Raw genomic sequence first — 56,750 nt, forward strand, 5'->3', positions numbered from 1 at the left:
CCCGCTCAGATCTTTCTTTGACTTAATCAGCTGCTGCATCGGTTGAAAATCTTTTGAGCCCGCGTTGATAGAGAAGTACGCCCGCAAGCGCTTATTCTTGAGATAGAGCTGCGTGAACTGCATCGTGTCGACCTTCCCTCTAAGCAAAACCTCGTCGTGTTCGCTTTCATCGCCGGCGAACTCCAAGTGCAGATCGAAAATATCCGACCAGACATAGGTCACCAAGTCATAGGCTTCCCGCGCCCCGGCCATATTCTTCCCGGCGAGTTGGCCGGTATATTCCGCCTGGCCCCAATGTTCCACCCGGCGGCGCTTCTCGAAGATCGGATCGACGTAGTTCACGATGTCACCGGCCGCATACACATCGGGATGCGACGTCTGCATGAACTCGTCCACCTCCACGCCGTTCGTCACCACAAGGCCTGCATCCCGGGCTAATTCGACATTCGGCGCAATACCGACAGCGATCACGACAAAATGACAGGGCAGGGTCGAGCCCGAGCGGAGGGAAACCGCCATGCGGTCATGGTGCCGTTCGATGTGCTGCACGGTGTCGTTCGTTCGGAAGACGACCCCCTTGTCGCTGCAATGCCGTTGCATGGCTTCCGCCAGCGCCTGATCGGCAAACCGAGGCCAGATGTGTGATTGGTTTTCAATGATGGTGACGTGGACTCCCAACTGCGTCAACGACGCGGCGATCTCCAAGCCGATGAAGCCGGCTCCGATGATGACGGCTCGGGCGCCGTGGGACACGTGGTTCAGAATCGCGCCGGCATGGTCGATCGTGCGAAGGTAATGCACGCCGGGCAAATCAGCCCCAGGAATCGTCAGGTGAATCGGCCGGCCGCCGGTGGCCAGTAAGGCCTTTTCAAAGCGGATCATGCGGCCATTGGAGAGTCTCGCCGTCTTTTCGGGAAGATGCAGGTGCTGGACCGTTGTCCCCAGCAAGAGATCGATGTGTTGGTCGTGATAATACTGCTCGGGATCATAGAACACTTGGTCCCGGGCCTTCTCGCCCCGTAGAAAGTCCTTGGAGAGCGGAGGCCGGTCATACGGTACATGAGATTCTTCGCCGACCAAGGTCATGGTCGCTTGCGGATCCACTTGCTTGATTTGTTTGGCGGCTTGATGAGAGCCGAGTCCGCCGCCGATCAGAAGGTATCGTGTGGTTTCCATCAGCATGTCTCCTCTGAAGTCATCAGGCAAGCATACGCGAATACCATGGTTAATTCATGCCAAAGAATTGGGGTCGGGCAGTAGGACTGGCATTTTTGTCCCGATCTCTTTAAGCTGCCCCGGCACGAGTGCGGGCATCCTGATTGTGTCCCGTCTGTAACGCGTGGCGGCGATGGACGATCTCCATCAGCTTGAAGTCATCATTGTGCTGCTCGTGGTCGTGCTCGCGCTGACGACCATTGCGCACAAGCTGCTGATTCCCTATCCCATCCTCCTGGTCGTCGGTGGTCTATTCTTGTCGCTAGTGCCGGAGCTGCCGCCCGTGCATCTCGACCCGGACCTTGTCTTCCTTGTCTTCTTGCCACCGATTCTGTGGTCTGCCGCGTACTTCACATCGTTCCGAGAATTCCGCGCAGACATCAGGCCCATTGGACTGCTTGCGATCGGGCTGGTCGTCGTGACGACGGGCGCGGTGGCGGTCGTCGTTCATGCGGCACTGCCCGGTATAGGGTGGGCGGCAGCGGTGGCGTTGGGAGCCGTTGTGTCCCCGCCCGATGCGATTGCCGCGACCGCCATTGCTAAGCGCTTACGGCTGCCGGGCCGGCTTGTCACCATTCTGGAAGGGGAGAGCCTGGTCAATGACGCGATGGCGCTGGTGCTCTATCGTGCCGCGGTGGCCGCGGTCGTGACGGGCCGGTTCGTGGTCGGCGAAACGTTCCTGGAGTTCGTCGTTGCCGCAGCCGGGGGCATTGCGGTCGGGATTACGGTGAGCCTGGTGGCCCAATATACCTTGCGCGTCACGAAAGACAGCTTTACTGAAATTGCCGTCACCCTCTTGGCGCCCTACATTTCCTGGGTGGGGGCCGAACAGATGAACGTCTCTGGTGTCTTGGCTTGCGTCGCGGGCGGCATTCATCTGCGGCGGCATTTCAGCGTGGTGTCGCCCATGACCCGGATCCAGGGAAAAGCCGTCTGGAATTTGGTGGTGTTCCTGCTGAACGGCGTCATTTTCATTCTGATCGGGCTGCAGCTCAGCATGTTTCGGGATGCCGTGCCCGCCGAGCGTCTGTCATCGCTGGTTTTCGCCGGGGTGTTGGTCAGCGGAACCGTGATCGGCGTGCGATTGGTCTTGGTGCCGGCGTTCGCCGTTACGGCAAGGCTTGTCAATCCGAAGCTGAGGGCGCGCGATCCGATTCCACATTGGTCCTCTCTCTTCATCATAGGCTGGACCGGCATGCGGGGGATCGTGACACTCGCTGCGGCGCTGGCGCTCCCGCATACCACGGCGGACGGCGCCCCCTTTCCCTTTCGGTCGGAGATCATTCTCTTGAGCTTCAGCGTGATTCTGGCGACATTGGTGATTCAAGGGCTGTCGCTCGCTCCGATTATTCGCACGCTGAATCTCAAGGCCGGCCGGCCGCACGAGAGGGAAGAGCAACTGGCGAGGGAGCGGGCGGCCGTGGCGGCCCTCGCCCGCTTAGAGGAACTGGGCAAAGAATCATGGCCGGTCGCTGAGCAGCTCAATCAAATGAGCGTTCATTATGAGCGACAGGCTCGACGTTATAGCAGTCAAGGAAACGGAGATGCGGACGGCGCGCCCGAAGCGGCCGACGCGTTCCGGCGCTTGCGCCACGAGACCCTCACGGCGGAGCGTCAAGCGGTGATCCGGCTGCGAAACGAGGGAATCATCAGCGACGAGGTCCTGCATCGTCTCGAGCATGAACTGGATGTGGAAGCCTTGCGGCACGGCCTCGGCGAAGAGCGGCTGCCGGTGGCAAAAAATCGAGGTGGCGTAGTAGGCTGAAGCTGAACGGCGCTTCACGGATCCTCACGGCATAAGTGTCTATGGCTGATATAAAAAAAAGACTCGATGCGAACGTGGCCGGGAATTTTTTCGTCGATTCCACCTGCATCGATTGCGACGCCTGCCGGCAATTGGCGCCGGCGAGCTTCGAAGGGGTCGGCGACTATTCGGCGGTCCTGCGCCAGCCGGAGACCGATGAAGAACTTCGTCAGGCCTATCAGGCCTTGCTCGCCTGCCCGGTCGGATCGATCGGCACCGAACGCAGCGACAAGGCGGCTTTGCAAGCGGCCCGCGCGAGTTTTCCCATCCATTTCGAAGACGGCGTCTATTACTGCGGTTTCAATTCCGATAAGTCATTCGGAGCCAACAGTTTCTTCGTCCGGCATCCCGACGGCAACTGGCTGGTCGATTCACCGCGCTACCTCAAACAGCTCGTCGAGTTCTTCGAGCGGCACGGCGGTCTCCGCTATATTTTTCTTTCCCATGAAGACGACGTGGCGGATGCGGCTAAGTATGCCAAGCAATTTGGCGCGAAGCGGATTATCCATCGCGAAGATGCGGACGCGGTTCCCGGCGCCGAATGGATCCTCGACAGCACGGCGGCGATCGGATTGGCGCCGGACTTCACGGCCATTCCAGTCCCGGGCCATACGCCGGGCAGCGTTGCGCTGCTGTATAAGGAGCGTTTTCTCTTCACCGGCGACCATTTGTGGTGGGAGCCGGAATCGCAAACGTTGGAATCGCCGCGGCACCTGGTCTGGAACCAGCCGGCCATCGTGGATTCGATTGCCAAGCTTGCCGGCTACCGGTTCCAGTGGGTACTGGCTGGGCATGGCGATCGGATCAAACTTCCGGCCGATGAGATGCAGGCGAAACTTCAAGACCTGGTGCAACGAAGGAGATACGTGCACGCCTGATGTGTCTCGCGACTTTGCTTTTGCAGCTGCCCCCGCTTCAGGCATAATAGGCCCGTGGAGTCCATTCCGTCATATGCGCGCACGATGGCGTCCGCTTGCCGGCGGAAGCGCGTGCGCCGTTCCTGGAGCCTACCAGGGCTGCCTGTCGTTCGCTGGTGCCGGCGTCCCGCGCAACTCTGCCGGCGCCTGCTGGTGGTTCTGTGGTTTGCACCACCCGTGGTCCGCCTGCTTGCCGGCGTCAGTCTGATTCTTGCCACATGGTTGGTGGTCAACTGGGTCTACCAGACGATCCGCAAGCCGACGGAGCTGTTCTTTCCGGTCAGCGGCTCGCTCGTCAAGACGCCACAGGAGACCTGGCGACAGTACGGATCGCTCTTCAGCCGGCATTCGACCGCCGTCATCACGCCGGAATTTTTGGCCGCGCTTGCCCAAGTCGAAGGGAGCGGCAATCCCGTCGCGCGGACATACTGGCGGGCTCGCCTCACGTGGAACCCTTTGGAACTGTACCGGCCTGCATCCAGCGCGGTCGGCATGTTTCAATTGACCGACGGGACATTTCAGGAAGCTAAACGCTACTGTGTGCACGATCATCGAGTGATCGAGGATGGTCCTTGGCATGATATGAAATCCTGCTGGTTCAACAGCCTGTACACGCGCGTCTTGCCGAGCCATGCGATCGAACTGACAGCGGCTCAGTTGGATCGCGGCGTCGCCGGCGCGCTGGGGCGCCGCCGGACTACCGCTGCCACACTTCAACAAAAACATAATCTGGCCGCGGTGATTCACCTCTGCGGAGCCGCGGCGGGAAATGCCTATGCTGCGCGCGGCTTTCGGCTGACTGCCGATCAGCGCTGCGGCGATCACAAGGTCGGCGAGTATCTCGCGCGAGTCAATGCGATGAAGCGGCGATTTACTCGGTTGGCGATGGGGGATCATGTTCCCCGGCTCGTCACTGCGCGGTAGCTACCTCACCTCGACTTTCTTTCCGTGCCGGAAGGGCGAGACGCCGCATGGATGGATTCGGATTTCGAACGCCGGCTCCGCGCGTGGTGCTTTAGGCCGAGTGATCGCAACTCCCGCAATACCACCATCTCGTTCAAATCTTCCTCGGTCAGCTGGGTCCAATTGACTCCCTTCGGAGCCGGCGGCGGGCGCTGCACGCGAATCGCCTCCTCGGGCGTGACAATGACGCTAAGCGGCAGGTCGGTGATGTCCCGTGGAAATTCTTCCAGGATTTGCACGCGATGCACCGTCGTTGCGACCGGCACCGGTGGATGGCCCAACTCCCGCAGGATCGCGTATTCGAGATCACTATAACCCTCGCCCTTCCCGCAGCGGCGCCCATTGCGCGTGACCGCCACCGATCCGCAGACAATCGCATCCATCCGAGGCAGCTCGGCCAGCGGGATCGCCTTGGCCCAGCGGGTTCCGGTCGTGAGCCCCGCTGCTTCCCGAACCTTCTCCGGTGGGATTGTATCCGGGTCGAACAGCATGAAGCCGCCGAGTCCCGCCCGAAACGCAGCCGCTTCACATCTCTCATCTCGGTCGCGCCTTTGGCACACAAAGACAGCCGGGGATCGGCAAATATGAGCGGGGATCGGCTGCGAGGCCTACGCGTCCGGTGGGACAGTCTATCCGGGAAGGAGACAAGCTGTCAGACAGTGGGGATCGAATCGTTCCTGCCTGCGATGTCGTGTCGCATCAGAAGACGCCGAGGCCGAGTACCAGCCGGATAAATCCAAACAATACTGCGATTCCACAACAGATCAACCCTGCTACGCTCTTTCCTTTGGCCTCCGGGGCAGACCGGGCTACGGCAACGGCTGATACGATGGCGCCAATGCCCGCAAACGGAATATTGAGCCAGTTCAATGCACCGAACATCGGTGTGAATGCGATTAGCATCCCCAGGAGCGCGAAAATGCCCCAAATTAGGCTGATCAGTTGCACGGTTTCGTCGCCGCGATGTAGTAACTCCCCCGCACGGGGAAGCAGAAAGCATGCCTAACGGCCGCCGTGGACGACGGTCAGGCGATGGCCATAGATCAATAGCGCCCTCTGTTCCGATTCATCCGCCTAGGCATTCTGTCCCATGTTGCGGTAGAGTTGGGCCAGCAGCGACAATGCCGCCGCTTCCGTCGCGGGGTCGCGGGTCGTTTGCGCAAGAACCCGCGCACGCTTGCCTGATTGAATGGCGTCATCGAGCTTGCCATCTTCCTCATAAAGATGAGCAAGTCGGAGCCGAAGGGTCGCTTCAAGCACCATATCCCGTTCTTGCTCAGCCAGGTGAAGACCCTCCTCGTAAGATCGCCGCGCATCGGTTGCCTGATCCAATAGCCAGTGGGCGGTTCCCAATGCAACGACCGCCGAGAGTTGTTGGCCACGATCCTGACGGGTGCGCGCGTCTCGCCGCGCCTGTTCCAGCAGCGACAGTCCCAATGTGCCGGATCCGTCGCCGACCTGTAAGAGGCCGAGCTGAACCAATGCCTCATTCCACCCACGCCGCTCTTTGGCTTGATCGAATAGGCCGACGGCGCGGTTGAGCGATTCGCGCGCGTCCTCAAACTGTCCCAACCGGCTGGAAACGCGCCCCATGATTAGGAGCCCTCGTGCATATGCGATGCGATCGGATGATCGGCCCAAGATGGGAACCGCCTCCCGGATCGCGATGCCGGCTTCTTGGAACTTGTCTTGCTGCTCATACACCCGGGCGATCTTCACCAATGCGGTGGCAATCCCGCGGGCTTGTTTCTGCTCGCGGAAGGCCGAGAGTGCCAGCTGATAGTAGGTAAGGGTTTCGGGAAAGTGGCGCTGGTATTCATGAGTGTCGCCGATCCGGAGCAATTCGTTGCCGGTCAATGTGCGGTCCGCGGATATTCGGTGCGCGGACAATGAAGGTGCCGAAGGCAAGTCAGCGGTCTGCTGCGAGAACGGAAGCAGAAGCAAAAGCGCGGCGGCAATCACGATGCAGCCTTGTAAAAAGTAGACATCGAAGCTTCCAATGGGGTTGCACGGAGCATCGATGGTTCAACGAAGAGTCACCTGCCGTAAAAGAATGCGCCTGCTGCATCAGGAGGTCAAGAGCAAGGGGCACTGCACAGGATCGCTCGTACATTTACGAGGCCTTATCGTTCCTGAAGCGCCACCGCGCGGAATACGTGAATCCCTGTCAGAGGACGGTTGACAGTCGTGGTTGCAGGCAGTAGGCTGCGCGCGCAGAAGAGCCGCAATGGACCGGGCCATGTCGTGATACGCCCACAGCAGCGGCTCAGGGCTTGTAGTCGACCGCGAATCAACGGCAACGACATGAGCTCTCTGCGGATCGGCAGGCGAAGTGTCTCAGCTCAATCGATTCTTATGCATGATCAAATGACACGCGATGAGCTTGTGACCAATGGAAGAAACCGGGGAGGGTTCCGAGCCTGCATCTGGGTTGTGTGCCTGCTGATGGCGATCGAAGGCTGTTCTCTTTTGCCCGGCCATTGGCGGCCCGGATGGAATAAGCCTTGGCCCTCCGGCACGCCGGTGCCCGACACGGCCGGCTCATGGCAGCTGACGGATTTGGAACGGAAGGATGGCCGGTTCGTCGGCCTCGCCATCTCAGGCGGCGGGAGCCGAGCCGCAAATTTTGGGGCGGCTGCCATGCTGGAACTTCAGCGGCGAGGCCTGCTGGAACAAGTCGATGTGATCTCGGGCGTGTCCGGTGGGACGCTGCCGGCCGTGTACTACGGGCTCGGCGACAAAGCCGGAACGTTTACGGAGCAGGCGGTCCGCCGGGCGTTGGGCCACGATTTCCAGAGCAGCTGGATCAGGCGGTGGTTTCTACCCCAGAACATCTTTCGTTACTGGCTGTCCGACTTCACCCGTTCGGATGTCATGGTGCAGGTCTTCAACAACCAACTGTACCACGAGGCCACCTTTGCAGACCTTCGGATGCATCCCAAGATCCTGCTCAATTCGACCGTCCACAATGATCACACCCGCTTCACCTTCACGGATGATCGCTTCGATCTGCTCCATTCCGTGCTCGCCTCCTATCATGTCGCCAACGCCGTCAATGCGTCGTCCGCCTTTCCCGGCGCCTTCCAGGACGTGACCCTCCAGTGGTACATGACGCCGACGCACTATCTGCATCTGTATGACGGCGGGCCGATTGACAATCTCGGCGTTCAAGCCGTCCTCGAATACTTGAATCGGAACATTGCGGGCACGTCGCTCGACCGTCTGTTTCCTAAGGGCTGTTTGATTGTCGTGGTCGATGCGACGCCGGCGAGCGAACATCCTGAACTCAACGGCGAGCAATCGAGCCGGACATTCATCGACTATTTCATCGATACGAACGCCCTGGACGCGATGGATTCCATGTTGTTGGAATCACGCCGGACCCTATTGGAGCGGATGGACATCCCGACCTCCAAGCAAGATCGAGAGCTCAGGGGGAGGATTCCGGTAAACGATCTTCGTCAATGCGGCTGTGAAGTGCGTCATGTCGCACTTCGGCACCTGATGTATGTGCAGAACACGGAGGATCCGGAGTTGGCCGAGCGGGTCACGCGGATCAAGACGAAGTTCTGGATCGGCGACGAAGAACAGAATGACCTCTTCCAAGCCGCCAAAGTCATCATGAAGCAGTTGGACGGTCAGAAATTACTGGCGGAGTCGTCGTTGAAAACATCGTGCGCACTTGCGGAGGCGGGAAAGCCATGAACTGGTATCTCCCTCCAGTCTCGTCGTAATCATTTGATCTAAGACCGTGATGATTCCGGCCGTATAGACTCGGATGTTCTTTCTTCGTTACGTGTATGCTTCGCGTTTCAGTCATGTTTTCCGGGTCCATCGCGAGGCTGAGTTGACTTGGTGTTTCGGCGGATCATCTCGGCAGCCGATCCGCCTGGTCATTCTCGGCTGTGCGATTGTGGGTGTCTACCTATCTCTGCAAGCTGCTCTACTACCATTTGTCTGGTTCTGGTTCACGTGGTTTATAGCCCTGCTGTATTTCGGACTCACATCCGGTACGTCTTTATCAAAAGCAGTATGGGCAAATATGTCTGCCGTCTTGTTGGCCCTTGCCCTAGGAGAGTCTCTATGTATGGAGCAGCAAAATAGAGAAGACGAACTCGTATTGCTGTGATGATCTCTACTTCATTCGCGACGATGAGCTCGGTATAGTTCCGCGGAAGAGCTTTGCGGCGACTCATCAGAAGATCGTGAACTCGGTTCCCATCTACAAAGTCACGTACACCATTGATGCCAATGGATTACGCATCGCTCCACCGTATGATGCCCCACATGTCCATAAATCGGTCCAGTTCTTCGGTTGCTCGTACATCGTCTTGCAGGCGAAAGAGGAGGCGGCGAGGCAATATCCGCAGAGTGAGTTCCATGTCATCTTGTGGGATAGCATGTTTGTGCGGCATGATTTTCTTCAAGTTCTTCCCCGTGTGCTGGACACTTTTCGGACCAAGCAGGTGCGCGTTCATCTGGTGTCCGAGATCATTCCGGATTATGAGGCCAGCGCTCCGAATACGAAATATGAGATCCACCGGTACGATAACCATCCGAACCCATCAACATATCGGACCCTCGCGACCTATGTTGCGAAGAACATTGTGCATGAGGATGACGGCTTGAGCGCATCGTCTACTCTACCGGCCCCGGTGGCCGCCGCCTCCACGGAGGAATCGGGGGCTCGCCGGAAACGGAGGATGGCGACTCCAAGTCGGACGGAGTGAGGGCCTGTCGCCTTCCACTTGATCGAGCCTCCCGAACTTTAGGAAATGCCTCTAAAGCTTCCCTTCGTTCTCATAGATCCATTAAGACGTGTATTTTGTAAAGTGAGTTGGAGCCTTATCAACAAAACGATACTCGGTGTATCGCTTACGATAAACCGTTCATTTGAAGGTGGGCTGTAGAAGTCTTAAGTCATTGATACTGAAGTGACCAGTCCATAAGCATTCCGGCATGTCTCTTGCGTTAGCGCATCTCGTTTACGTGAAAGCCCGGTCCGTTTACTTTCAAACCCAACCGCCACATTTCAAAGACGTATAGCGGGAACTGAAATGCACGATCTGATCATCGTCGGCGCGGGAACGGCGGGGTGCGTCCTTGCGGAAGGACTGAGTCGATCGGGCAAGCTCAAGGTGCTGCTGATCGAGGCCGGAGGAGCACCGGCGAGCCGGTTCGTTTCGATCCCGGCGGGCTTCTCGAAACTCTTCAAGAGCCGCCTCGATTGGGCGTTCGAAAGCGAGCCGCAGGTTGCCGTCTCGGGGCGGCGGATATTTACTCCGCGCGGGAAGATGCTGGGAGGCTCTTCGAACATCAATGCCCAGATTCATCAATGGTGTCATCCTGCCGACTTCGATAGCTGGGTGGCGTCCGGCGCTCGCCGTTGGGGGTGGACGGACGTCGCGCCTGTTTTCCGGTCGCAAGAGGCCTGGTACGGAGAGAATGAGGATCACGCTCGCGGCCCCGACGGTCCCATGATCATCTCACCGAACCGTAACGCCCGCCCGCTGTCGTATGCGTTCGTCGAAGCCGCCCGTCGGGCGGGCCTCGGAGAGCAGCCGCACTACAACGGCGGTGCATATGAAGGAGCCTGGATCTGCGAGCTCGCGCATAAAGACGGGATGCGCTTTAGCGTTTACGACGCTTACTTGAAGCCGGCGATGCGGCGCCCCAATCTCGATGTCGTCATCGATGCGCACGCGACGCGAGTCGTCCTCGAAGGTGGTCGGGCCACGGGTGTTGCGGTGCGCTGTGGCGGCGTGGAGAAGGTCCATGCCGCCCATGGTGTCGTGCTCGCAGCCGGAGCGTTCGGCTCACCGCAGCTTTTGATGCTGTCCGGTGTCGGGCCTGCGGCGACGCTGGCGGGGCTCGGTATTCCAGTGCGCTGCGATGCGCCGGAGGTTGGAGCCAACCTTCAAGATCATCCGGTTCTCCCGATGGTCTTTCGGGCACGCGGGACGGATACGTTCAAGAATGCGGAGTCGCCGATTAACGTGCTCCGCTATTCGGTGTTCAAGCGCGGGATGTTGGCGTCCAACGGCTGCGAGGCATTCGCCTTTGTGCAGGCGCATCGCTCACCGTCATCGGCGCCGGATCTGGAACTCATCTTCGTGCCGTTCGACTTTCGCGACCAGTTCCTGAGTCCGCCGCAGGTTCATGCTTTCACCATCGGGGCTGCCGTCGTGGCCCCTCGTTCCCGCGGTCGTGTGATTCTCCGAACCGCCGACCCGCTTGTTCCGCTCGGGATCGACTTCGGACTCTTGAATGATCCGGAAGGCATTGATGCGTCGGTATTGTGGGCTGGAGTACGCCTCGGTCGAAGAATCGCGGCTACCGCTCCGCTCGAAGCGGAGAACGCTGGAGAGCTTCGTCCGGGAGAGGCCGTCGAAACCGACAGCGACCTGCTTGCCTATGCGTGCAAAGAGGTGCAGACCGTCTATCACCCCACGTCCACGTGCAGGATGGGCTCGGATTCGCGTGCCGTGGTCGATCCTGAGTTGTGCGTCCGGGGAGTGGACCGTCTATGGGTTGCCGACGCCTCCGTCATGCCGTCCGTGCCAAGGGGGCATCCCAATGCAGTGGTTGCGATGATCGCTCAGCGCGCCGTCGATTGGATTGAGGCCGTCATGGTTGCTTGATGCATGACAGGCTTTCTTCTGCCGTTCGGTCTACCGGCCGCGATGCCCGCCGCCTCCGCGGAAATGACCTCCGCCGAAGTGTCCGCCGCCGCCGGAATGGCCATGCCCGCCGAAATGTCGCGGCCTCATCGAGGCGCCCGGGGGTGGGACGGAAGGAGCAGCCTGAATATTAGGAGGGCTTGGCCGCCAGAAGTGGGAGGGATGCAGTTGGTATGGGTTCGGCGGTGTTGAAGACCGATTCGTCACCGGTGGAACGGCTTTCGACGCTGGCACATTCACAATTGCGCCGGCTGGCGGCGCTGAAGACGCACGCGGATAGGCCGGAGATGGAACCAGCAGCGACTGCCGCGGTGGTGTGGAGCTTCCCGGCGGTACTGATGCTACCGTACCGCTCTGTGCCGTAATGATCTGTTGTGCCAGCGGAAGATGACGATGCCGTGGGGAGAGGCGTTGCGTCTGCAACAGTAATCCATTGATGCCCGGCATTGCGATCCAAGGATAGGAGTAGATGCCGGGCGCATAGGCCCAATTGGTCCAGGCTTGAGTCATGAGCGCGTTGGCCTGCAGTTCGTCCAACACTTCCTGTCGTTGTTGATTTGCAGCCTGAATCTGCTCCGGCGATGAGGCTGCGGCTAACGCCTGGTTGGCGGCATCGAGCTGGTGCTGCAATTGATCCATTTCTGCCCGGAGCGCCACGAGTTCCTTCTTGGCGCTTTCGTTTTCCCGCAGGGTCGCAATGGCTTGCGTCACTTCTTTCGGATCGACCTCCGCCGTAAGGTCCGCCCGGATCACCACGATATCGTTTTCCAGCCTCGTCGTGGTCGTTTGATTCAAGACTTTGACGATCCCCGCCGTATAGGTCCGGATGTCATCCCTCGTGACGTCCATATCTCTCGCTTCCGTCACGCTTTCCAAGTAGGTGGCAACCTGTTCGAGCGCGTCCTTCTTCGCAGCCTCGACCGCCAGGCGCACGGCGTCGGCTCGAGTGTCGTGATCCCCCATCCGGTATTCGCCGCTGCCCATGACGGTCCGCATCTCGGCAGGAGGAATCGGTGGCTCAGCTGAAACGGAGGATGGTGAATCCGGCGGCGCGCCGAAATCCAAAGGAGCGCCGAAATCAAACTGCGTGACCCGGCTGCGATATTGCTCCGGAATGGAATGCAATTCAGTGGTGAATGTATGGATGCCGGAGTCGTCTATATATTCGTAGATCGGAGCAGCGGCGAAGCTTAACGAAACGGTCAGAGCTGGAGCAGAGAAGCCTAGGAGGAATACAGTTGATAACCACAGCTGCTTGCGGGAGATCATCGTACACTCCCCCGTCTCTTGGCTTCTTCAGATTACCATATTGTGCACTGACAATTCCTGCGGGTTAGACTGGACAAATTTGCGGGTGGATGGAAGGTTCTGTCGCCCAAAGATCCAACGGTCATGGCCGCCAATCATGAAGCACCTCAATAGGATGAGGGCAGGACAGAGCCTCGGCTGGCGAACGGAAAGCGTCAAGCGCCCGCGGCGGTCTAGTTGGGCTCGCCGTGCTGGTTAGAGAAATCGGCGGGCGGTATGCTTTCGGCCCGCAGCCTACTGAGCGAGGCCACGCCAAACCTCTGCACGCATCCGTTCCAGTCAAGGCTAAAGACTGTGTGAGTGGGGATTTCGATGTGCCCGGTGCCTGCTCAATAATATTTGATTGATCAACGTAAGACGGCGCACCCTTGTGCCGGTATCCTACCTATTCGTTCGAATGCGTCCCGGCCAGCCAGTTGTAGCCGGCGGACATTTCGTCAAGGTTTTCGGGGAAGGCCCATGATGACTTGCTCCATCAGGTCGAAAAGTGGAGAATAGCCGCATGTCTTCTCTCAGCATTAAAGACATTCTGCAGTTGAGCGTCACCGAGCGCGTTCAGATCGCCGAAGAAATTTGGGATAGCATCCTCGAGTCTTCTGAAAGCTTGGCGGTCACGGACGCCCAGAAGGCGGAACTCGATCGTCGCCGCGACGCGCACGCGAAGAACCCCTCCGCAACACGATCTTGGGAAGAGATCCGCGCCGAGCTTGATGGAAAAGAATGACGATTCGGGTTCGTTTCCGAGATGAAGCGAACGCCGACGTCATCGAAGCCCTTGCCTGGTATCGCAAACGCGGTCTCCAACTAGGAGAAGAATTTCTGAGCGCACTCGATTCTTGCCTCGCCAAGGTTCAAAGCGTGCCTGAAAGCCACCCCGTTGTGCACCGGGACATCAGACGCGCTCTCCTTCGGCGGTTCCCCTACGGCATTTTCTATGTGTACGAAGGCGATGTGATCACCGTCTTAGCATGCTTCCACGCCAAACGTGATCCTGCAACATGGAAAGAGCGGGCTAGAGGCTAACTAAATGTAATTTGCGCATAGAGCCCTGTGAGTCAATGGATTGTATGAACGGGGCTATTTGATACTATTTACACCATGTTTCGCGTTTATTCCGTGCGTGCTCGCTGAGCTGGTCTAGAGAGGTAGACCTTGGCTGATGAAGGAGCATAGGCATGAGAGGCCGCGTTGGTCTGGAGCGAGTTCGTCGCGCTGATATGATTTGAACGGTGATGACGAACGTCTACTCTCAACTCCTTCATGACTTCAACAGCCATAGGGTGCGGCCCCACAGGATGAGTGCCAGCGCTGCAGGCTGTGAATTGATCATCGGCAATCAATTGGGGGAGAGCATCCACCATCTGACTTCGGGCCGAGTTTCTTGTGCACAAAACTAGACCCCTTTTCACGCCGGTGTTCGTGGCTGCGGTGCAATGCTGGACCATATTACTTATGAACAGCAGCTGGGGCTACAGCAACGGACCTCGTCTTTTGGCTTAATGGCACGGATAAAGCCGCTCATGAACTTTCCATCGATGTCGTGACCCACCATATCTACATTGAGACCGGCTCCGATGATGAATTCCCGAGCATCGTCGGCTGTGTACACTCGGGTTGGCTCGATACTGACCTGCTCAAAACCAGCTTCCTTGAGTTTTACCAGGTAGACGCTTTCTTCCAAGGCACCAGCTACACACCCGGCCCACAACTCTACATTATGGCGGATCTCTGAAGAGATCCGGCCGCGCACCACGATATCGGACACTGCAAAGCGACCACCGGGCTTCAACACCCGAAACGCCTCTCTCAGTACTAGATCTTTATTCGGCGACAAGTTGATCACGCAGTTTGAAATGATCAAGTCAACGGAATTATCGGGCAGTGGGATATCCTCGATGTCACCTTTGAGAAATTCGACGTTCGAGATCTCCGCCTTTTCTTGATTTTCCCGTGCTAGGGTCAGCATATCGTCCGTCATGTCCAACCCGTAGACTTTACCGGTAGGACCTACGCGGCGGGCCGAAAGAAGTACATCGATCCCTCCGCCGGAGCCCAAATCAAGCACTGTTTCACCAGGCTCGATAGTGGCCAATGCGGTGGGATTGCCGCATCCAAAGGATGCCTGCAAGGCTTCGGCTGGCAATCCTGCCGTTTCGTCTGCTTTGTACAAATCGGCAGTGATGGGGTCTAGCTTACCCTGTTCCAGAAGACTACCCGAACCACAACACGAAGCCTTACCGGTCTTAGCTTGGCGAGCCGCCTGCGCATAGTCGGCCCGAATAATCTCTTTAATGTCGTCGGCGGTCTTCATTGCGCTACCTCGTCAAGAATTGTTGATGCGTCAGAGCCCAAAAAACACTAACAGCACTTCGAGGCAACCGAACTTCGGGTCACTCTCTTAACCTCTGTGATAAACTTTTCGAGTTCTTCCAATGCTTCGGCATTTACCGAATAATACATCCAACGGCCCTCCGGACGATCGTTTACGAGGCCCGCTTCTTTCAATACCTTCAGATGAAAAGAGAGTCTTGATTGACCGGTCTGAAATTCGTCAGTTAAGTCGCAGACGCATTGTTCGCCCGCTTGTAACCGATGCAAAATACGCAGTCGGGTCGCATCGGACAGGGCATGAAAGACACGAGCCGCCTTTTCCAGATCCTTACTGCGAGCAGTCAGCATAGAGGCCTTATATATCAACAAATGTTGATTAGTCAACCTCTGGACTGTGCTTAAATCTTTCACAAGCGAACAAATTCATTCGATTCAATAGAATCCACGGAGTTCGCGTCAGTATCAGATCTGTAGAGATAAAACGGGGAACCGTCGCAAAATCAAGCCGGTTGTAATTCCGCTCTGCATCGACGCTCGAGGCTCGGACAGTATATCTGGCCGCTGGTCTAGCATTTCGTCAACTGTAGATCGTCGAAATATGTGATGGCGTCCGATTTGGTCCAGAGTCCCACTTTGCCTTTTTTGAAGGTCCTATCGCAGACATCAAATACTGGCGTGTCATCATAGGTAACCTGCAATTGACAGCCTTTGGCAATCACACGGAGCGTATGCCACTGTTTGGTATCGATGATATGATCAAAATTCTTGATCAGATGTCTAACGCCTTTCTCCACGCGATAGATCCGAATATTTTGTTCCAGCGGATTCGCTCGCGTTAAATAGTAATTCCGGTCATCGACTGCTCGCCAGATCAAGCCGCCTCCCATATCAGCCTTTCCGTCAATCGCCAAGAATGAAACGATGAGCTCAACATCAGAGGACTCAGTGCCGTCGATCAGGACGACCTTATAGGCATGTTCTGCGCCCCTCCCTTGCAGTTGAGCCAAGACGTGGGTGGTACTTCTTGCCTTCTCGGTCTCGATGACCTTCCATTCTCCGGCCGGCCGTCCATCGAATAACGTGGCGATTTGGAAATTTGAAGGCAACAAGTTGGGAGCCTCATTATCAAAATGCCACGACTGTGTTTTCAATTCCGACGCGAACGGCATCGTATGCAGAGTGAGAGAGGCGGCGATGAAGATAAGAGCGGCTAGACTGGGTCGACTGACAGAAAAGCGAGTCATCGCCACGTGACCTCGTCCCAGAACAGATGTACGAAGGTCTCGAACGGCGGAAAGTTAGCCGAATTTTGTTCCTTCGATCGGATCCACAAATCGATTTCCATTCCGGCTGGATCGGTCTCACCGCCCGGGAGGTTGCGCTCCATCGGGTAGCGCACTTGGCGGGTCTCGGGATCCCGCGAGCGTTCCATCACCATGAAATGGGCAGAATAGTCTTTGTACATGACCGCGCCGTTTTTCAGCAAATCTGCTTTGCCCCAGCCGGCTAGGTATAGCCATGTCTTGGGGTACAGTGGATCTCCATTGCCGGAATCCCCATGTTCGTAGAGGCGTGTCGCTATGCCTCCATCCTGAAACGGCTGAGCGGCCATGAATCGATCAAAGACAATCTTATATTGATCCGCCCCTTCCATAAACTCCGCAGTCAGACGGCCGGTGTTCGCTTGCTCATCGACGTCAATCTCGACCTGCCCCTGAACGGTGCTCAGGTGCTTTCCTGCATAATCCAAATGATCCCACGGTGCGCGATCTTGCATGCTGCCGACCAGCGTTGTCTTACGGCCTATCAGACGAAAGTGTCCTGTGTAGTTGGGGTGTTCTGTTGTCCGAAAAATTCGTGTGCCCTCGTCGTTTTTCGGCGTCCCGAACTGCATGTCCGCAAGGGCGTAATAGACGAGGGCGGATAAGGAGCTTATGACAATGATCATAACCAGACGTGAACAATGCATGGGCTATCCTCAATGGTGAGTAGAAAAGTCACATCATCTGTTCAATCTGCATGTGGGGTTCCCACTGACAGCTAGACTATGGCCTCTTTGAAGCCACGTCTCAAGGGACAGAGTAACGGTCGTAAAACGGGCGTATATAGCAGACCGATTTGGAAGCATTTCCTTACCACTCCATATCATTCGACACTATACGCGAAGTAATTGAGAACATGAGCGGATCCTGTAATTCCATGCCGGTAGGCAATTACAAAAAGGGTCGGACTGAATCCCGGCTTCGGCACTATTAAGGAGCCACAAGTTTGTCTCGGGTACTGTTTATCGCCGGTGTCGTTCCATACCTTGCCGTATTGCGAGCACGATACCCGAGGACTACAGTGCGAGCGTTCATTCTTCATGCGCTGTATTCTTGGAGAAGAGATTAATCAACCCAATCAGTGCGACTCCGACCTCGAACCAGATGGCATATGCAATTCCAACCGGAATAGTACAAAGCGTCAATGGCAGGCAATAGAATCCGATGGTATAGCCCGCGATAACCAGTAAAGCTTTCTTCTGTGGTGGAAGTGAGTCAATGATGTTTGCGAACGGTGAACGGCCTTGGCATCATAGTCTTGTTCACGTTGATCCCGTCAACTGTCCCGACAAATGTAGATGGAAGGATACCGGTGGTCCGATCATTTTGCGCACTGGCCTCATTGCTCTTCTTATTTCAAGGAGGATGTACGCTCGTTTGGCACGTCAGTTCTCCGGATATTCAGTCGAATACCGTAGTTCATGGAGCTGCTGACAATCAGGTCGCGTATCGCCTGGCCTACCGAACTTCGGAACTCTTAGAGTTCGCATATGAGAAGGATGTACCCAAGTTCCGGAAGAACATTGAGACCGCCATTCGGCGCACAGGCTTTCGCGTGGTTGATGAGAGTGCGGCAAGGAAAGTTCTGGACATCCACGTGCAGCAGAATCTTCCAAGAGGCGGGGCGCTGCAGGAGTTTGTGAAGCGATTCACACTTGGAGTCATTCCGACATGGACGACTCATGAAGGAACGTTCGAGTTTGCCATTGGGTTTTGTGAGAAGAATCGTACGTTGGCTCGAGCACGATATCTTCTCAGTACAAAAGAATTCAATTGGATCCTTGTTCTCCCGCTGTCCTGGACCAACCTCTTCAGGTGGGATGAAGTCTATGAGCTATTAGGCGAAGCAGTCGGATCGGTACTGGTTGAGGGGACGATAAACCCAACCCAAGAGGAAGTGCCTTGTGCGGACAAATCGCCCGGTGCGTTTTCACAGTAGTTGTCGCAGGAAGCCAGGTGAACACCTTCGCGTGATGACGCCATTGTTAGCCCTAAACCGAAAATATTGGGAGAGGTCCGGCGGGCCAAGCGCGACCATTGCCGACTTATCGATTGGCCAAGTACGCCTGTTCGCCGTTCCCCGGTGAAACGTAGGCAGGTGATTCCGCATCGTGATTCACGTCATGGGTCACATCCGCCGAACGCCGGACACTAGGCCTACAAATACTTGACGTTTTCATGTGCCAGGTCCCTTCGGTGCCTTCACCAGCGCATCGAATTTCTTGAGCATCACGCGCAGCGCCGTCTTCCCCTTGGCTCCTGAGTTCGTGACATAGGGATCAAGTGCGAAATGCAGCGTGTCGGCGACAGAGGCCATCTCGTTCCAGGCCTTGGAGCGTTGAAAGACATCTTTGAACGACCGGAGGATGCCGGCTGTCGTTCTACTATTTAAATGTCCACGTACCAGCGCCTCGTACAACTGCAGTTCCGGTACTGCGACCAGGCTCCAGAAGTCGGGGTTTGATTTATTCTTGGCGGCGATGCTGGCGCGGGCTTCGTCGAAGAGTGTTTGTGGCACGCCTCTCCATTTTCTCGTCCCAGCGTGCAGCGCGACCTCGGCCACGATCAGGTTGAGGGCCGGATAGAACAGGTTGTCTGCCTTGCGGTCTCGAGCGATCTCAACGCCACGCTTGTAATGTCTCGCCATCTCGCCAATCGCCCGCCGAGAGTGCTCGTGGCGGCCTGCCGCCATTTCGAGCATTGCCAGGCGCTTCATTGCCGATCCCCGCATGCTCGCGCGCTCCACCGTGTCCTGAAGGCCCGTCAGTCTATCGAGACGCTTCATTTCATCCTTAATCGTCCGGCGCGCCGCATTGATGGCTGCACGTAGGGAGCGCTTGCCCTTCGCGCGCGCACCTGCATAGGATCGCCCGGGAGCCAGGCGATCGTACTCGACCTGAACGGAGCGGGCATTATCCAAGGCGCAGCGAATCCGCAGATTGCTGATCTGTTCCAGCATGCGGAACGAAATATCACCGTTGGCAGTCGCCACAGTACTGTCATACCAACGAATTGCGTCGGTCAGGGTTCCCGCGGCGGCATATGCGCGTCCGAACAGCTCGGCAATGTCGCTTGACCTACTCCAGCCCATTTTTTCCCAGCGCCCTTCAAGGTTCCGGACTCGATGTACCTGGTCCGCGGCGTTGTAGCCCTGGAATGTCGACTGAACGATGAGCGTCTCGAGGGCCAGCCGCAAGGCGGACACCGATCCCACATGGTCGAACTCATCGGTGCGTGGCAATGACGCCGGCTTGGGGAGAAGGGTCTTCCGGATAAACTTCCAGTCGGGATCGCCGTAGCACTGATACGCCGCCCACGTATTGCCGTCGAATTCGAATGCCCTGGTGCGCGCCACGGCCGTGGCATCGATGAAACGTTCTCCTGCCAGGAGCGCTCCATAAAATGTCGTAGAGAAGGCGCGCGCTGCGAAATCGTCGACGGCCCAGCCCGCGGCAACCACGCAGCGGACGCCGACATCGATGAGAGCTTGTGCGACGCTCGATGCGAAGGCAGCGCGGTCGAACGGGCGGCGTTGGGGATCCCTCAGGAGCGATCGCTGCAACCCGGCTCCCAGATGACAACAATTGACAAACACGAGTTCCGGTACGACCCGCATGGCCTTGATCTCACTGGCACCGAGAAAGGTATCGTTGGACAGGACCACGCCTCCGCGATCGCCTTTCGGGCTCAGCGGCTCGCCATGACCGGCGACGTGGACGACGCGCCAGCTCCGTTCGAACAATGCATCCACCACTTGACGGGCGTCCGGACCGCTCTGCATTTGATCTTCGGCAAACAGGCGTCTGACCCTCTCGCGAGGGAGGCCGGAGGGCGAGATGATCAGCTTGTAGACCTCTCGGGCCTCTTCGAGCGCCCCAGGCAGCGGGGGATACCCGGGGGGACATTCGGGCTCGCCGATGATGAGAATCGACGCATCGCTGTCGGAGTCGGTCACCTGGGTCCGGAATGTCTCCGTCCTGAATTTGCGGAGGAGCTTTGATCGAATGGCCCATGGTTTGTCGTCCGGCGAGCGGGTAGGCGAGGCGTCATCGAGCAACTCCCAGGGAATCCCAGCTGTACCCTTGTCCACCTCTATCTGTGTCTCGCCCGCACTGGCGAGGAACGCTTCAAGCTCAATCGGGACGAGGAGATTGTAGAGCGTCCGGCCGATCTGTTGACCGGTGTTCAGCTCACTCGACGCCGTCGCGATCAGATCGCGCAGCAGCCTCGCTTGCGTGGCCTGGGCGCGCACTTCGGTTCGCGCTCGCTTTGTATCGAGCGCGTATGAAATGAAGGTATTACCGTCCACATCCTGACGGGTTTCCGCGGTAATGTAGTCGTATTCAGCGCCGCGATAGCCGGACACGAGCGGTTGCGGCAGCGACCCGGTTCCGGCAACGATAGGCTCGATGACTCGGTAGCGTGTGGGGGAGGCATGGGCCAGCATTTTGAGGGCGTCCCAGGCTTCGGTGGCGCGGTTCAAATACAGCTCGACCAAGCGCAACTCGCGTACTTCGGGCAAAGGTTTGCGACGTGACGATCGCCGGATCACCTCGTTGGCCTGATACACCCCCTGGGCGACCAATTGTGCGGCCTGACCAGGTGTGACGCCGGTGCCTCCACTCCCGATGAGCGTTGCGGCCAGTGACAACGTTGCCGGTGGTGCCCCGTTTTCCACCTCGCGTTCGACCCAGGCGATCACGGCTTGCCGCACGGTGTGAATGAGGTCCACTGACTGGAGCTTTCCTTCTTGCCCCAACCCGGCAATAATCACTGCCTTGGGACGCGGGGTCTGCCACGACGTATCGCGCGGGGCGGCACGGTTGGGGAAAATGCGATGGGTACCGGGCTCTATGGGATACACGCCAAGTTCAAGCGAATCGCTCATCGCGTTTCCGATCACTTTGTCGAGAATGCGTTCGGTTCCCGTCAGGCGCGTGGCGCGGTAATGACCAATCATCAGTGGCTCTTCTTCGAATGTGACGTCGCCGTTAACGACGGTGATAGAGAGCTGCGCCTCTTCTGTCGTGCTCGCACGCGCGTCGCGGCCCCGCATCCGCGCGCGCATGGCTGCGGCGGGTCTCCCCGCCACAGAAATCGCCGGCGCGGACAGGCCCGGGCCACCCGCACGGACGAGCCGGCGGTCAGGCAGCCGTTCCGCGGGATCGAGCGGATCAAGCTTCTGAGGCTGATTATGAAGCGCCGTGACGAGAAACGGCACTGTCTCCGGCTGCGCAAACAGATTGACATGCGTCACGTCGTTGCGGACGATGTTGCCCCCCGGCCCGAAGCAGCCGATCCGCGATCCGGGAATGAACGACCCGCCGGACGGATCGACGCGCCAGCCGCCTTCGGACGGCACGACTAGATCGTTGGCACTGTTGAAGAATTGATCGATACCCATGTCGAGCAGGCGCGTGAGGACACTCCCGGTCGGGTTGTAATTGGCGGCCAACACGGAATAGCAGTCCGCCGGCGGACCGGGTGGCGATTGCAGCTCGCGGATTAATTCGCCGTCCCCGTCCATGGAGTGAATCCCCGGCAAATCACCCGATGCGTGTTTGGCAATCCAGACGAGCCCGTTGGCCACAAATTCTGCGCCGGTCGTGAACGGGTTGTCGGGAAACATCTCAAGGAGGTTGGCCACCCACCCGACGGTATTCTCCCATCGGGACGGTGTCGCGAGCGGCGTTCCTTCGTTAGGCGCGGCGACCAGGATGGCGCGGCCAAGGGCAAAGCGGCCAGCCAGCCTGTTGAAGGCTGCCGACCGCTCCACCAGATTGCGGAGCACCAATCCTCCTCGCGAATGCGTAATGACGTCAAACGTGAATCTCTTGTCCGGTAACTCATCGAGCAGCATCCGGACGTTCTGTTCCGGCGTTTTGCTGATCGTGAAGTGATCGAACGCGAAAATGCGATTGCCGTAGAGCGGCTCGATATCCTCGAAGAAGCTTGACTGCGCGAGCGATCGATAGGCGCTCGCGGCGTTCGAGAAGGTGCCGTGGATGAGCAGCAGCGAGCGGTCAGTTGAAGAGGGCAGCCCCCCATCGAGCTTGCCGTTCGCGAGGCTCTCTTTCGTGATCTTCAGCCAGCCTTCTTTGAGGCCCTTCTTCTTCCAGACCGCTGACTCGAACCTTTCGGCCAGCGCCGACAGTACCAGGCCGACTGCCGCGTCCAGGATCTTGCCGCCTATTTTGACGACAATAGCCTTCACGGCCTTGGTAAAGAGACCGCGGCTCGCCGACGCGTCCCCTTCTGCGGAGTTCGGAACTGCCACAATGAAGCGGACCTCCGTCGGTCCACCCCGTGTGCGACCGACCGACTCGCGAGGGGCATGGAATGTCAGCGCGCCCGACGGGTGACGAAGGGCAAGCACGGCCGCCTCGCCGGGTTGGAGTTCGCACGTCAGGTCAAGGGGGCCCGGCCGAGCTCGGGTGCCGCGGACAGCCGGAACCGGTTCGACCGTAATTTCTTCGGTTTCCGCCCCTTCCGGCACGAAGGCCGGTGGTAAGCCGGAAATCACGGCGGCGGGGCCCAGTCCCCGCGAGGTCCCCGCCCGCTGCTGAATCCAGTTCTCAGAGTTCAGCTTGATGGTCATCGTCATGCCCCATGCCTGTGGCGGAAGCCCACACTGTCTCCGACTGACAGCAGATCACGATTGTTCTACAGAGAGCGGAACGCGGTGATGTCGTACTTGCTCAACGATGTTGGCGGAAATATAGATCTTCGGCTCGAGGAATTCTAGTGGCAATAGCGGTAAATACGTGCATTTGGTTTGCAAGCCTCTTCCTTCTTGACCCCGGCCCGTTCTCAGCGTAGCCTCCCGCCGGGTTCTGATCACGTTGGGGGAGGGCATGAGGTGGACGAGTGGCCGTATCGCCTGCTCGCGTTTGTCGGATTCGTCACGATCGCGTTGCTGGCCTGGCTAACTGGACGGCGGAGCCGCATCAATTGGAAGACTATCGGCGGGAGCGCGGCCTTGGCGTGGGGCCTCGGACTCATCTCATTTTGGTTTCCGGGGGCGCGATGGCTCTGGGGAGTGATCAACGATATCGTCGTGGCCGTGCTGACCGCCTCTCAAAAGGGTACGCTCTTTCTCCTGGGTCCTCTCGCGCTGGGTCCCGGCCAGACGTTGCCGGATGGGACGGTGTCGGTGGGATTTATCCTCGCCGCGCAGGCGCTTCCCGCCGTGGTGTTCTTTGCCGCCTTGATGGCGGGACTCTACTATCTCGGCGTCATGCAAGCGATCGTGCGACTCTTTGCCCGGCTCTTTTACCGGACAATGGGATTATCTGGTGCCGAATCTCTTTCCGGCGCCGCGAACATCTTCGTCGGCATCGAGGCCGGCCTGATTGTGCGTCCGTACTTGGCGGCAATGACCCGCTCGGAATTACTGATGGTGTTGACTTGCATGATGGCGACCGTAGCCAGCACGGTCATGGGCATCTATGTCTCGGCGCTGCAGCATGTGGTGCCCCAGATCGAGTCTAATCTCATCGTCGCCTTGATCGACGGCGCCGGGCAGGGTATGAGAATGGCAGTCGGCATTGCGGCCTTGTTGATCGTGTTCCTTGGATTGGAAGCGCTCGTGGATCTCTGGCTGGCGCAGCTGCCCTCGTTCGGCGGAGCTCCCCTTTCGATCACCCGGATCCTGGCCTGGCTTACATGGCCGTTCGCGGTTCTCCTCGGTCTCCGTCCCGAGGAATGGCAGATCGGCGCCGACCTGTTGGGTTCACGCTTTATCGAAACGGAAGTGGCGGCCTATTTCAAATTGGCCGCCGTGCAATCAACCTCTCCGCCCGCGCTCTCGCCGCGGTCGCTTACAGCCATGACCTACGCGTTGTGCGGATTCGTTCATGTGGCGAGCATGGGCATTTTTGTCGGAGGCATCGCGGCCTTGGTTCCTAATCGGGCAAAAGACGTGTCGCTCCTGGGATTGCGCGCGCTCTGGACTTCATTTTTGACGACGTTGTTGACCGGTTGTATCGCGGGAGTCTTGTCATTCTAGAGAGATTGAAGAAGAAAGGAATTATCGTATGACAATGACGGTGACACCGGATACCGAAATCACCCTGACATTCGGCAATCAACGAGCAGTGGTATCACCCTGGGGCGCGTCGCTCCGCCGGTATTTTCTTGCCGTTGACGGGAAAGAAACGGACATTGTGTGGGGCTATTCCGGCGGCGCTCACAAGAAAGGCGGGCAGGGTGATGTGTTGATCCCGTTTCCGGGCCGCATCGCCGATGGTCGCTATGCGTTCGACGGGACTGTGTTCCAGCTCGAACGAAATGATAAGGAAGGGCCGAACGCGATTCACGGATTCGTGCGGACGTTGCCCTGGGCGGTCGCCGGCTCAGATGCCAATCACGCGCAGTTTGAGATCAGCCTGGCAGCGGACCAGTATGGGAGCAAAGGCTATCCATTTTCTCTGGCGATTCAGGTTGCTTACGTTCTGAACGAGCAGGGCTTGTCCTGTTCGTTCGAGATCAAGAATGTGGGCACTCGGATCGCACCGGTCGGAGTGGGCTTCCACCCCTATTTCACGGTAGGGTCCACGGTGATCGATGGCGACGAGATCAAGATTCCCGGCGCGGCTTATGTGGAATTCAACGAGCGACTGGCGCCCACGGGCAGGATCATCCCGGTCGACGGGACCGAATGGGATTACCGCGCCACTCATCCGATCGGCGCTCGGCGGTTTAATCATTGCTATGTGCGGCTGGAGCGCGATGCGGATGGATCGGTCACTGCGTCACTCCTGCATGAGAAAAATGGTCGAAGGATCGAGGTGTCGATGGATCGTTCTTTTTCCGCGATCGTCGTCTATACCGGCGACGCGATTGCAGGCGCCGCGCGGCGCGCGGTGGCGATTGAGCCGATGACCTGCGCGTCGGACGCGTTCAACCATCCGGAGTGGGGCTTGCAACAATTGGCGCCCGGCCGAGTCTTTTCCGGCCGCTACACCATCCGCCACAGCTAGCTCTCTCACCAAAAGACCTGGATTGAACGTCAGGGAGGTCCGTTCACACCCCGCATTGAACCGCGGGTGGTGCATGGCCGCAAGCATGTCAAGAAACGAAACTTTCACGGCAATGCCTCGTTGACCACGGGCGATTCCTCCTTTTTGGCTTTCCCTCTTCCTAATTATGGTCACGTCCGAAAATGGCGAGAAATCTCGCCATCGGATCAGGCATAGTAGAGTCTATGGAACAGCTCGACCCGGATGTCTCCTACCGAGCGCTTCAGACGCGCGATCAGCGGTTTGATGGACGCCTGTTCGTAGGAGTCATTTCCACCGGCGTCTATTGCCGTCCAATCTGTCCGGCGCGTACACCCAAAAGGGATCATTGTCGATTCTTCCCCAGCTCCGCGGCCGCTCAAGCGTCGGGCTTTCGAGCCTGCCTGCGCTGCCGTCCCGAAATTTCACCGGAATCCGCCTGCTGGCGCGGGACGTCGAACAGCGTCTCCCGAGCCTTGGCGCTGATCGCGGAAGGCTTCCTGGGTCGGGAGGATGGAACGGTGGAGGCCCTTGCGACACACGTTGGAATGGGGGAGCGTCAATTGCGCCGGCTCTTTGAACGCCATCTCGGCGCTTCGCCTGTCGCGGTGGCGCAAACCCGGCGTCTACTCTTTGCCAAACAGTTGCTGCATGACACCACACTTCCCATGGCGGAGGTGGCGATGGCCGCAGGATTTGGGAGCGTGCGTCGGTTCAACGATGCCTTCCATACCCTCTATCAGGAGTCGCCCAGGGAGCTTCGTCGTCGCGTCATGCGCGCGGCACCCGAGCCTTCCGGGGTGGCGCCGGTGACATTGCACATCGCGTATCGCCCTCCGTATGACTGGGATGCCATGCTGACCTATCTGAGTGCTCGCGCCATCGATGGAATGGAATCGCTCGAAGACGGTGTCTATCGACGCAGCATCTCGCATCAAGGGGAATACGGCACCGTCGCAGTCGCGCATGTGCCGGATCGCCATGGCCTCATCGCGACCATCCGATTCCCGAGCGTGCGCGCTCTTCCATTGATTGTCGCCAGTGTCCGCCGCCTGTTCGATGTCGGAGCCGACATCGAGGCCATTACGTCCCATCTGTCGAAGGACCGGACACTAGCGCCCCTGATCGCCGCACGGCCGGGGCTTCGCGTGCCGGGATGCTGGGACGAATTTGAGCTTGCCGTCCGCGCCGTGCTCGGGCAACAGATCACGGTCGAAGCGGCCCGTCAGCTCGGCGGCAAGCTCGTCCTTCTCTGTGGAGATCCGGTTCGCGATGCCCGCGATTCACGCCTGACCCGTACCTTTCCCTCCGCTACCCGTGTAGCCGCGGCCGATCTCAACTCCATCGGCATGCCCGCATCGAGGCGGACGACCCTGAAAGCGTTGGCGCAGGCGGCGCTCGCCGATCCACGACTGTTAGCGCCGTGCGGTTCGATTGACGACAGCGTCGCCCGGCTCCGCGCGATTCCAGGTATCGGAGAATGGACGGCTCAATATATTGCCCTGCGGGCCTTGCGGGAGCCGGATGCCTTTCCGGCCACGGATCTCGGCATCCTGCGCGGCGCCGCACGGCTTCCTGGACTCTTACCGACCGCTCCTCAACTCATCCAGCGCGCGAAGGCATGGCGCCCCTGGCGCGCCTATGCCGCACAATATTTATGGACCGCCGAGAGCAGCCCATCCCACGTACCACGAGAGGTTGATCATGCCAACGAAGCTTCGAATGTTTATCGAGACCCTCGCGACACCGATCGGCGGACTGGTGGTGATTTGCGACGAAGGAGGCCGCCTGCGAGCCATCGACTGGACGAACTACGATGAACGCATGCACCGTCTGCTTGTGCGGCACTTTGGCGAAGATGCATACACTTTAAGCCCGGCGCCAAAACGATCCCGGCAGACTGCCGCAATTGCCGCTTACTTCGACGGAGATCTTCACGCCGTCGATTCGCTCCCGGTCGGTACGGCGGGGACCGCTTTTCAGAAAAGTGTCTGGCGGGCATTGCGCGATATTCCTGCGGGACATACCATCAGCTATGGCGAGTTGGCTCGTCGAGTCGGAAGGCCGGCGGCTGTGCGCGCCGTCGGCCTAGCCAATGGGGCCAACCCGATCGGCGTCGTCGTCCCCTGCCATCGCGTGATAGGAGCCGATGGCTCGCTCACCGGCTATGGCGGAGGGTTGGAGCGCAAGCGGTGGCTCCTCAATCACGAGAGACGGTACCAATCATCGGCCGGTGAATCGTAGACTGAGCCCCGCCGTCTTCTGGCTCAGTTGTCCATCTTGATGTGTCGTTCGGATTCAGCTATGAAGGAACAGTATGAAGGCTCCCTTCACCCTCGGCACGGTCGGCCACTTCGGGCTCGCGGTTCGTGATCCGCGGCGCAGCGCCACATGGTTCATGCGTGCTCTGGGATTGGTGAAGCAATTCGAGTATGAAGGCGGCATCGCGGTCGGCAACGACAACGTGACGATCGTCCTCACCAAAGGCACGCCTTCGCCTGAGACGATCGGCCACATGTCGTTTCATCTTCCGAACATGGCCGCGCTGCGCAAGGCGCTCGCGCACTTGAAGAAGCACAAGGTGAAGGTCGAAGATCCGGGCGACGAAATCGGTCCGGAGGCGCCGGGCTCGCCGAACATGGGCCTCTGGTTCCATGATCCCGACGGCTACCGTTGGGAGCTCTCCGTCCTGGGCTAGTCCAGAATCCACACCACATGTTTAGGCCTTGACCGACATGCCGTCCTGTCTCGCGCCTCCACACGTCCATCCCGCTTGGCGTCTCTGCCGTTTCGTCGCGAACCCTCATGAATAGTGCGGGTTATGGACCTGTGTTGCGCATAGCGGCCTCCGTCCAAACACGATGGTCCATCCTTCTCGCTGAACTTGCTCTTTCGTGTACGACACGCCATGAATCTTCAACCCCTGCCCGTCCAGCAGCGTGATGATCCCGCCGTCATTGCCCAGTTGCACATCCCGCGATAAGATCGAAAAGCCATTGCCCAGGCTCGACGGATCGATTTTCTCTTCAGTATGTCGTTTATGTCCAAGGCCTGTCTCAAGCGGGCTCTGTTCGGGCAAACTGTATCGAGCGATCACCTCGCCGGCTTCGACCATTACGGCGTCCTCAAGACCTATTCCCATCACATGCCCCGTTGAGCGGGACAAGGACCAAGGGCCTGCGCAACATCCGGCTTGACCCGGTCCGGCCTCCTATGCTGTGCTCCTTATGAGGATCCGATTGAGGCGCGCTATTCCCATTGCGGCGGGCCTTATAATTCACGATCTTAATTCATCGAAGGAGCGCACCGATGAAAAGACTGATCCTGACAGGCTTGATGGTCGGTCTCATGGCGAGCCAGGCTTTCCCGCAGTCCCACCGGGACATGGAATTCACGCCCGGCCCGCGGATGATCCGTGCCATCGAACAGATTGCTGGCTCCTATGTACATCTCGGCCTGGGGCTGACCCAGCAGCAGAAGGACACGATGGCTGGACTCGTGCAGCGGATCAAGACCGAGATGTGGATGAAGGAAGCGGTTCTAGTCGGGATGTTCCAGGAGCTGGAGGAGAAGCGTCGGCACGGCCTATTGCAGGACAACGAATACCGGATCGCCAACACGTTGACCGGAGGGATTGAAACCGATGAGCTCAATCTCTTCATCGACACGCTTGCGAATCTGCGCGCGGTGTTGACCGCCGACCAGCAGGCAAAGCTTGGTGAATCGTCGCGTCCGACGATGGAGTTTCGGTTATCGCAGGGGTTCAACACGAAAATCGGGTTGATGTCTTTGGATGGCATCGGCCGGACCTACAATGGCTACGGAAACGAACTACGCCTGACCGCCGCCCAGGCCGAATCCATCCATAAGTTGCTGGAAGACGCCCGGCGTGAAGTGCTTCGAGTCGGCACGGAAATCGATCTCAGCCGCGTGGAGGCCGACGAACTGGTGATGCGTCCGGATGCGGATCCTGAGATGATCCGCGCCAAGATGCAGAAGACCGGAGAGACGGAAGGGGTACTGTTCAACAAGCTCTTTGAAACATCGGACCACATCGAGGCGCAGTTGACGGAGGAGCAGCGGAACAAACTGGCCTCGCTCAAACAGAGCCGCCAGCGTCGTGCGGCGGAGAGGGAGCGCGACGGGTATGGAGGTGCCGCCCATGGAAATCGGCCGGGGCCCCGCGGCTTCGACTATTTTCTCGATGAAAGCGGCCGGCTTGGGCTCACGGAAAACCAGGTCGCCGATTTGGTTGCCGCGAAGAACGAGACGCGAAAAGCGGTGTTGATCGGAGAGGCGAAGCTGAAGGGGGCTGAATTGCAGTTGCTGAATCTCCTTCGATCTCAGAATTCGGAGGCGGTCTCGCAAGAGAAGATTGCGACGGCTGTTCAAGGTCTCGAGCAGTTTCGGAGCAAAATCACTCAGACGAAGGTTCTCGGCTATCTGAAAGCACGACAACTCCTCACGCCCGAGCAGCAGCAGCGGGTTCATCCTCCGCAGACGCTGGAGGACGGACGATAGCATGGCCGCGCCGCAGATCTGGAATCCCAAGGAGTATTCCGATCACGCCCGATTCGTGACAGAACTCGGCGCGCCTTTGATTGAATTATTGGCGCCCAAAGCAGGCGAGCGAATTCTCGATCTCGGCTGCGGAGACGGTGTGCTGGCGAAGCGATTGATGGACCTCGGGTGCGATGTGCTGGGCGTGGACGCGAGTCCGGCCATGGTTGAAGCGGCGCGGTCGCGCGGCGTGTCCGCGCAAGTCATGGACGGGCATGAGTTGCCGTTTCATGAGGAGTTTGACGCCGTGTTCAGCAATGCGGCGCTGCATTGGATGCTCGAGCCCGATGAGATTCTGTGCCGGATTCGGCGGGCATTGCGATCAGGCGGACGCTTCGTGGCTGAGTTCGGCGGGCAGGGGAATCTCGCGCAGGTATTGATCGGCCTCCATCGAGTCCTCAAGTCCAACGGCTACGATTCCGCGTCCGTGCAACCATGGTATTTTCCCTCGGCGGAAGAGTATCGAGAACGGTTGATCGGGCAGGGGTTTCAGGTTTTGTCTTTGGAGCTGTTTCCTCGTCCGACTCTCTTGCCGGACGACATCACGGATTGGTTGCGCATGTTTGCGCAACCGTTCCTTAGCCCGGTTCCCGACGACCGCAGGGGCCGAATCCTCACCGAGGTGCGTGAATCGCTCAGCTCAACCTTGAAGAGAGTCGATGGCCGCTGGGCGGTGGATTACGTCCGTCTGCGTTGTCAGGCGATCAAGTCGATGACACCGGCAGCTTCTCGATGACTGGGCTGCCATCCGTCCCTACCACTCCAACAGGCCGGGACTCATTCCGAACAGCCGGCGAGTTGACACCACGGTCCCGGAACAGTAGCTTGGGGCTGTTTCTCACTGAGAATTCAATAAGGAGACCCGCTCATGCCGGCACAGGAGCCGCCCGGAGGGCCGACGCCTCAATTATTTTTTCAAACGGCCAATGCCTACCAACGGACGCAAGCGCTGAAGGCCGCGATTGAACTAGATCTCTTCACCGCCATCGGCGGCGGGAAAGATACCGTACGCGCCTTCGCCCAGCAATGTGGCGCAGCCGAGCGAGGTATGCGGATCTTGGCGGACTATCTCACCATCCAAGGCTTTCTGATCAAGGAAGGCGCCCGGTACAAGTTGACGCCGGATTCGGCCCTGTTTCTCGATCGTCGATCCCCGGCCTATATGGGGTCGGTCCTGGGGTTCTTGCATGCGCCGAAGTTCACCGATGCCTTCCAAAATCTCACCGAGGCGGTGCGAAAAGGAGGGACCGTGGCAGGCGAAGCCGGCACGGTGGCGCCCGAACATCCCCTCTGGGTCGAGTTTGCCAAATCCATGATCCCGATGATGGCCAAGCCCGCGGAAGAAATCGCCCTGTTCGTGCGACAAACTCAACCCCACGTCAAAAAAGTCTTGGACATTGCGGCGGGGCATGGGTTGTTCGGGGTCGAAATCGCCAAGCGCTGCCCGGATGCCGAGATTGTCGCGCTCGACTGGCCGAATGTTCTGGCGGTTGCGCAGGATCTCGCGCGCGAGGTGGGCGTTCAACAACGGTACCGGACCATCGCCGGGGACGCGTTTACGCAGGAATTCGGAACGGGGTACGACTTGGTGCTGCTCACCAATTTTCTTCATCATTTTTCCGCCGCCGCCTGCGAGACCCTGCTCCGGAAGGTCCATCGGAGCCTGAACGACGGTGGGCGGGTCATCACGCTGGAGTTCGTGCCCAACGATGATCGTGTCACGCCACCCGTTGCGGCAGAGTTCGGCCTCATTATGCTCGCCACGACGCCGGAAGGGGATGCCTACACATTTAAGGAATACGGGCAGATGTTCCGCACCGCGGGGTTTGCCCGCACGGAACTGCATCCGGTGCCTGGATCGGCCGAGCAGGTACTGGTGTCCTCTAAGTAGTGTGGACTATTCTAAATGGATGTGTCGAACCATTGACAGGCAAGCATTGGGAGAATCTAACGCGCAGTGTCACGGTTGGAGACGACGTCTGCGCCGGGACAGCGTATTCATAGACCGATGGAGGGCTGTATGCATCGACACATCATCGCGGCCATCGCGGGAGTAATCTTCTTCGCGTCGGCGGCGGCCGCCGGAGTCCAGACGAGAGAGATCGAGTACAAGCAGGGCGAGACGGTTCTGCAAGGATTTCTTGCGTGGGACGACGCCGTAGAGGGCAAGCGTCCCGGCGTGCTGGTCGTCCATGAATGGTGGGGGCATAACGAGCACGCGCGGGATCAGGCGAAGCGGCTCGCCGAGGCCGGCTATGTCGGCTTTGCGCTGGATATGTTCGGCAAAGGGAAGGTCACGATGCATCCGAAGGATGCCCAAGCGTTTATGAGCGAGGCCAAGAAGGACCCGGCCGTGATTCCGGCCAGATTTCACGCCGCGCTTGAGCTCCTGAAGCAGGACTCGCATGTGGACCCGAGCCGGATCGCGGCAATCGGTTATTGTTTCGGCGGCTCCGTGGTCCTCGATGAGGCCCGATCGGGAGCCGACTTGGACGCTGTTGTCAGTATTCACGGGGCGCTCGCCACGAAACACCCTGCGGAGAAAGGGAAGGTCAGGGCTCGCGTCCTCGTGCTCACCGGCGCCGCTGATCCTTTTGTGCCGGACGAACAAGTGGCGGCGTTCACGCAGGAGATGAAAGCCGCAGGCGCCAAGTTTCAGGTCGTCAGCTACCCCGGCATCAAACATGGATTTACCAATCCCAACGCGGGCAAGGCGGGAATGGATGCCCTCGAGTACAATGCCGAAGCGGACAAGAAATCTTGGGCGGCGGTGCGAGAATTTTTCAAGGAGGTCTTCCGCTGAGGCATCCCCTGCAATTTGCGGAAGACCCTTGCACCCGGGCGATCTATTAGCGACCGCTTTCAGCGCCCGAGCGTGTCATGCGTCGATTTTTCATCTGCCGTTCGTTCATCCTTCATGTTTGACAGATATCCTTCTTTCGTTCGAATACCGAATCAGCGAAAGGACCGGTAAGAGATTCGGCATCGACGGCGCCTCAGCCTTCCCTTCGCTCTCAATCTTGCCTGAAGAAATGATCCGCGACAGAGACCATTTCGGCGCGCATGCGCGCGCGCTCCACCTCAGAGTGTTCCCACCCCATTCCGTGATTCTTGCGGTCACCGGACCGGCGTCGCTAAAAACCGCGACGGCTCGTGATTGATCACGGCCGTCATGACGGGCAACCGGCTTCAACGGGATTGTCACGCACTCCATCGAATCCTCGTTCCCCTCTAAGTCCTTGCAATAATTCGCCTTCCATCTAGAAACGGAGTCGGCGGCCGGCTTGGCATCCGACTTGCGGAGAGCGGAGCTCGTCATGAGTACGTAGTCATGCGGGTTGGGGGGCAGTAATTGTCATGCGAAAGGTCGGAGTGACCTCGCGTGTGCTGGTGTCTGTGCTGATTGTATGCATCGCCTCCGGCTGCGCCACTAGCCCGACGACCCGTCTCCGGTTACATGGTGATGTCTCAACCACCCGCTGTGAAGCGCCGAAAACGTCCGAACATCTCCTCCCGGTAGTGAGCAGTGAATCAGGTCCCGTCCAGAGCGATGAGGAGGCTATCGAGCTCTCGCCGATTGCGCGGCAGACGGCCGCCACGATTCGCGTGCTTGGTCTGCTGAAACGCATTCCCGGGCTCGAACGGGAGGCGCAGGCACAGCCCGACACGATATGGCGCCTGTTGTGGACCCGCCAACAGATCATCGACCGGATCTCGCTCGCGGCATTCGACGTGTCCAGTACCGTGGCCGAAATCGACTGCGAAGAGTCGCGCGCCGATCACGTCGCGGATGGGATGCAGGAAGTGCGGCAGGACCGACAGGAGCGAGGGCTGTTCATGGCGCTCATCGGGGGCGCCTTAATCGGCGTAGTGGCTGGTTCCCTGTCGTTGGCTGGACTGGCCACGGCCTCGGCAGCGAATGCGATCCTAGGCGGCGCACTGTCCATCGGCATCGGGGGAGCAGCCACAGTATTTCTGGGCGGCGAACACGACTTTCATCATCCGCGCAATCATTTGCGGGACCTTCGGGACCCACCCATGCAGTCGGCACTGTTTCCGGCTTCGGTCTGGCGCTATCTCAACGGACCTTCTCGAACCTTGCCAGGCGACAGCGTGCGCGACGCGTTGCTGATCTATTGGGGGCAGGACGGCCGCTTGGGAGAACCGGGAAGCAAAACAGAGCAGCGGCGAAATGAACTGCTCTTCGCAGACGGCGGCATCTACGATATTACGACGCTGCGTATCCGGGCAGAAATGCTCAACCATGTGAAATCGGAGATCTTGCGTATGGGACAAGACCTGAACCAACTTCTGTACGAGGTATTGGCGCGTGAAGCGCAGGACAAGTCGACCTGAAGAGCGACTCTCAAGTTTCGCTTCGCGAAGCAATGAGAATCCGTGAACAAGTTTGCCAAGTATGCATGCTCGTCCATTCATTGCATCGATGATGATCCTGTGCGCAGGAGTGGGTTGTGCGAGTCCATCGCAAACCTTGCACCGGCTGCATGGGGACGCCACGACCACCCGCTGTCAATCCCAGACGAGGACGCATTTCCTTCCCTTGCCGCACGAAGCGGGCCGGCGCGATTTCCGTGGAAACCCGGTCGCCAAAGCCTTGCCTGCTCGGGTGCGGGAAGTCGCCGAGGCGATCGACGTTCTCGGGCTTCTCATCGAACTCCGGGAGTTGGAGCAAGGGGCCGTTGAGCGGCCGGAAGTCGCCTGGCGCCTCCTCCAGACGCGCCAGCACATCTCTCACCGCATTGCGCTTGCCGCATTGGACGTGTCGAGCACGGTCGCCGAACTGGACTGTGAAGAATCCCGCGCGGATCATGTCGCCGACGGATTGCGGGAAATGTTGCAATATCGCGCCGAACGCGACCTGTTTCTCGTTTTCGCCGGCGATGTGTGGATCGGGATGATCGCCGGCTCGTTGGGCCTGGCCGGACAACACACTGCTGCGGAAGCAAGCGCTGTATTTGGGGGATTATTCGCCACCGGCATAGGAAGCGCGTCGGTCTTCGCGGACGAGACGTATGAATTTCAGCATCCGCGCAATCATCTGCGAGATATTCGAGACGGGTCCTCGGAATCTGAGGTATTCACCGGATCCGTCTGGCGGTACTTCAACGGCCCATCATGGGTGCTCCCCGGAGAAACGTGTCGCCAAGCGCTGCTGGAATATTGGAAAGAAGAAGGCCGGCTGGGGCAAAGTGATGACGTCGAAACACGGCGCACTGAACTGTTCTTCAGTGATGGCGGCATCTACGGCATGAAGGAACTCCGCATCCGCGCTGAAATGCTGAATCACTTGAAATCCGAAGTGCTGCGCATCGGGCAGGATCTCAATAATCTTCTCTACGAGGTGTTGACTCATGATCCAGAATTGGTTCAGAGGCAGAAAGTATTCCAATCGGTCGGCTTGCCTCTACGCCATTGAGCATCGCTCGACGTCCTTTACGAACCGCTGTGTCGCCGCGATCAGGCCTCGGGAATCCTGCTGGATCCGACTCCCGAGAATGAAGACGACATCGCGTCCGTAAAACGGTCCCAACTCGGCTACTTGCTCGAATCCGATCCGGCCGGCGGCCGTCGGAAACATCGGTCGAAAGCGATGCCAAGGTGAACGGCAGGCGGCAGCGATGGCCACGCAATCTTCCTTCATCATCGCATAGCCTGTGCTATAGCCTGGATAGATCGAGATGTCGGCTCCGGCGAGCCGCGGCAATTGACCATACAGGGCGGCGGGCGCGATGCCGCTGTCGGGATTCACCGCGTAACTGCCCAGCAAAGCCGGATGATTCATTATGGGCAGGGAGAGGGTGTGCTCCTCGGCCAATGTTCGAAGCGCGTCGAAGCCGGTGAGACCGGCGGCAACCAGCAATCCGCCGGCGCCCGCCTGTAGAGCCCGCTGCGCGCGCCGGCGCATCTGATCCAGCGGGCCGCTCACATGCGGGAAATAGAGACATGGGCGTCCCCGCTCTTCGGCTCCCTTGGCAATCGCATCCGCGCAACGCCCGATCCGTTCATCAAAGGGACAGAACGGGTGGTCCATGAGGCCTTGATCGTCTTTGATCAGATCCACGCCGCCGAGCGCGAATTGATAGGCGAGGTCGGCCAGCTCACGCGGCGACCGCCCAAGTGGTTTCAGCACAGCGCAGACCAGCGCGCGATCCCGAACGCCGCTCGCTTCTCTGAGGCCCTGCAGTCCGAATCGCGGCCCCTGCCACCGTGAGAGCAGAGCATCGGCGAGATGGAACGACAGTAACCGCACACCGGCGCGAAGACTGCTGGTACCGAACAAGACATTTAAGAGGCCGGCGCAATCGTGCCCGATCAAGTCGCCCGCATAGGAAATGGTGATTTCATAGCGGCCGGCTGACGCACGACGAAATTGTTCAATCCGGCCGACGATCCGTTCACGAAGATCGTGAGTCAGCACTTCTTCGCTCGCCTCGACGGTCTGATCGATACAAATGAGAGCGGCCTTGGCGCGCGCCTCTTTTTCCGAACCGGGCACCTGGTAGTCGGCCATGACTCGGGCGCTTTCGTTGGGAGCAGGCATCCGGCCAGCGTACGCGGCGTCGTGTTGAAATGCCAGCCCGATCATGACCTGATCGCCGGGCGCAATCGCCCTCCGGCCGGGCACGGAAGGTTGAAGGGACCGGCCTGCGGGAAGCCGGAGGTCTCACCGTCTCCTCCCACGATTGCACCGGCAATCGGTTAGAGACGCCGTAAATGCGGATAGGTCTCAGGGGACCGGGCGAAGCTATGGCGGTTTCTCGGACAGGTCGATCACGACATCGGATTCCAACGCGAACCGGCCTCGTCCCCGCTGTACGAGGCGGATCTCGGGACATTTGAGTTCCATCCGTTTGCGCAGCAGAATCAAACGGCTTTCCAGGTTGTCTCTTAGTTCAGGCAAGCCAAGCCAGGCATCCATGCGCAGTTCGCGATTGGTGAATTCCGATCGGCCTTCGTCGCGGTGTTGCGTGAGGAGGCGCCAGAGAATGCGGCCCGGCACGTTGCGGATCAGGTATTCTCCGTCAACAAACACACAGTCGTCCTGAGGATAGAAGCAGAAACTTCTGGTCCGTCGACCTGAGGCGCGGGGTCGTGTCTTGGGTGGCGCAACCGCCGGCGCGGATTCATCCACATCCCGGCTAAGCTGATCGATCCTCGTCGCCAATTGGGCCGCGACGATGGTGAGAAGCGTATCTTCTCGAGGCAGGAAAGCCAGCGGGTCGGTACTTTCAACGGCCAGGACGCCGACCAATCGTTTTCGTGTGATCAACGGTACGGCGATCTGGGCTGCTGCACCCGGAAGGCCAGGGAACGGAATTTCTTTGCAGACCGCCTCCATGCTTCCCATGGCTTCGGCCCGGTTCCTCGCCGCGCGGGCATACCGGAGACTGTGATCAATCGCGGACAGCCGCAGCGCGCGGCGGGCGCGGGCCACCATGCCAATCAAGCCTTCGCCGAAGCCCACTTCCGCTCCCACCCCGTTCTCCAAATAGCCGCGACTGGCGATCGTAAACAATTTGCCGTTGCGTTCGTCGGCTAAGAGGATGAGGACATAACGGAATCCCAGCATCTCGTCGAGGAGCTGAAGCGTCGCCTCCAAGAGATCGTTCAATAACTCAGGATGGTTCAGCCGTTCGGCGCACAGCCGCAGCACTTCCAAGTCGTTCGGAACGAATAGGCGCGAAGGGAGCTCCGACGGCGGGGGCATGGGAAGACGGGTGAAGCCTTCAATCAGTTCAATGCCCAGCACCTCGTACACATCCGCTGCGCGCAACCGAAACACGTCGGCCATGCCGGCGTACGATGCGATGGCTTGCAGCTGAAGCGACATCGATTCGAACAGAGGGCCGGAGTCTTCGGAGTGGTCGAACCGTAGTCCAAGCCTGAATGCCTGCAGCGTCCGAGGGTCGAGCACCATGGCACAGGCGAGAGGATTTTCACGCACGTTCCGGTGCGTCTTGTTGAAGAACTGATGCGAGATCGCGACGTGCGAGTCGTCGACGTAGTAGATCTGGCTGATAAAGGTAATGTTCGGCGTCCCGTCTCGGGAACAGGTGCTCAAGGCCGCCGGGATGATCCCTTGCAGGCAGGGCCAAAGGTCCTCAAGGCGCGGGCCGGTTGTCTGCATGCCTTACAGTTTTTCGCCGGTGCCTGGCCCCGGTGTTTGGTGAAATACCTCGGTCACATCCACCTCGACGGCCAAAGCCGGTTCGGTAATCCATGCTTCGCCGACTGAGCGCGGAACGCCGATGGCAACGAGTTCTTCAAGAAATTCCAGATGCCAGGCGCGGCTCTGTTCCGTGTCGCGCTTGGTGGCCTGCCGGATGTTGCGCACTCGGCCTTTGAGTTGGCAGGCCACGTGGTCGGTCGGCCTGGTGCAACTGATCGCGATCAAGCCGTTGTCGCTCACGTTCTTCAACGTCCGGCGGGAGATCGATTCGGTGAGATAAATGGTTACGGAGACGCGATCCTTTCCCACCCGGATGCCCCAGGCACGCGTGCATTCCGGCATCAGCGCCGCGTCCCTGGTCCCGACCACGACGGACACCCCCGTCTGAAGCAGTTCCACGATGTTCGACGGAATCATGGTTGCTAAGCCTTGGAAACCGGCCGGTTAAGGAAAAATTAAGGCAACAATAGCATATTCTTAGCAACCATCGCGCGGGGCGCCATGCTACCGTTCGCCCAGCACACGAGGAGGCCGCACCATAGTATGAATGATTCAGCGGTTTCCCGGCCATGACAGACAAACAAGGAGGTTCTTATGTCACGCGCGTTGTTGTCCGCCATAATGATTACGTTATCGACGACGGTGATTGCTGTTCCGGTTCAAAGCCAGGCCGGGGAGAAAGTAATCGCAACCGGACCGCGAACTGCTCCTGTGGTATTTGTCGCTCACGACTACGGCTATACCGGTCCGGATCGTGTTCCTTCCGGCATGACGACGGTGGAGATCCTCAACGAGGGACGGGATCTGCATCATGCGCAGCTCATCAAACTGATGGCCGGGAAGACGGCTGCGGATTTCGTGTCGGCAATGAAAACCGATCCGGTGCACTGGCCCGAATGGATCAGTTTTGTCGGCGGCCCGAACGGTGTGGTGCCTGGAGATCGCGCGACGGCGACTATGAGACTGGATGCGGGGGGCTATCTCGTGCTCTGTATCATTCCCGACAAACAAGGCATGCCGCATGTCATGCTGGGGATGGAGAAGTCCTTTACCGTGTTCCCGGTGAGTACAGTGGCATCAGTCGAACCGACCTCCAATGTCGTGATCACGCAACGGGACTTTCATTTCGATGTCTCCAGGCCCATCACTTCCGGGACGCATACGATCCAAGTCACGAATGCGGGCAATCAGCCGCACGAAGCCGTCGTGGTGAAATTGGAGCCCGGCGCCACGGTCAAAGATTTCGTGGCAGCCTTCGAGCCCGGTGCTTCCGGTCCGCCGCCCGGACGGCCGATGGGCGGCATTGTCGGCTTGGATCGCGGAAGAGAGGGATATTTTACAACGACATTTGAGCCGGGCCACTATGCTGTGCTGTGCTTCTTTCCGGACCAGGCGACCGGCCGGGAGCATTTCACACAAGGGATGATCTCGGAGTTCACGGTGCGCTAGGAATCGCGACGAAGAGGACGTGATGACCGGATGCATTCGGTTTCACGTCCTTTTTTTCCGTTGTCCTTTCACGCAAAGCCCCGGTAATGATTCGGCCGTTATAGGTGGGGGTGGACCGCGGCGGGATGAAAAGGTATGACACCGGTGTCATTTTCATGGCCTTGCCTCGCTTGAATCCTGGAATGTACTCCGTCACAGTGGTGTCTCGCCATGAGGGCCCGTCCACAATGAGCGATGATTCGACCGAACAGGTACGTGAACTGGTAGACAATGTGTATCGTGCCGAATCCCGCCAGGTCCTCGCGACGCTGATCCGGCTGCTCGGGGACTTTGAGGCCGCTGAAGAAGCGCTGCATGACGCCTTCGCCGCGGCGGTCGAGCAGTGGGCAACGGAGGGTGTTCCGGCTAATCCACGGGCTTGGCTCGTGTCCACCGGGCGCTTCAAGGCCATCGACGGCATGCGCCGGCGCGCCCGGTTCGACGCATCGTTGACGGAACTTGCCAAGCAGATGGAAGCAGGCGCCGGTGACCCGGACGAATGGGATGATGGACATGTCGAGGACGATCGGCTCAGGTTGATCTTTACCTGTTGCCATCCCGCGTTGCCGTCCGACGCTCAGGTCGCCATGACCTTGCGAGAAGTCTGCGGGCTCACGACCGATGAGATCGCGCGCGCGTTCCTTACGAAACCGCCCACGGTTGCTCAGCGGATTGTGCGCGCCAAGGCGAAGATTCGCGACGCGCGCATTCCTTATGAAGTCCCGGAAGAAAAGGATTTGCCTGATCGGCTGGATGCCGTGCTTCGGGTGGTCTATTTGGTGTTCAACGAGGGATATAGCGCGTCAGCCGGTACGTCGCTCACGCGGCATGATCTGTCAGGAGAAGCGATTCGGTTGGGACGCTTGCTGATCGCATTACTCCCGGAGCCGGAAGCGATGGGCCTCCTGGCGCTGATGTTGCTGCAAGACTCGCGGCGCGAGGCGCGTGTCACGCCGTCGGGTGATTTGATTCTCCTGGAAGAGCAGGATCGCGCCCTTTGGAATCAGGAGCAAATCGCGGAGGGAGCTTCATTGGTTGAGCAAGCGCTCGCGTCCCGCCGGATCGGCGTCTACACGATTCAAGCGGCGATCGCGGCGGTGCATGCCCGATCATCTACCGCGGCGGCCACGGATTGGACGCAGATTGTCGGACTGTACGATCTCTTGCTTCAGGCCGATGCCTCACCGGTGGTGGAGTTAAATCGCGCGGCGGCGGTGGCGATGCGCGATGGGCCACCGGCAGGGCTGGCGTTGATCGAGGCCCTCCTGGCGCGCGGCGAACTCGTGAACTATCACCTTGCGCATGCGGCGCGGGCGGATCTCTGCCGGCGACTGGGGAGGACGGCGGACGCGCGAACGTCCTATGAGCGGGCCTTGACTCTCACGCAGCAAGAACCGGAACGGCGGTTTTTGAAGCGGCGGCTGCGAGAGCTGGAAAACTAAATTCGGCGTGCCACAAGTCATACTGGGTTTGCTGTTTGAGCCAGCTCTCAGCCGAAGCTCGTGGCGCTATGGCCGCGTTAAGTTGAGCCAGGATGAGGCGAAGCCGTCCAGCGTGCTGGGTTTGGATGCCCGATCTGCCGCCTGTCTCGAAGAACCGGCCTATGCCTTTGTGCTTGAAGCCGCGGATCACGCGACCAACTGTAACCCATTAAGTTACACGCGGCCAAGTTACCTGTCCAAGATAACGGGGGCAATGGAGCGGATCTTCACCAGTCCGGCTACGAGACCACGATTATCAGGAGCGCGAATGCCGCCCCATGCACGGGGACGTGTCGTGCGCTCCTCATGTCAGCTTCTTTTGCACAGTACTCAACAGCGGACGTCATACGTATCGCAATTGCGTTTGACGCACGTCTTGTATCGGCCGGTGGGCGAGTCCGGGTCGTGATGGCAAGGACCGCATCCGGGACGACAAGTTTGGCCTCCTCCTCCGCCGGTGCCGCCGCCACCACCCCCCTGATCCATGCATCGGATGTTGCACACCGACCTCAAGAACGGATCGTCGATGCGATCGCAATTGGCTTGGCAAAAGCCGATGGGAAGTTGGGGCAAGACAGAAGGATGGCCCGCTGCCAAAAATGGACGTCCGATCGCGTTGTAGGCGCGTGGTGTTTTGTACAGCGTCGAATCCGCTGTAAATCCCGGTAGCTTCATATCGGTCTCCTTTCCAATTTCTGAGGTGATGTCCAATTCGCCGCACGTCACCTCGCGGTTCAGCCGCATCCCTTCAGACACGCGGTATGCTGTTGATCACAAATGACGCAGTTGAGTGAGGGCTTAGGATTTTCCCATGTCCCTTCGCAGGTATCCAGGCACGAGCGCCAGGCGGCATCGCACAAGAATCGACAGAACCAACTTCCTAAGCCGCCGAAGAGGCCCGCACTCGTCGAGCCATGAAACGGATCGAATGAAAGCTGAGGAAGGATACGGGGCGTGCCGGTACCGGCCCTTTGTGTGGAGACCATTGTCCAGCGGCCTTTTGTCTTGTACAGCGAGGCATCAGCGGTGAATCCCGGCATGCTCATGTTTGTATCTCCTCTACGGTTTTGTCCGGCGCCACGAATGCGAGCCTGGGTCGGCCGGCCCTTGGGTTGCCCCTTCGATCATAGCAATCGCGCTGCGGCGCTTCCTCGGCGTTCTTCACCACATAATTACTCGACCCCAACCGCCGTTGAAGATGCCGCCGCTTCCACATGCGCATGTTTCTGTCGAACATCTTCCCAAGACATCGCAGCAGGCTCGCGCGCAAGCGCCGGTGGGAGTGCCGTCCGGCCACCGCAGAGGTGTGCAGTCTCCACAGCCCGGCGCGGTCGGGACCCGTAGCTGCGGCACGATAGCTCCGAACGCTCGCGCAGAGCCGTGAACGCTTTTCGCACCGTACTGAGAAGCGATTCTATGCAGTGAAGCTTCGGCGGTGAAGCCGGGTAGATTCATGGGTTTCATTTCAGTTCTCCTTTGGAGAGAGTCGTTCATCACATCCTGTCTTTCGCTACGCTGCTCATTATGCATTAGCAGGGGAATGGGTAGCACGTGCAACTGCAGATCTGGCACCCCCCATCAGGCGGAGGATAACTTATGCCAAGACCAATACGCCGTGTTGCGGCTTGCGACGTCATAGAGGGCCAAATTGCCGCGGCAGGGATTGTCAACACAAGATCGGAAATCTGTGCTCGATAGGACGCGCTTTTCGTAGAGACAGACGCCTCTGCGGTGAATCCCGGCATGGTCATCTTTACACCTCGTTTCTTTAAGGTTTTTCGTTCGCCACGAGAATATGAGAGTGACTGGCGTCATAGCAGGACATTGCGCGATGAGCCGGGGAATGTGCAGACATATACCCATTCCAGACACATTGGCACCGGATAGCCGGGCAGCGCACTACCGCACTCTACCCATCTCTTTTCCCAATGGCATGTCGGCAACGTCGGCCCGAAGCCGCCGAACCTGCCCACCGTGCGGAACGCTTGCGGCAGCACCGAGCGGGACTTCGCCGCCGCGAATTGCTCAGTTCTTACCCGGTGACGACGAACGCTTCGGGATAACGATAACTCGGCGGTGAATCCAGGCATCTTCATGGTCGAGCTCCTTTGGTTCACTACAAAATCAACGGTCGTAGTACGGCGACATCTTGGTGACGAGGAATGGAAATTCCTCCGTGACGTCCACGCGCACGCAGAACTTCTCGGTAAAGTCCGTGGTGCGGTTGGTATAGGCGAAAATGACCTCCACGATGTTGCGGGTGCCGCTGAGCGCCGACGGTCGAGATTCCACCCCTGTGAGCGAGAAATCCCGCGCGAACTGTTCTGCGGCGATGGTGTAGACCGCCGGATAGCGCATCGCCAAATAATTGAGCGCACGGTGCTCATCGGTCGCGCCTGCGTTGTCGGTCATCTGCATGATGCGGCTGAACAGCTCTTCTGCGGCGGGCGCAAATTGCTTTGGGGTCATCTTTTCCGGTTTGGGCACGGCTTTGATCAGCGAATCCCGGTCAAAAGAATAAATCTGGTCGAAGGCGACGATCGGGACCATGAGGCCGTTGCACAAGTCAGGCGGGGCCATGGGCCCACGTATGCCGATGACCACATCAAGGTCCATCGGACTGGGCTGCGGCCGGATCGCTTCGACCAGCAGATCGATGTCCGCCGGATCACGCGGCTTCAGCAGATAGGTATCCAATTCCTGGATGCTCAACACCCAACAAAGCTGGCGGACCAAGTAACGGTGTTCCCGCTTCGAAAGCACGGCATGGAACGTCTGCTGGTCGGTCTTTCCGGCGGTGTCCGTCCGTCCGGTCGCCTGAGCGAATTCCTTTTCCGCCGCAAGATTTGGGAACCTCGCCTCCACGCGGCCGATGGCATACACAAAAGAGAGCGGCGGATTTCCTGCCCCCCCGGCGCATGTCGGGCAAGAAGCCATGCCGGTCGATGGAGCCATGCCGGCAGTCTCCTGAGAAGGCACAATCGCGGACGCTTCGCGATCTGCCACAGCGTGATTGGTTGATTGGGTCTTACTCTCCGGTTCGTTCATGATTCCTCCTTACGTCATAGTAGTTGTCTGCCGGTAAATACGAGCCACTGGTTCAGTGCAGCGGCTTGTTGTTCGCAACCGCCACAAGGTCGTATGCCGAAGGTCGAGGTGACTTTCTTCAAGACTGTTCCGAGTCCGATGTCTTCATGAAGGATGAATCCCGGAAGGCGAACCCGGTGTCGCGGCTGATCATGGTCCTTTTTTCGGGCAGGCGCGGTCTCCTTTGATTTCATCGGAACCACCTCCTGTTCTATGCTGGTGCCATCAGGTTATAAGCCGCCCATGCATCCAGTAACGGCGGCACCAGCGAGATGCGTCTAGGCATGGGGGCGTGCGTAATCGCCATTTTCACCTGCGCCGGGGTTGCCTTTGGAAAAATAGACCACAATAAGGCAATGGTCCCCGTCACAAACGGTACGGCGACGCTTGTTCCTCTGAGGGTGAGAGGACCTCCCTGCGTGCTGAGACTGGTGATGGCGTCGCCGGGTGCGCTCAATCCTCTCCTGCCGATCGAATTGCCGAGATTCGATTCGTGCATCGGCCGACCATGGCGATCGCAAGCGGCGACCGGGATGACCCATGGATGTCGGGTGATAACGGAACTTCCAAGCGTGCCCTGATTACCTGCCGCCGCCACGATGAACACGCCGCGTCTGGTTGCCTGATCAAGCGCGTGCGACAAAATATGCTCCCCTTTACTGGACGGGTGCACAAGGGCCAGGCTCAAATTGATGACTTGCGCGCCCGCATCAATGCATTCGGTAATTGCAGAGGCAAGTTCGGCGGGAGTCGTGCCGGGCATCTGTTCTTGTCCGGCGGTCGTCTCCGTAAAAATCGGCCGTATCAGGAGAGTGCAGTCAGGGCAAATGGCGGGTGCGGCGGAATTCCGCTTAGCCGATAAAATTCCCGCGACAAAGGTCCCATGGAGACACGCGATGCTGGCGGCTTGAGCGCACGAGCCGCCTCGTCCACCGGAAATTTCACGAAATCGTCGGCTCGAAAGATCCGGATGACGTGTCGAGACCGGCCCGTCGATGAGCCCGATCTTCACTTCGGGGTTTCCGCTGGTGCGGCGCATCAACGGAGTGAGCTTGACCAGGTCCAAAGCGAGCATACGGGATGACTCTCAGATGATTCCCATATGGTCGGCATTGCGTGGTGCGTGAACAGCCGACCGGACGGGAGAAGCCTACGGCATTCCCGAGATGAGTGCAAGAAAGGGCGAGGCCTCAGGGCGATGAGCTCGATGGACTGTGTCAAAATAATACAAGGCCGGTTGGCCTTCGGCGTTTGACAGCTACTGCATTAACTTTTGTCTGCTACGTCCGGTTGTTGGACGGTGCAGGTCCGTCTGCTCCTTGGATCATAGTGCACGCGCTATGTGCCTACTCCGTGAAACACGTCGGGCACACTACGAAACCATCTGGACCAAAGATGAGATTTTCTAAGAACCGCCTCTTCCTGCTCACCTCCTGTCCTCATATTTGCCTAGCATCGAAAAAACTGAATGGCTCGACACTGAAGCCGGAATCACTTCGGCGTATTCGCGTGATGGTAACGGATGACTGAAAGCGCCCTGTTGGCAGCACTCCGTTTGGTTAGGCATAGTGAATGTCGCCCCGTGAACCATAGAAGCGGCGGTGCAAGTCGCGTATTTCCTCCGCGAGGCCGGGAACTGGACCCTGCACGGCGACGTCCGGGACGATTTCTCGGATCGGCAAGGGACGCACCGGAGAGGCAGGAACTCCTAGCTCGTTGAGCCAGGCGATCAGTTGCTCAGAAGAACTCACATACACGATACGGCCGAGGCCGACCCAGCCATGCGCCGCCGCGCACATCGGGCAATGCTCACCCGAGGTGAAGACGGTGGCCGCCTCTCGTTCCCGAGGGGTCATGTTCGCCGCGGCCCAACGCGCGAGCTCAAACTCCGGATGACGGGTACGGTCGCCAGAGCTGACGCGGTTGCGATCCTCGGCGAGAACGGTTCCATCCTCAGCGACGAGCACAGACCCGAACGGCTCGTCGCCCTCCTCCAGGGATTCGGCCGCCAATTCTACGCAGCGGCGAAGATGCTGCAATTCGGCTTCGTTGAGCATAGTAGTCTCCTACTTTCGTCTTGGTTTTCTTCCGGGTTGGGCTGTATAGACCTTACCTGAGGCCGGAAAGAATATCCGGCCGATTTTTGTGTGAGGCCGCGGTGCGTCTCTGAAACTGGTTCCAGTTTCAGTCATCGTGTATGACCGCCATTATGCAATCACGTGGTGTTATGTCAACGGCTGATATGAGCGCTCCAATGCGTACCCAGTACGACTCTCGACGAAAGGTCGCTTCTGAAGTCGCCTATTGGCCGCCGATCCTTCGCTTTTCCGGGGTACCGTTCGCCGGGAAGCTCATTGCCGCTGTTGTTGCGATCTCTCGGCTCGGGGGTCACCGGGCGATCGGCGTGCGAGGCTTGTGTATGCGCTCGCCTGTCGGCATCATGCTGCTGAGGCTTGAACAAGTGTGGGCTTGCCCGCTGCGTGCCAGGTCCTCCGTTGAAGGGGTACCGGTATGCAAAAATAATCAAGCGATTCTGACCGCCTGCCGAAAAGACTGCGTGTATGAATGCGGTGCTCACGTTGAAATGAACCCAGCGTACTTCATCCGAACCCGCAATCTAAACGAAAGTGAACAAGCCGTCCGGAAGGAAGCGACCTTGTCTCAGAGGCAAGCCTCGAATGCGGTTTCTCCCATACTCTCAGATTGATGCGGTTCCCAATGTCATTGTCGATGGTGCGCCGACCCGGCATACGGTTCTGACGCTGTCGCATTGGCCGAAGAGCGGCACGCCTCGCGAGCTCAAAGCAGACACTTCGGCCGAGAGCGTCTTCAAATACCTTGACTCGCCGCGATTCCATGTTGAAGCCGGCATTGTGTCGAACAATCATTTCGATGAAGACGGCCTTGTGGGAGTTTTCGCCATGCTGCAGCCGGCCGTGGCCGAGCAGCATCGCGACCTCCTGATCGATGTGGCTCAGGCTGGAGACTTCGGCGTTTTCTCGGATCGTCAAGCGGCACGCGTGGCATTCACGATTTCCGCCTATGCCGACGCGGACACGTCCCCCTTGCCGCGCAGCCTCTTTGCGCAGCCGTACGCCGAGCGGACCGGTGAATTATATGTCCGGCTGCTCGCTCTTTTGCCCCGGTTGCTGACCGATCTAGACGAGTATCGAGCAGTCTGGGAAAGCGAAGACCACGAACTTGCCGCCAGCGAGGCGCTCATCGAGCAGGGAGTCATCACCATTGATGAGGTGCCCGATCTTGATTTAGCGATCGTGCGCATCCCGGAAGGATCGGTACCGGCTGTCTGTCATCTATTTGCCCTCCACAACAGGACTCGCTCGAGTCGGTTGCTGCGCGTTCGGGGGTGCCGCATTGAGTTAGAGTACCGGTGTGAGGGTTGGGTCCAAATGATGTCGCGGAAGCCGGCGCCCCGCGTGGATTTGTCACAATTGGCCGATGAGCTGAATCGCGACGAACGCGAGGGGCGTTGGGTCTTCGACGGAGTCGACCAGATCACGCCGAGGCTTCATTTGGAAGGCAGCGAGCGCTCGGCCATCCCCATTGACGTCATTGTAGAACGCGTCGAGTACCATCTTCGGACCGGCCGCCCGGCGTGGAATCCCTACGACTGATGCAGGGACGGCCGGCCGCAATCGAACCGAGGCCGTGCGTCGCATCGTCGCCCGCGGCTCATTCCTCAGCGTTCCGTCTCATTCCTCCTTTCGGCCGACGACAGACACCCAGGCCTGAGCAAACATGCCGCCGTTGCGGCTCCAAGTCCGAAACGTTTCTGCAGACTGCTCATCGCCGGCTTCCTCAAGCTGAAGAGCCAAGTACTCACCAATGAGCTGCAGGGAGGCATAGCACTCATATCGGGCCGACATCTGCATCACGTCAAACCCCGCCGCGGCGAGGTGGACCGCGAGTTTGCGGCCCGCTCGAGTGTCACCCCCATTGCTGTTCTGCAACGTTGTATAGGCCGCGATGGCACGGGACAACTCCTGTGAAGGCGGCGACAAGATGAACCCATCCCAATCCGGGCTGCAGGCGCCGATGAACCCACCGGGCTTGAGTACACGATAGAACTCCGTCAGGGCCCCAATAGGATCAGATAGATGTTCGATTAAGGCATGGCTGAATAGTCGATCGAAGCTGTTACCAGCAAACGGCAAGGAATAGCAGTCCGCAGTTTGAAACGCGATATTGGCTATAGAGTCGGATGTAGCAATGTCGGTTGTTCGTGCGATCTGTGAAGCGCTACGGTCAACACCGACAACCGTTCCCGGGGAGATGCGCTCGGCAATGCCCACGGTGATGGACCCGGGACCACATCCACAGTCCAAGACCGACACGCCGGCCGTGAGGTAGGCGGCGAAGAACTGTCCGTGCGAATCGAAAGATCGCTTCGACATGAACTCGACGACATTTGGGCCATATCCGGGCGTGTAAGATTCATCTTTCATCCCAGCATTGTCTTCTTGTCGAGATGTCCACGCTCAAGTGAACCCGATCCTCGCATGGACTATCGCGTACATCTCCAAGCTTGTCAAACATGACGTGCAGGGCAACGCATTGCCGCACGGCTGCCTCCAAACACGTTACCTCTCCGCCGCGAGGTGATCGAACGCGGCGGGTCAAGCGAAGCTTGGTATGGCGGGCGTGCTCGCCTCTCAGTCCCTCGACGTACTGTTTCAAGTACCCCTCAGTCCCTCGCGGCTGTGCTTGCAAGAGACTGCCGGCTCACCGTCTCGCCGGCGTCCACAAGCATGGCGCTCATTATTCTTCGCGCCGTGGACCTCGCTTGGCGACCCAAATTTTACACCCGCCCTTCCCCAGGCGCGCCGAGACACGCCTCTTCCAGAGATCGCGACGACCCGTCATGAATAATGCGGGCTAAGAATGAACGCTCTGGTCACATCGACGTAGGCCTCCGGCTGCGTGGCATGCGGGATGTGCCCGGCGCCGGAAAACGTCATGATCTCTGCCTGGGGCAATACGTCGGCGAGCTTGGCAAGCACGGGGCTGTATATCGGGGGACTCCGGTCACCGGTCGAGAGGAGCACGGGCTGAGGGAATGTCTTGATCCCTTCGAGGTCAAGACAGAACTGCTGGGGATCGTTCGCTTCGTCTAAGAATGTCGATGCATTATCGATACAAGTTTGCCGGACTTGAGAAGGAAGTCGGGTCCAGGTACCCGGTCCGAGCGCCACAGCGTCGACGAACTGTGCGGCAGCACCAGCATTATCTCCGGACGCAATGCGTTTGGCCACACTGCGGATCGTTTCACGGATCTCGTCGAGGACCGGTGCGAGCGCAGGGTCATGCGCGAGCAATGAGAACAGCGGCGGCTCATGCGCAATGACTCCACGGAGGAGATCGGGACGCTGGCCGGCCAACCGGAGCGTGATTGAGGCGCCGAATGAATTTCCGGCCGCCCACGCAGGCGCGAGTTGCAAATCCTCGATGAGCGCGGCGAGATCGGCGGCGTCTTCGTCAACATTGCCCTGCTTCATCGGACGTTCGCTCTCGCTGTGGCCGCGCCGGTCATAGGTCACCACTCGAAACGACTTGGCTAAGCCCGTAACGACCAGGTCCCAACTGCGGCGCGAGACCCAAGAACCGTGGACCAGGACGAGCGGGATGTCCCCGTCGCCGGTGATCTCATACGCGAGCCGCATGCCGTTCACGATTGCCGTGGCCATGTTTACTTGTTTCCGTTGCGCAAAGCCCGGCGGTAAGTCATTAAGAACCTCAACTCTGGCTCACAACAATGTCGCCATAGGTGCTCTGAACAATCGCGTGCAACTCTTCGTCTCTGCGGCGGGAACGTTGGAACTTGTCCGAGGGGTTTGCTGGCCGCTGTTGCCCACCGCGCTGCCTAAGGTGTCGCATAGCTCGGCTAGCAATACAATGGAAGGCGGTCACCCCGCTCACCTGGGATCTTCTCGGCCTGGATGGCGGCGGGTTGGTGCTGGGCCGCCCACGCTGCGCTTGGGCGTATACCAGCGCTTGAGCCACGCGCTGAGTCCGTCGAGTCCAGGGAACAGCACTCGTTCTTGGAGATTCGCGTGGTCGAGCTTGTCGCGAACCTCCCATTTGAGCTCCTTGGCTACCCTGACTTTCTTACACAGCGGGGGCCGGCCGGAGTCGTTCTTGGTCGAGATCCGTGCCAGCCAACCGTCGAGATCGAGCTCCGGGCGCGACAGGAACGAAAACAGCGCCCCCTGATTGATAATACGATCATCGAGCGCCGGTGGCTCAAAGAAAACCATGAAATCGCTGTGCTGATCTGGGTCGTCGAACTTGTCGAAGGTGGGGAATTCACTGGCAAGCAGCTCGATCGGAAACACTCCGATGCCGCGGGCCTTGACTGCGCGCAAGAGGTCCTCCGGGAGCCAGCGCTGGATTGCCCAGCGATCGACGCACCAGACCACCGCGTCGCGGTCCATCAGGGAGAGATCGCTCGTCGCAAAGTGTAGGGCGACGAACGGCGAGTAGGTCCAGTCCAGAAGCCGCGTCGGCAAGCCATGGTGCTGGGGCTTGAGGCATTCATCCCGAAAGACGAAGTCTTCCGGCCGAGGAAAGAAGTCAGGAATTTTGATGTTTCCGAGGCGGTCGTCAGAGTATCTGATTTTCCGCTCATGTTTTGGCCTGTTTCCCGCCGGTCATCCGCTCTTGCCGAGACAACTGAGAATTCATCGATACAGACCGCATACCGCATAAATTTGGCTCAACCGAGCGGATGCTTCCACCGCAGGCCTGAAAAGCGGGCATAGTCACGATCTGTAGTAATCCACTCGGCACCGGTCTCAATTGCGAGAGCGGCCAGATACGTATCAGCGATAAGATTTCCCTTTGCATTCACCTCTTGGGACAGGCGTTGGAAGATATCCCAGTGGCGCTCACCCGGCGCAAGCGTCACCGCGTTGGGATGATTGCGCAATGACTGGGCGAATTGCATGGCGAGGTCGAGCGGAGTGGGATCGCCGAAGATGCGCGGGTGGGTCACCACTCGGAGAAAGCCGCTCAGCACCAGATCTGAAATTCCAAATGCCGTATCGGAATTGAGCACTTGGTTCAGCCAACTCAAATAATCAGAGTGGCGGGCGGAATCCTCCCGGTGAGCATAGACCAGCACATTAACGTCCGGCAGAATCACGAGAGGACTCCATCAGGTCAAGCATAGAAGCTGCATCGTCAATATCCACTCCCGGAAGGAGTCCCCGTTTCCCGTATGTTTTCAAGATCACCTGATCGCTCCGGCCGGCGCGTCTGCGTCTGGCGAGCGCTTCGCGCAACGCATCCTCGATGACCGCCGTCACCGTTGAGTGAGACACAGCAGCCAGCTTCTTAATTTGAGCAATGAGTTCGTCCGGCAGATTTATGGTCGTTCTCATGCATCAAAACATACCTATGCTGCATATTGATGTCAAGGCATGAAGTATCTGGGTTCCGTCTACGAGTGGCGGGAAAACCATCAAGCGAGTATGTTGAATTTCAGTCTCCGAGAACGACTATGTTATGTCACAGCGCGTGGCTGGCTTATAGCTGATAGCAGGAACCAGGACCACTTCGCTCTTCTTTAGACTCCCTGTCGATTTCCGTCTTTCCGAACGACTATCTCATGACAACGGCTTTTTAATGCTATTTGGGAGGGCCTCAAAGCCATGAAGTTTTTGCTCATGTGCTGCACCGAAGAGAAGAAGATAGCCGACATGTCCAAACCCGAGGTCGAGGCCATCGTGGAGGAGACCTTGGCCTACTGCGGGGCGCTCCAGAAGAATGGCACGCTCATTCTTTCAGAGGCGCTGGAGCCTGTCGATATGGCCACCACCGTGCGGGTCCGAAACGGAAAATCATCCACGACCGATGGCCCGTTTGCCGAAACGAAGGAGCAGTTCGGTGGCTTCTTTTTGATCAATGCCAGGGACCTGAATGAGGCCATTCAGATTGCCTCGAAATTTCCATCGGCTCGTGTCGGCAGCCTGGAGGTGCGGCCGGTCAGGGATCTCAAGAAGGCGAGGCGGGCGTAAAAGATCTCGTTCATGACATCGAATGGGTGATTTCCAGGCTGAGCAATTCGATCAGGAATGTCGATCGTCAGGGATATATCGGGGAGGTTTTGCCGCCTCGCTGCGACCTCCATGGTTGGAGCGTCCGGTCACCCTATGAGAAACTGACATTTACTTCAAACAATTACCATGGCGTGCCGACCGGCAGAGGCATTTCAGAATGATCCGGGGACAGCCGCATAAACGGAGGGATGCACGTGAAGTATATGTTGCTGATTTACGGCGAGGAGCAGGCATTGAGCGAAAGCGAACGGCAGGACTGCTACAAGGAATCGACGGATCTTGCACGGCAGCTTCACCACAACGGCCAGTATGTGGCTGCCAATCCTCTGCAGCCGACTGCAATGGCGACCAGCGTCCGGGTGCGCGACGGCAAACGCCTCGTCACGGATGGTCCCTTCGCGGAAACGCGGGAACAACTCGGCGGCTATTTCTTGATCGACGCCAAAAACCTCGATGAAGCGCTGGCCATCGCGGCTCGGATTCCCATGGCGCGCAGAGGAACGGTCGAGGTGCGGCCGGTTATCGAGATCCCGGAGCTGCCGTGAAGCGAGTCGGGAAAAGCGCACGTCCCCGGGCAACCGATGCGAAGCACCGGCGGGCTGTGGCGGGTGTAAAAACGTGCGCGGGGCGGGTGGGTGAAAATCGTCAAAGCGTCTGGCTGCTATCAGAAGCATAGAATCAACGCGAGGCGAGGAGAAACATGCAAAAGATTACCACTTGCTTGTGGTTTGATGACCAAGCCGAAGAAGCGGCGAAGTTTTATGTGTCGATTTTCAAGAATTCCAAGCTTGGAGCGATCACCCGCTACGGAGATGCAGGCGCCGAAGTTTCCGGCAGACCGAAAGGTTCGGTCATGACCGTGACGTTTGAAATCGAGGGGCAGGAATTTATGGGTTTAAACGGCGGTCCCGTCTTCAAGTTTACTGAAGCCGTCTCTCTCATGGTGCAATGCGAGAGTCAGAAAGAAATAGACGACATGTGGGCGAAGCTGTCCGATGGCGGAGAGGAAGGGCCGTGCGGCTGGCTAAAGGACAAATACGGGCTGTCATGGCAGATCATCACCCCCGGGTGGGACAAGATGATAACCGACAAAAATGTCGAAAAATCCGAGCGAGTCATGAAAGCGATTTTGACAATGAAGAAGCCGGACCTCAATGCGATCAAGCGAGCCTACGAGGGCCGGTAGTCCCTGTCGGTGACGCTCAAAGCCGAGGACGGCTGCAACAAATGCAATCCGGAGGCAGAGCCATGAAGTACCTGCTGCTGGTTCATCACAATGAAGAGGCCTTCGCCAAAATGCAGGAAGGCACGCGGGCCGAACTGCTCTCGGAATCCATCCAACTCTGTCACCAACTCGACGCCAACGGGCAATATCTCAGCGCCTCACCGCTGCAGCCGGCATCCACGGCGACCATTGTTCGGGTGCGTGACGGGAAACCGTTCGTGACAGACGGGCCGTTCGTAGAAACGCGGGAACAGATCGCCGGCTATTTTCTTGTCGAGGCGAAGGATCACGACGAGGCCGTCGCCATTGCCGCTCGGGTCCCAGGGGCGCGCATCGGCACCGTTGAAGTGCGACCGGTGAGAGATGTCGCGGGGCTGCCCGGTGAATGAAGAGCATATGGCTGATGGCTGATAGTCCAAACAAAGAAGCGGCTTGGTCGATGTGGCTTCCCTTGAGCCATAGGCTATACCCCCATGCCCCATTTGCCGCCTTTACAGCATGTCGATTTCGGAAACTTTCGTCGACAAATATACAGAGCGGTCGGCGATCCGAAGACCGACTCTTCATCTTAGATCAAAAGGAGATATGACCATGCGATTCATGATCCTCGTCAGAGCGACCAAGAACTCCGAAGCGGGTGCAATGCCGAGCCAGGAACTCCTGACCGCCATGATGAAATACAATGAGGAACTGGTGAAGGCCGGTGTGATGCTCGCAGGCGAGGGGCTCCAGCCCAGCTCGAAAGGTGCCCGAGTCAAGTTTTCCGGAAGCAACCGCACCGTGACCGATGGGCCTTTTGCCGAAACGAAGGAACTCATTGCGGGCTTCTGGTTGTGGCAATGCAAGTCGAAGGAAGAGGCGATCGAGTGGGCCAAGCGTTGCCCCAATCCGATGCCGGGCGAGGAATCCGAGATCGAGATTCGTCAGATCTTCGAGGCCGATGACTTCGGGACCGAGTTCACGCCCGAACTCAGAGAGCAAGAGGAGCGCCTGCGCGCACGCACCGAGCAGCGCAAGAAGGATGCGACGTAGTTGGGGAGCGTATTCCCTTACACGGCCATGTCGATTTGGCGGCTTCTTGTTCGACCAATAGATAGAAGCCGGCTCTCCGACGGCCGCGACCGGCTTGAGGATAGGAGATTGTTATGGTCCTTCGTCGTGGTCTCGCGCGCTCCGCTCGCCAAGATTGATCAATTTAAGGAGCGCATGGGCTGGAGCTTCAAATGGGTCTCTTCATTCGGCTCGGACTTCAACTTCGATTTTGGGGTCTCCTTCAAGGATGAAGACGAACGTACGGGGCGAGCCTTCTATAATTATACGGTTGGCCCCTACATTAATGATGAAATGCCCGGGGCGAGTTTTTTCTATCGCCGTGAAAACGATGTCTTTCATACCTACTCAACGTATGGTCGCGGCATTGACATTTTGAACGGTGCCTACAACTGGCTGGATCTCGTCCCGAAAGGGAGAGATGAGAATCCTGATCATGCGATGGATTGGGTTCGCCATCACGATCGGTATGCGTAGATGTTTCGAAACTCACAGAAGAGTCGCGACATAACTGCCGCAGGCACAGAAGGGAGTGGACAATGAATTCGATACGGCTGCTCGTTGGGACACGGAAAGGCGCGTTCATTCTTACGTCGGATGGAAAGCGCAAACAATGGGACGTCAGTGGCCCTTACTTTGCGGGCTGGGAAATGTACCATTTGAAGGGATCGCCAGCCGATCCCGATCGGCTCTATGCGTCGCAAACCAGCGGCTGGTTCGGTCAGATTATTCAGCGCTCGGACGACGGCGGGAAGACCTGGTATCAGCCGGGCACGCCACCCGGTGAGTCGACGACGGCTCCAGACGGGACGCCGAAAGGGGAAAGCAATAAATTCGTGTACGACACCTCCCCGGAAACCGGCAAACCGCTCACGACGCACCAGCATTACGACGGCACGCAACGTCCCTGGGAGTTCAAGCGCGTCTGGCATCTTGAACCGTCCCTCACTGATCCCAATACCGTCTACGCCGGCGTAGAGGATGCCGCGTTGTTTCGCTCGACGGACGGAGGGCAGACCTGGCAGGAGTTGGCCGGGCTGCGCAGCGCAAAGGGTAACCTCTGGCAACCGGGCGCCGGCGGGATGTGTTTGCACACGATTATGTTGGACCAGAATCATCCGGGACGGATCTTTATCGCAATCTCGGCGGCCGGGGTCTTCAGGACCGATGACGGCGGGCAGACGTGGCGCCCGGTAAACAAGGGGCTGAAGTCCCAGTACGAGCTGCCTGATGCGGATGCGGAAGTCGGCCACTGTGTGCACCGAATCGCGATGCATCCGTCGCGCCCAAACGTTCTCTTCATGCAGAAGCACTGGGATGTCATGCGCAGCGACGACGCCGGCGAATCGTGGCATGAGGTGAGCGGGAATCTGCCGACCGACTTCGGATTTCCGATTGCCGTGCATGCGCATCAGCCGGACACGATCTATGTGGTGCCTATCAAGAGCGATTCGGAGCATTTTCCGCCGGATGGAAGGCTGCGGGTCTATCGAAGCCGGATGGGTGGGAATGAATGGGAGGCGCTCACGAAAGGCCTGCCGCAAGAGAACTGCTACGTCAATGTGTTGCGCGATTCAATGGCCGTTGATTCGCTCGATCCCTGCGGCCTGTATTTTGGGACGACCGGCGGCCAGGTCTATGGATCGGCCGACGGCGGTGATACGTGGGCTCCGATCGTCCGAGATTTGCCGGCGGTGCTCTCCGTCGAAGTCCAGGTACTGCCGTGAGGGCGGTGCTCGTCGTTTGTGAAGCGTACGATAAGGTAGAGGCGAGAAACGATTATGATTCGAGTGGTCTTACCGGCACATTTGCGCACGTTGGCGCGCGTCACTGGTGAAGTGACGGTCGATGTCGAGGGACGGGTGACTCAGTCTTCGGTTCTTGATGCGCTCGAGATTCGGTATCCGATGCTGCGGGGGACGATCCGTGATCATGTGACGCGCAAGCGCCGCCCGTTCATTAGATTTTTCGCCTGCGAACAGGACCTCTCTCACGAATCAGCGGATGTCCCCTTGCCTGAGGCAGTTGCGACCGGAGCTGAGCCGTTTCTT

Annotated in this window: 56 protein-coding genes (2 of these 56 cut by a window edge); 31 read left to right on the forward strand and 25 right to left on the reverse strand. The window is 58.6% G+C overall.

The annotated features are described in order from the left end of the window. Positions 1-1,176 carry the 5' portion of an NAD(P)/FAD-dependent oxidoreductase gene (locus tag ACWGXE_RS00275; protein WP_447600365.1) on the reverse strand. It extends 60 nt beyond the left edge of the window, so only the first 1,176 of its 1,236 coding nucleotides appear in the window; it begins with the start codon at positions 1,174-1,176; its stop codon lies beyond the left edge, outside the window. A 172-nt stretch (positions 1,177-1,348) separates the two neighbouring features. Here ACWGXE_RS00275 and ACWGXE_RS00280 point away from each other — a divergent pair, with 172 nt between their 5' ends. The 3 genes from ACWGXE_RS00280 (at position 1,349) to ACWGXE_RS00290 (ending at position 4,860) form a co-directional block, all read left to right on the forward strand. Beyond that, positions 1,349-2,980, forward strand: coding sequence for a Na+/H+ antiporter (locus ACWGXE_RS00280; protein WP_447600366.1), 1,632 nt, complete (start codon positions 1,349-1,351; stop codon positions 2,978-2,980). 41 nt (positions 2,981-3,021) lie between these two features. Further along, on the forward strand, positions 3,022-3,897 hold the full coding sequence (locus ACWGXE_RS00285) for an MBL fold metallo-hydrolase (protein ID WP_447600367.1): 876 nt from the start codon (positions 3,022-3,024) through the stop codon (positions 3,895-3,897). Positions 3,898-4,008: 111 nt separating this feature from the next. Next, positions 4,009-4,860 (forward strand): lytic transglycosylase domain-containing protein, encoded by an 852-nt coding sequence (locus ACWGXE_RS00290; protein ID WP_447600368.1) that lies wholly within the window; start codon positions 4,009-4,011, stop codon positions 4,858-4,860. A gap of 5 nt (positions 4,861-4,865) precedes the next feature. Here the strand turns inward: ACWGXE_RS00290 and ACWGXE_RS00295 are convergent, their stop codons facing one another. From ACWGXE_RS00295 to ACWGXE_RS00305, 3 genes are all read right to left on the reverse strand, one after another. Beyond that, complete coding sequence (locus ACWGXE_RS00295) at positions 4,866-5,390, reverse strand: 5-formyltetrahydrofolate cyclo-ligase (RefSeq protein ID WP_447600369.1); 525 nt, start codon at positions 5,388-5,390, stop codon at positions 4,866-4,868. A gap of 208 nt (positions 5,391-5,598) precedes the next feature. Continuing rightward, positions 5,599-5,847, reverse strand: a complete 249-nt coding sequence (locus ACWGXE_RS00300) for a hypothetical protein (protein WP_447600370.1) — start codon at positions 5,845-5,847, stop codon at positions 5,599-5,601. 126 nt (positions 5,848-5,973) lie between these two features. Further along, positions 5,974-6,861, reverse strand: a complete 888-nt coding sequence (locus ACWGXE_RS00305) for a tetratricopeptide repeat protein (protein ID WP_447600371.1) — start codon at positions 6,859-6,861, stop codon at positions 5,974-5,976. 405 nt (positions 6,862-7,266) lie between these two features. Here ACWGXE_RS00305 and ACWGXE_RS00310 point away from each other — a divergent pair, with 405 nt between their 5' ends. The 3 genes from ACWGXE_RS00310 (at position 7,267) to ACWGXE_RS00320 (ending at position 11,540) form a co-directional block, all read left to right on the forward strand. Further along, on the forward strand, positions 7,267-8,604 hold the full coding sequence (locus tag ACWGXE_RS00310) for a patatin-like phospholipase family protein (RefSeq protein ID WP_447600372.1): 1,338 nt from the start codon (positions 7,267-7,269) through the stop codon (positions 8,602-8,604). Between the two features lie 500 nt (positions 8,605-9,104). After that, on the forward strand, positions 9,105-9,629 hold the full coding sequence (locus ACWGXE_RS00315; protein WP_447600373.1) for a hypothetical protein: 525 nt from the start codon (positions 9,105-9,107) through the stop codon (positions 9,627-9,629). A gap of 327 nt (positions 9,630-9,956) precedes the next feature. Continuing rightward, a complete protein-coding gene (locus tag ACWGXE_RS00320; protein ID WP_447600374.1) occupies positions 9,957-11,540 on the forward strand; it encodes a GMC family oxidoreductase in 1,584 nt (527 codons plus the stop codon). A 30-nt stretch (positions 11,541-11,570) separates the two neighbouring features. Here the strand turns inward: ACWGXE_RS00320 and ACWGXE_RS00325 are convergent, their stop codons facing one another. Beyond that, a complete protein-coding gene (locus ACWGXE_RS00325) occupies positions 11,571-12,848 on the reverse strand; it encodes a hypothetical protein (RefSeq protein ID WP_447600375.1) in 1,278 nt (425 codons plus the stop codon). A 541-nt stretch (positions 12,849-13,389) separates the two neighbouring features. Between ACWGXE_RS00325 and ACWGXE_RS00330 the strand changes: the two genes are divergently transcribed. Both ACWGXE_RS00330 and ACWGXE_RS00335 read left to right on the forward strand, forming a co-directional pair. Then, complete coding sequence (locus ACWGXE_RS00330) at positions 13,390-13,611, forward strand: addiction module protein (protein ID WP_447600376.1); 222 nt, start codon at positions 13,390-13,392, stop codon at positions 13,609-13,611. Continuing rightward, positions 13,608-13,910, forward strand: coding sequence for a type II toxin-antitoxin system RelE/ParE family toxin (locus ACWGXE_RS00335; RefSeq protein WP_447600377.1), 303 nt, complete (start codon positions 13,608-13,610; stop codon positions 13,908-13,910). The genes ACWGXE_RS00330 and ACWGXE_RS00335 overlap by 4 nt, the downstream gene beginning before the upstream one ends. A gap of 86 nt (positions 13,911-13,996) precedes the next feature. On the opposite strand, the gene ACWGXE_RS00340 is transcribed toward ACWGXE_RS00335, so the two are convergent. The 6 genes from ACWGXE_RS00340 to ACWGXE_RS00365 form a co-directional block, all read right to left on the reverse strand. Next, on the reverse strand, positions 13,997-14,332 hold the full coding sequence (locus tag ACWGXE_RS00340) for an arsenate reductase/protein-tyrosine-phosphatase family protein (RefSeq protein WP_447600378.1): 336 nt from the start codon (positions 14,330-14,332) through the stop codon (positions 13,997-13,999). Between the two features lie 5 nt (positions 14,333-14,337). Then, a complete protein-coding gene (locus tag ACWGXE_RS00345) occupies positions 14,338-15,198 on the reverse strand; it encodes an arsenite methyltransferase (RefSeq protein WP_447600379.1) in 861 nt (286 codons plus the stop codon). Between the two features lie 47 nt (positions 15,199-15,245). Further along, on the reverse strand, positions 15,246-15,566 hold the full coding sequence (locus ACWGXE_RS00350; protein ID WP_447600380.1) for an ArsR/SmtB family transcription factor: 321 nt from the start codon (positions 15,564-15,566) through the stop codon (positions 15,246-15,248). 218 nt (positions 15,567-15,784) lie between these two features. Then, complete coding sequence (locus ACWGXE_RS00355; protein ID WP_447600381.1) at positions 15,785-16,468, reverse strand: hypothetical protein; 684 nt, start codon at positions 16,466-16,468, stop codon at positions 15,785-15,787. Next, positions 16,459-17,187, reverse strand: a complete 729-nt coding sequence (locus ACWGXE_RS00360; protein ID WP_447600382.1) for a hypothetical protein — start codon at positions 17,185-17,187, stop codon at positions 16,459-16,461. The genes ACWGXE_RS00355 and ACWGXE_RS00360 overlap by 10 nt, the downstream gene beginning before the upstream one ends. Before the next feature lie 384 nt (positions 17,188-17,571). Next, positions 17,572-17,685 carry an SMR family transporter gene (locus tag ACWGXE_RS00365; RefSeq protein WP_447600384.1) on the reverse strand — a complete coding sequence of 38 codons (114 nt, stop codon included), beginning with the start codon at positions 17,683-17,685 and terminating at the stop codon, positions 17,572-17,574. Positions 17,686-17,852: 167 nt separating this feature from the next. On the opposite strand from ACWGXE_RS00365, the gene ACWGXE_RS00370 reads away from it, so the two are divergent. Beyond that, positions 17,853-18,479, forward strand: a complete 627-nt coding sequence (locus tag ACWGXE_RS00370; RefSeq protein ID WP_447600386.1) for a hypothetical protein — start codon at positions 17,853-17,855, stop codon at positions 18,477-18,479. Between the two features lie 237 nt (positions 18,480-18,716). Here the strand turns inward: ACWGXE_RS00370 and ACWGXE_RS00375 are convergent, their stop codons facing one another. Then, positions 18,717-23,144 carry a DUF7379 domain-containing protein gene (locus tag ACWGXE_RS00375; RefSeq protein WP_447600387.1) on the reverse strand — a complete coding sequence of 1,476 codons (4,428 nt, stop codon included), beginning with the start codon at positions 23,142-23,144 and terminating at the stop codon, positions 18,717-18,719. A gap of 255 nt (positions 23,145-23,399) precedes the next feature. Here ACWGXE_RS00375 and ACWGXE_RS00380 point away from each other — a divergent pair, with 255 nt between their 5' ends. The 5 genes from ACWGXE_RS00380 (at position 23,400) to ACWGXE_RS00400 (ending at position 28,237) form a co-directional block, all read left to right on the forward strand. Then, positions 23,400-24,548, forward strand: a complete 1,149-nt coding sequence (locus ACWGXE_RS00380) for a NupC/NupG family nucleoside CNT transporter (RefSeq protein ID WP_447600388.1) — start codon at positions 23,400-23,402, stop codon at positions 24,546-24,548. 28 nt (positions 24,549-24,576) lie between these two features. Continuing rightward, entirely contained in the window at positions 24,577-25,521 is a 945-nt protein-coding gene (locus ACWGXE_RS00385) for an aldose epimerase family protein (protein ID WP_447600389.1), read from the forward strand. A 224-nt stretch (positions 25,522-25,745) separates the two neighbouring features. After that, positions 25,746-27,359 (forward strand): AlkA N-terminal domain-containing protein, encoded by a 1,614-nt coding sequence (locus ACWGXE_RS00390; RefSeq protein ID WP_447600390.1) that lies wholly within the window; start codon positions 25,746-25,748, stop codon positions 27,357-27,359. After that, positions 27,244-27,783: a methylated-DNA--[protein]-cysteine S-methyltransferase gene (ogt, locus tag ACWGXE_RS00395; protein ID WP_447600392.1), complete on the forward strand. Its 540-nt coding sequence runs from the start codon at positions 27,244-27,246 to the stop codon at positions 27,781-27,783. Before ACWGXE_RS00390 ends, ogt begins: the two co-directional genes overlap by 116 nt. 73 nt (positions 27,784-27,856) lie before the next feature. Beyond that, positions 27,857-28,237, forward strand: coding sequence for a VOC family protein (locus tag ACWGXE_RS00400; protein WP_447600394.1), 381 nt, complete (start codon positions 27,857-27,859; stop codon positions 28,235-28,237). A 105-nt stretch (positions 28,238-28,342) separates the two neighbouring features. Here the strand turns inward: ACWGXE_RS00400 and ACWGXE_RS00405 are convergent, their stop codons facing one another. Further along, positions 28,343-28,654, reverse strand: coding sequence for a hypothetical protein (locus ACWGXE_RS00405; RefSeq protein WP_447603951.1), 312 nt, complete (start codon positions 28,652-28,654; stop codon positions 28,343-28,345). A 194-nt stretch (positions 28,655-28,848) separates the two neighbouring features. Here ACWGXE_RS00405 and ACWGXE_RS00410 point away from each other — a divergent pair, with 194 nt between their 5' ends. The 6 genes from ACWGXE_RS00410 (at position 28,849) to ACWGXE_RS00435 (ending at position 35,536) form a co-directional block, all read left to right on the forward strand. Further along, on the forward strand, positions 28,849-30,060 hold the full coding sequence (locus tag ACWGXE_RS00410) for a hypothetical protein (protein WP_447600395.1): 1,212 nt from the start codon (positions 28,849-28,851) through the stop codon (positions 30,058-30,060). Position 30,061: 1 nt separating this feature from the next. After that, positions 30,062-30,835: a class I SAM-dependent methyltransferase gene (locus ACWGXE_RS00415; protein ID WP_447600396.1), complete on the forward strand. Its 774-nt coding sequence runs from the start codon at positions 30,062-30,064 to the stop codon at positions 30,833-30,835. A 132-nt stretch (positions 30,836-30,967) separates the two neighbouring features. Further along, positions 30,968-31,990 carry a class I SAM-dependent methyltransferase gene (locus ACWGXE_RS00420; RefSeq protein WP_447600398.1) on the forward strand — a complete coding sequence of 341 codons (1,023 nt, stop codon included), beginning with the start codon at positions 30,968-30,970 and terminating at the stop codon, positions 31,988-31,990. A 129-nt stretch (positions 31,991-32,119) separates the two neighbouring features. Continuing rightward, complete coding sequence (locus ACWGXE_RS00425) at positions 32,120-32,902, forward strand: dienelactone hydrolase family protein (RefSeq protein WP_447600400.1); 783 nt, start codon at positions 32,120-32,122, stop codon at positions 32,900-32,902. Between the two features lie 554 nt (positions 32,903-33,456). Beyond that, positions 33,457-34,455 carry a hypothetical protein gene (locus ACWGXE_RS00430; protein WP_447600401.1) on the forward strand — a complete coding sequence of 333 codons (999 nt, stop codon included), beginning with the start codon at positions 33,457-33,459 and terminating at the stop codon, positions 34,453-34,455. A gap of 61 nt (positions 34,456-34,516) precedes the next feature. Continuing rightward, positions 34,517-35,536, forward strand: coding sequence for a hypothetical protein (locus ACWGXE_RS00435; RefSeq protein WP_447600402.1), 1,020 nt, complete (start codon positions 34,517-34,519; stop codon positions 35,534-35,536). Here ACWGXE_RS00435 and ACWGXE_RS00440 read toward each other — a convergent pair. From ACWGXE_RS00440 to ACWGXE_RS00450, 3 genes are all read right to left on the reverse strand, one after another. Continuing rightward, a complete protein-coding gene (locus ACWGXE_RS00440) occupies positions 35,525-36,706 on the reverse strand; it encodes a RuBisCO large subunit C-terminal-like domain-containing protein (protein ID WP_447600404.1) in 1,182 nt (393 codons plus the stop codon). The genes ACWGXE_RS00435 and ACWGXE_RS00440 overlap by 12 nt on opposite strands. A 159-nt stretch (positions 36,707-36,865) precedes the next feature. After that, positions 36,866-38,248 (reverse strand): GAF domain-containing protein, encoded by a 1,383-nt coding sequence (locus ACWGXE_RS00445; protein WP_447600406.1) that lies wholly within the window; start codon positions 38,246-38,248, stop codon positions 36,866-36,868. A gap of 3 nt (positions 38,249-38,251) precedes the next feature. Next, the gene (locus ACWGXE_RS00450) at positions 38,252-38,707 is read right to left on the reverse strand and encodes a hypothetical protein (RefSeq protein ID WP_447600408.1); all 456 of its coding nucleotides are present in this window, start codon (positions 38,705-38,707) and stop codon (positions 38,252-38,254) included. 177 nt (positions 38,708-38,884) lie between these two features. On the opposite strand from ACWGXE_RS00450, the gene ACWGXE_RS00455 reads away from it, so the two are divergent. Beyond that, positions 38,885-39,739 (forward strand): hypothetical protein, encoded by an 855-nt coding sequence (locus ACWGXE_RS00455; RefSeq protein WP_447600410.1) that lies wholly within the window; start codon positions 38,885-38,887, stop codon positions 39,737-39,739. Between the two features lie 227 nt (positions 39,740-39,966). After that, positions 39,967-41,220, forward strand: coding sequence for an RNA polymerase sigma factor (locus ACWGXE_RS00460; protein ID WP_447600412.1), 1,254 nt, complete (start codon positions 39,967-39,969; stop codon positions 41,218-41,220). Between the two features lie 369 nt (positions 41,221-41,589). On the opposite strand, the gene ACWGXE_RS00465 is transcribed toward ACWGXE_RS00460, so the two are convergent. From ACWGXE_RS00465 to ACWGXE_RS00480, 4 genes are all read right to left on the reverse strand, one after another. After that, positions 41,590-41,934, reverse strand: a complete 345-nt coding sequence (locus ACWGXE_RS00465; RefSeq protein WP_447600414.1) for a hypothetical protein — start codon at positions 41,932-41,934, stop codon at positions 41,590-41,592. A gap of 1,449 nt (positions 41,935-43,383) precedes the next feature. Further along, a complete protein-coding gene (locus ACWGXE_RS00470) occupies positions 43,384-44,307 on the reverse strand; it encodes a cyanobactin maturation protease PatG family protein (protein ID WP_447600416.1) in 924 nt (307 codons plus the stop codon). Between the two features lie 250 nt (positions 44,308-44,557). Beyond that, entirely contained in the window at positions 44,558-45,421 is an 864-nt protein-coding gene (locus ACWGXE_RS00475) for a S8 family peptidase (protein WP_447600417.1), read from the reverse strand. A 484-nt stretch (positions 45,422-45,905) separates the two neighbouring features. Then, complete coding sequence (locus ACWGXE_RS00480; RefSeq protein ID WP_447600419.1) at positions 45,906-46,403, reverse strand: nucleoside deaminase; 498 nt, start codon at positions 46,401-46,403, stop codon at positions 45,906-45,908. A 621-nt stretch (positions 46,404-47,024) separates the two neighbouring features. On the opposite strand from ACWGXE_RS00480, the gene ACWGXE_RS00485 reads away from it, so the two are divergent. Then, positions 47,025-47,981: a DUF6687 family protein gene (locus ACWGXE_RS00485; RefSeq protein WP_447600420.1), complete on the forward strand. Its 957-nt coding sequence runs from the start codon at positions 47,025-47,027 to the stop codon at positions 47,979-47,981. 78 nt (positions 47,982-48,059) lie between these two features. Here the strand turns inward: ACWGXE_RS00485 and ACWGXE_RS00490 are convergent, their stop codons facing one another. The 5 genes from ACWGXE_RS00490 to ACWGXE_RS00510 form a co-directional block, all read right to left on the reverse strand. Further along, positions 48,060-48,812, reverse strand: a complete 753-nt coding sequence (locus ACWGXE_RS00490; RefSeq protein WP_447600422.1) for a methyltransferase domain-containing protein — start codon at positions 48,810-48,812, stop codon at positions 48,060-48,062. 414 nt (positions 48,813-49,226) lie between these two features. Beyond that, positions 49,227-50,051, reverse strand: a complete 825-nt coding sequence (locus ACWGXE_RS00495) for an alpha/beta fold hydrolase (protein ID WP_447600423.1) — start codon at positions 50,049-50,051, stop codon at positions 49,227-49,229. A gap of 228 nt (positions 50,052-50,279) precedes the next feature. Next, positions 50,280-50,873 carry an FRG domain-containing protein gene (locus ACWGXE_RS00500; protein WP_447600424.1) on the reverse strand — a complete coding sequence of 198 codons (594 nt, stop codon included), beginning with the start codon at positions 50,871-50,873 and terminating at the stop codon, positions 50,280-50,282. Positions 50,874-51,079: 206 nt separating this feature from the next. Beyond that, positions 51,080-51,508 (reverse strand): TA system VapC family ribonuclease toxin, encoded by a 429-nt coding sequence (locus tag ACWGXE_RS00505; protein WP_447600426.1) that lies wholly within the window; start codon positions 51,506-51,508, stop codon positions 51,080-51,082. Next, on the reverse strand, positions 51,489-51,746 hold the full coding sequence (locus tag ACWGXE_RS00510; protein WP_447600428.1) for a ribbon-helix-helix protein, CopG family: 258 nt from the start codon (positions 51,744-51,746) through the stop codon (positions 51,489-51,491). Before ACWGXE_RS00510 ends, ACWGXE_RS00505 begins: the two co-directional genes overlap by 20 nt. A 270-nt stretch (positions 51,747-52,016) precedes the next feature. Here ACWGXE_RS00510 and ACWGXE_RS00515 point away from each other — a divergent pair, with 270 nt between their 5' ends. The 8 genes from ACWGXE_RS00515 to ACWGXE_RS00550 form a co-directional block, all read left to right on the forward strand. Beyond that, positions 52,017-52,382 (forward strand): YciI family protein, encoded by a 366-nt coding sequence (locus ACWGXE_RS00515; RefSeq protein WP_447600430.1) that lies wholly within the window; start codon positions 52,017-52,019, stop codon positions 52,380-52,382. Positions 52,383-52,618: 236 nt separating this feature from the next. Continuing rightward, a complete protein-coding gene (locus ACWGXE_RS00520; RefSeq protein WP_447600431.1) occupies positions 52,619-52,969 on the forward strand; it encodes a YciI family protein in 351 nt (116 codons plus the stop codon). Between the two features lie 155 nt (positions 52,970-53,124). After that, positions 53,125-53,610, forward strand: a complete 486-nt coding sequence (locus tag ACWGXE_RS00525) for a VOC family protein (RefSeq protein ID WP_447600433.1) — start codon at positions 53,125-53,127, stop codon at positions 53,608-53,610. A gap of 62 nt (positions 53,611-53,672) precedes the next feature. After that, positions 53,673-54,038, forward strand: a complete 366-nt coding sequence (locus tag ACWGXE_RS00530) for a YciI family protein (protein WP_447600434.1) — start codon at positions 53,673-53,675, stop codon at positions 54,036-54,038. A gap of 202 nt (positions 54,039-54,240) precedes the next feature. After that, a complete protein-coding gene (locus ACWGXE_RS00535; RefSeq protein WP_447600436.1) occupies positions 54,241-54,681 on the forward strand; it encodes a YciI family protein in 441 nt (146 codons plus the stop codon). Positions 54,682-54,789: 108 nt separating this feature from the next. Continuing rightward, positions 54,790-55,176, forward strand: coding sequence for a DUF899 family protein (locus ACWGXE_RS00540; RefSeq protein WP_447600437.1), 387 nt, complete (start codon positions 54,790-54,792; stop codon positions 55,174-55,176). 62 nt (positions 55,177-55,238) lie between these two features. Beyond that, the gene (locus ACWGXE_RS00545) at positions 55,239-56,426 is read left to right on the forward strand and encodes a WD40/YVTN/BNR-like repeat-containing protein (protein WP_447600439.1); all 1,188 of its coding nucleotides are present in this window, start codon (positions 55,239-55,241) and stop codon (positions 56,424-56,426) included. A gap of 54 nt (positions 56,427-56,480) precedes the next feature. Continuing rightward, positions 56,481-56,750, forward strand: the 5' portion of a protein-coding gene (locus ACWGXE_RS00550) for a MoaD/ThiS family protein (protein ID WP_447600441.1). Its footprint extends 27 nt past the window's final position; 270 of the gene's 297 nt are visible here — the first part of the coding sequence; its start codon is at positions 56,481-56,483; the stop codon falls past the right edge of the window.

It is taken from the genome of Nitrospira sp. Nam80, from assembly GCF_965152575.1.

Excerpts from the sequence above, each read along its gene's own strand:
- ACWGXE_RS00435 (WP_447600402.1), top strand. The coding sequence starts at position 34,517 with ATGCATGCTCGTCCATTCATTGCATCGATGATGATCCTGTGCGCAGGA.
- ACWGXE_RS00320 (WP_447600374.1), top strand. The coding sequence starts at position 9,957 with ATGCACGATCTGATCATCGTCGGCGCGGGAACGGCGGGGTGCGTCCTT.
- ACWGXE_RS00545 (WP_447600439.1), top strand. The coding sequence starts at position 55,239 with ATGAATTCGATACGGCTGCTCGTTGGGACACGGAAAGGCGCGTTCATT.
- ACWGXE_RS00340 (WP_447600378.1), bottom strand. The coding sequence starts at position 14,332 with ATGGTCCAGCATTGCACCGCAGCCACGAACACCGGCGTGAAAAGGGGT.
- ACWGXE_RS00530 (WP_447600434.1), top strand. The coding sequence starts at position 53,673 with ATGAAGTACCTGCTGCTGGTTCATCACAATGAAGAGGCCTTCGCCAAA.
- ACWGXE_RS00375 (WP_447600387.1), bottom strand. The coding sequence starts at position 23,144 with ATGACGATGACCATCAAGCTGAACTCTGAGAACTGGATTCAGCAGCGG.
- ACWGXE_RS00285 (WP_447600367.1), top strand. The coding sequence starts at position 3,022 with ATGGCTGATATAAAAAAAAGACTCGATGCGAACGTGGCCGGGAATTTT.
- ACWGXE_RS00325 (WP_447600375.1), bottom strand. The coding sequence starts at position 12,848 with ATGATCTCCCGCAAGCAGCTGTGGTTATCAACTGTATTCCTCCTAGGC.
- ACWGXE_RS00460 (WP_447600412.1), top strand. The coding sequence starts at position 39,967 with ATGAGCGATGATTCGACCGAACAGGTACGTGAACTGGTAGACAATGTG.
- ACWGXE_RS00415 (WP_447600396.1), top strand. The coding sequence starts at position 30,062 with ATGGCCGCGCCGCAGATCTGGAATCCCAAGGAGTATTCCGATCACGCC.
- ACWGXE_RS00470 (WP_447600416.1), bottom strand. The coding sequence starts at position 44,307 with ATGAACGAACCGGAGAGTAAGACCCAATCAACCAATCACGCTGTGGCA.
- ACWGXE_RS00335 (WP_447600377.1), top strand. The coding sequence starts at position 13,608 with ATGACGATTCGGGTTCGTTTCCGAGATGAAGCGAACGCCGACGTCATC.
- ACWGXE_RS00480 (WP_447600419.1), bottom strand. The coding sequence starts at position 46,403 with ATGCTCAACGAAGCCGAATTGCAGCATCTTCGCCGCTGCGTAGAATTG.
- ACWGXE_RS00280 (WP_447600366.1), top strand. The coding sequence starts at position 1,349 with ATGGACGATCTCCATCAGCTTGAAGTCATCATTGTGCTGCTCGTGGTC.
- ACWGXE_RS00350 (WP_447600380.1), bottom strand. The coding sequence starts at position 15,566 with ATGCTGACTGCTCGCAGTAAGGATCTGGAAAAGGCGGCTCGTGTCTTT.
- ACWGXE_RS00440 (WP_447600404.1), bottom strand. The coding sequence starts at position 36,706 with ATGATCGGGCTGGCATTTCAACACGACGCCGCGTACGCTGGCCGGATG.
- ACWGXE_RS00405 (WP_447603951.1), bottom strand. The coding sequence starts at position 28,654 with ATGGTCGAAGCCGGCGAGGTGATCGCTCGATACAGTTTGCCCGAACAG.
- ACWGXE_RS00390 (WP_447600390.1), top strand. The coding sequence starts at position 25,746 with ATGGAACAGCTCGACCCGGATGTCTCCTACCGAGCGCTTCAGACGCGC.
- ACWGXE_RS00330 (WP_447600376.1), top strand. The coding sequence starts at position 13,390 with ATGTCTTCTCTCAGCATTAAAGACATTCTGCAGTTGAGCGTCACCGAG.
- ACWGXE_RS00425 (WP_447600400.1), top strand. The coding sequence starts at position 32,120 with ATGCATCGACACATCATCGCGGCCATCGCGGGAGTAATCTTCTTCGCG.
- ACWGXE_RS00475 (WP_447600417.1), bottom strand. The coding sequence starts at position 45,421 with ATGCTCGCTTTGGACCTGGTCAAGCTCACTCCGTTGATGCGCCGCACC.
- ACWGXE_RS00445 (WP_447600406.1), bottom strand. The coding sequence starts at position 38,248 with ATGCAGACAACCGGCCCGCGCCTTGAGGACCTTTGGCCCTGCCTGCAA.
- ACWGXE_RS00455 (WP_447600410.1), top strand. The coding sequence starts at position 38,885 with ATGTCACGCGCGTTGTTGTCCGCCATAATGATTACGTTATCGACGACG.
- ACWGXE_RS00515 (WP_447600430.1), top strand. The coding sequence starts at position 52,017 with ATGAAGTTTTTGCTCATGTGCTGCACCGAAGAGAAGAAGATAGCCGAC.
- ACWGXE_RS00410 (WP_447600395.1), top strand. The coding sequence starts at position 28,849 with ATGAAAAGACTGATCCTGACAGGCTTGATGGTCGGTCTCATGGCGAGC.
- ACWGXE_RS00385 (WP_447600389.1), top strand. The coding sequence starts at position 24,577 with ATGACAATGACGGTGACACCGGATACCGAAATCACCCTGACATTCGGC.
- ACWGXE_RS00485 (WP_447600420.1), top strand. The coding sequence starts at position 47,025 with ATGCGGTTTCTCCCATACTCTCAGATTGATGCGGTTCCCAATGTCATT.
- ACWGXE_RS00465 (WP_447600414.1), bottom strand. The coding sequence starts at position 41,934 with ATGAAGCTACCGGGATTTACAGCGGATTCGACGCTGTACAAAACACCA.
- ACWGXE_RS00295 (WP_447600369.1), bottom strand. The coding sequence starts at position 5,390 with ATGCTGTTCGACCCGGATACAATCCCACCGGAGAAGGTTCGGGAAGCA.
- ACWGXE_RS00490 (WP_447600422.1), bottom strand. The coding sequence starts at position 48,812 with ATGAAAGATGAATCTTACACGCCCGGATATGGCCCAAATGTCGTCGAG.
- ACWGXE_RS00510 (WP_447600428.1), bottom strand. The coding sequence starts at position 51,746 with ATGAGAACGACCATAAATCTGCCGGACGAACTCATTGCTCAAATTAAG.
- ACWGXE_RS00360 (WP_447600382.1), bottom strand. The coding sequence starts at position 17,187 with ATGCATTGTTCACGTCTGGTTATGATCATTGTCATAAGCTCCTTATCC.
- ACWGXE_RS00430 (WP_447600401.1), top strand. The coding sequence starts at position 33,457 with ATGCGAAAGGTCGGAGTGACCTCGCGTGTGCTGGTGTCTGTGCTGATT.
- ACWGXE_RS00420 (WP_447600398.1), top strand. The coding sequence starts at position 30,968 with ATGCCGGCACAGGAGCCGCCCGGAGGGCCGACGCCTCAATTATTTTTT.
- ogt (WP_447600392.1), top strand. The coding sequence starts at position 27,244 with ATGCCAACGAAGCTTCGAATGTTTATCGAGACCCTCGCGACACCGATC.
- ACWGXE_RS00450 (WP_447600408.1), bottom strand. The coding sequence starts at position 38,707 with ATGATTCCGTCGAACATCGTGGAACTGCTTCAGACGGGGGTGTCCGTC.
- ACWGXE_RS00310 (WP_447600372.1), top strand. The coding sequence starts at position 7,267 with ATGACACGCGATGAGCTTGTGACCAATGGAAGAAACCGGGGAGGGTTC.
- ACWGXE_RS00345 (WP_447600379.1), bottom strand. The coding sequence starts at position 15,198 with ATGAAGACCGCCGACGACATTAAAGAGATTATTCGGGCCGACTATGCG.
- ACWGXE_RS00495 (WP_447600423.1), bottom strand. The coding sequence starts at position 50,051 with ATGGCCACGGCAATCGTGAACGGCATGCGGCTCGCGTATGAGATCACC.
- ACWGXE_RS00525 (WP_447600433.1), top strand. The coding sequence starts at position 53,125 with ATGCAAAAGATTACCACTTGCTTGTGGTTTGATGACCAAGCCGAAGAA.
- ACWGXE_RS00535 (WP_447600436.1), top strand. The coding sequence starts at position 54,241 with ATGCGATTCATGATCCTCGTCAGAGCGACCAAGAACTCCGAAGCGGGT.
- ACWGXE_RS00400 (WP_447600394.1), top strand. The coding sequence starts at position 27,857 with ATGAAGGCTCCCTTCACCCTCGGCACGGTCGGCCACTTCGGGCTCGCG.